Annotated in this window: 49 protein-coding genes and 1 tRNA gene (2 of these 50 only partly in view); 37 read left to right on the top strand and 13 right to left on the bottom strand. The window is 66.0% G+C overall.

Features of this window, described 5'->3' with window-relative positions; genetic code table 11:
* A protein-coding gene (locus LC092_RS13135) for an NAD(P)/FAD-dependent oxidoreductase (protein WP_224806998.1) crosses the window boundary here: on the top strand, positions 1-1,118 show its 3' portion. The gene continues 172 nt to the left of window position 1, outside the view; only the last 1,118 of its 1,290 coding nucleotides appear in the window; its start codon lies off the left edge, out of view; the stop codon is at positions 1,116-1,118.
* Positions 1,119-1,146: 28 nt separating this feature from the next.
* On the opposite strand, the gene LC092_RS13140 is transcribed toward LC092_RS13135, so the two are convergent.
* The 4 genes from LC092_RS13140 to LC092_RS13155 form a co-directional block, all read right to left on the bottom strand.
* Entirely contained in the window at positions 1,147-2,856 is a 1,710-nt protein-coding gene (locus LC092_RS13140; protein WP_224806999.1) for an ABC transporter permease, read from the bottom strand.
* 106 nt (positions 2,857-2,962) lie between these two features.
* On the bottom strand, positions 2,963-4,015 hold the full coding sequence (locus LC092_RS13145; RefSeq protein WP_412103580.1) for a Fe(3+) ABC transporter substrate-binding protein: 1,053 nt from the start codon (positions 4,013-4,015) through the stop codon (positions 2,963-2,965).
* 245 nt (positions 4,016-4,260) lie between these two features.
* Complete coding sequence (locus LC092_RS13150; RefSeq protein WP_224807000.1) at positions 4,261-5,223, bottom strand: threonine dehydratase; 963 nt, start codon at positions 5,221-5,223, stop codon at positions 4,261-4,263.
* 135 nt (positions 5,224-5,358) lie between these two features.
* Entirely contained in the window at positions 5,359-9,582 is a 4,224-nt protein-coding gene (locus LC092_RS13155) for a PAS domain-containing sensor histidine kinase (RefSeq protein ID WP_224807001.1), read from the bottom strand.
* 322 nt (positions 9,583-9,904) lie between these two features.
* Between LC092_RS13155 and LC092_RS13160 the strand changes: the two genes are divergently transcribed.
* From LC092_RS13160 to LC092_RS13170, 3 genes are all read left to right on the top strand, one after another.
* Positions 9,905-10,285, top strand: a complete 381-nt coding sequence (locus LC092_RS13160; RefSeq protein WP_224807002.1) for a phasin — start codon at positions 9,905-9,907, stop codon at positions 10,283-10,285.
* Between the two features lie 286 nt (positions 10,286-10,571).
* Entirely contained in the window at positions 10,572-11,087 is a 516-nt protein-coding gene (locus LC092_RS13165) for a phasin (RefSeq protein WP_224807003.1), read from the top strand.
* Positions 11,088-11,391: 304 nt separating this feature from the next.
* Positions 11,392-11,468, top strand: a tRNA-His gene (locus tag LC092_RS13170).
* 150 nt (positions 11,469-11,618) lie between these two features.
* Here the strand turns inward: LC092_RS13170 and LC092_RS13175 are convergent.
* Positions 11,619-11,969 carry a diacylglycerol kinase gene (locus LC092_RS13175; protein ID WP_224807004.1) on the bottom strand — a complete coding sequence of 117 codons (351 nt, stop codon included), beginning with the start codon at positions 11,967-11,969 and terminating at the stop codon, positions 11,619-11,621.
* A 303-nt stretch (positions 11,970-12,272) separates the two neighbouring features.
* On the opposite strand from LC092_RS13175, the gene LC092_RS13180 reads away from it, so the two are divergent.
* The 7 genes from LC092_RS13180 (at position 12,273) to LC092_RS13210 (ending at position 19,370) form a co-directional block, all read left to right on the top strand.
* Positions 12,273-14,102 carry a sulfatase-like hydrolase/transferase gene (locus LC092_RS13180; RefSeq protein ID WP_224807005.1) on the top strand — a complete coding sequence of 610 codons (1,830 nt, stop codon included), beginning with the start codon at positions 12,273-12,275 and terminating at the stop codon, positions 14,100-14,102.
* A complete protein-coding gene (locus LC092_RS13185; RefSeq protein WP_224807006.1) occupies positions 14,099-14,905 on the top strand; it encodes a glycerophosphodiester phosphodiesterase in 807 nt (268 codons plus the stop codon). The genes LC092_RS13180 and LC092_RS13185 overlap by 4 nt, the downstream gene beginning before the upstream one ends.
* Before the next feature lie 135 nt (positions 14,906-15,040).
* Positions 15,041-16,300, top strand: coding sequence for a hypothetical protein (locus LC092_RS13190; protein ID WP_224807007.1), 1,260 nt, complete (start codon positions 15,041-15,043; stop codon positions 16,298-16,300).
* Between the two features lie 169 nt (positions 16,301-16,469).
* Positions 16,470-17,372, top strand: coding sequence for a methyltransferase domain-containing protein (locus tag LC092_RS13195; protein WP_224807008.1), 903 nt, complete (start codon positions 16,470-16,472; stop codon positions 17,370-17,372).
* A 176-nt stretch (positions 17,373-17,548) separates the two neighbouring features.
* On the top strand, positions 17,549-17,971 hold the full coding sequence (locus LC092_RS13200; RefSeq protein WP_224807013.1) for a hypothetical protein: 423 nt from the start codon (positions 17,549-17,551) through the stop codon (positions 17,969-17,971).
* Positions 17,972-18,140: 169 nt separating this feature from the next.
* A complete protein-coding gene (locus LC092_RS13205) occupies positions 18,141-18,563 on the top strand; it encodes a hypothetical protein (RefSeq protein WP_224807014.1) in 423 nt (140 codons plus the stop codon).
* Between the two features lie 261 nt (positions 18,564-18,824).
* The gene (locus tag LC092_RS13210; RefSeq protein WP_224807015.1) at positions 18,825-19,370 is read left to right on the top strand and encodes a GcrA family cell cycle regulator; all 546 of its coding nucleotides are present in this window, start codon (positions 18,825-18,827) and stop codon (positions 19,368-19,370) included.
* Positions 19,371-19,829: 459 nt separating this feature from the next.
* Here LC092_RS13210 and LC092_RS13215 read toward each other — a convergent pair whose 3' ends face one another.
* The gene (locus LC092_RS13215) at positions 19,830-20,984 is read right to left on the bottom strand and encodes an acyl-CoA dehydrogenase family protein (protein WP_224807019.1); all 1,155 of its coding nucleotides are present in this window, start codon (positions 20,982-20,984) and stop codon (positions 19,830-19,832) included.
* Between the two features lie 54 nt (positions 20,985-21,038).
* Here LC092_RS13215 and LC092_RS13220 point away from each other — a divergent pair, with 54 nt between their 5' ends.
* The 5 genes from LC092_RS13220 (at position 21,039) to LC092_RS13240 (ending at position 27,805) form a co-directional block, all read left to right on the top strand.
* Positions 21,039-22,910 carry an ATP-binding protein gene (locus LC092_RS13220; protein ID WP_224807020.1) on the top strand — a complete coding sequence of 624 codons (1,872 nt, stop codon included), beginning with the start codon at positions 21,039-21,041 and terminating at the stop codon, positions 22,908-22,910.
* Positions 22,907-24,328: a sigma-54-dependent transcriptional regulator gene (locus LC092_RS13225; RefSeq protein WP_224807021.1), complete on the top strand. Its 1,422-nt coding sequence runs from the start codon at positions 22,907-22,909 to the stop codon at positions 24,326-24,328. Before LC092_RS13220 ends, LC092_RS13225 begins: the two co-directional genes overlap by 4 nt.
* Positions 24,329-24,580: 252 nt before the next feature.
* Positions 24,581-25,591: a C4-dicarboxylate TRAP transporter substrate-binding protein gene (locus LC092_RS13230; protein WP_224807022.1), complete on the top strand. Its 1,011-nt coding sequence runs from the start codon at positions 24,581-24,583 to the stop codon at positions 25,589-25,591.
* A gap of 172 nt (positions 25,592-25,763) precedes the next feature.
* Positions 25,764-26,441, top strand: coding sequence for a TRAP transporter small permease subunit (locus LC092_RS13235; protein ID WP_224807023.1), 678 nt, complete (start codon positions 25,764-25,766; stop codon positions 26,439-26,441).
* Positions 26,438-27,805, top strand: a complete 1,368-nt coding sequence (locus LC092_RS13240) for a TRAP transporter large permease (protein WP_224807024.1) — start codon at positions 26,438-26,440, stop codon at positions 27,803-27,805. The genes LC092_RS13235 and LC092_RS13240 overlap by 4 nt, the downstream gene beginning before the upstream one ends.
* Positions 27,806-28,642: 837 nt before the next feature.
* Here the strand turns inward: LC092_RS13240 and xseA are convergent.
* The gene (gene xseA, locus LC092_RS13245; RefSeq protein WP_224807033.1) at positions 28,643-30,076 is read right to left on the bottom strand and encodes an exodeoxyribonuclease VII large subunit; all 1,434 of its coding nucleotides are present in this window, start codon (positions 30,074-30,076) and stop codon (positions 28,643-28,645) included.
* A 136-nt stretch (positions 30,077-30,212) separates the two neighbouring features.
* Between xseA and LC092_RS13250 the strand changes: the two genes are divergently transcribed.
* From LC092_RS13250 to LC092_RS13260, 3 genes are all read left to right on the top strand, one after another.
* The gene (locus tag LC092_RS13250) at positions 30,213-30,962 is read left to right on the top strand and encodes a 16S rRNA (uracil(1498)-N(3))-methyltransferase (protein ID WP_224807035.1); all 750 of its coding nucleotides are present in this window, start codon (positions 30,213-30,215) and stop codon (positions 30,960-30,962) included.
* A 100-nt stretch (positions 30,963-31,062) separates the two neighbouring features.
* On the top strand, positions 31,063-32,436 hold the full coding sequence (locus tag LC092_RS13255) for a glutamate--cysteine ligase (protein ID WP_224807037.1): 1,374 nt from the start codon (positions 31,063-31,065) through the stop codon (positions 32,434-32,436).
* Positions 32,437-32,524: 88 nt separating this feature from the next.
* On the top strand, positions 32,525-33,277 hold the full coding sequence (locus LC092_RS13260) for a DUF937 domain-containing protein (RefSeq protein WP_224807039.1): 753 nt from the start codon (positions 32,525-32,527) through the stop codon (positions 33,275-33,277).
* Between the two features lie 147 nt (positions 33,278-33,424).
* On the opposite strand, the gene LC092_RS13265 is transcribed toward LC092_RS13260, so the two are convergent.
* A complete protein-coding gene (locus LC092_RS13265; protein WP_224807041.1) occupies positions 33,425-33,733 on the bottom strand; it encodes a DUF1127 domain-containing protein in 309 nt (102 codons plus the stop codon).
* A 205-nt stretch (positions 33,734-33,938) separates the two neighbouring features.
* On the opposite strand from LC092_RS13265, the gene LC092_RS13270 reads away from it, so the two are divergent.
* Positions 33,939-34,826, top strand: coding sequence for a LysR substrate-binding domain-containing protein (locus LC092_RS13270; RefSeq protein ID WP_224807043.1), 888 nt, complete (start codon positions 33,939-33,941; stop codon positions 34,824-34,826).
* Positions 34,827-34,850: 24 nt separating this feature from the next.
* Here the strand turns inward: LC092_RS13270 and LC092_RS13275 are convergent, their stop codons facing one another.
* The 4 genes from LC092_RS13275 to LC092_RS13290 form a co-directional block, all read right to left on the bottom strand.
* Positions 34,851-35,795: a DMT family transporter gene (locus LC092_RS13275; RefSeq protein WP_224807045.1), complete on the bottom strand. Its 945-nt coding sequence runs from the start codon at positions 35,793-35,795 to the stop codon at positions 34,851-34,853.
* A 157-nt stretch (positions 35,796-35,952) separates the two neighbouring features.
* Positions 35,953-36,597: a hypothetical protein gene (locus LC092_RS13280; RefSeq protein WP_224807211.1), complete on the bottom strand. Its 645-nt coding sequence runs from the start codon at positions 36,595-36,597 to the stop codon at positions 35,953-35,955.
* A gap of 39 nt (positions 36,598-36,636) precedes the next feature.
* A complete protein-coding gene (locus tag LC092_RS13285; RefSeq protein ID WP_224807047.1) occupies positions 36,637-37,263 on the bottom strand; it encodes a thioredoxin family protein in 627 nt (208 codons plus the stop codon).
* Between the two features lie 71 nt (positions 37,264-37,334).
* Positions 37,335-38,534 (bottom strand): tetratricopeptide repeat protein, encoded by a 1,200-nt coding sequence (locus LC092_RS13290; RefSeq protein ID WP_224807049.1) that lies wholly within the window; start codon positions 38,532-38,534, stop codon positions 37,335-37,337.
* Between the two features lie 276 nt (positions 38,535-38,810).
* Between LC092_RS13290 and guaA the strand changes: the two genes are divergently transcribed.
* The 12 genes from guaA (at position 38,811) to LC092_RS13350 (ending at position 51,939) form a co-directional block, all read left to right on the top strand.
* Complete coding sequence (guaA, locus tag LC092_RS13295; RefSeq protein ID WP_224807060.1) at positions 38,811-40,358, top strand: glutamine-hydrolyzing GMP synthase; 1,548 nt, start codon at positions 38,811-38,813, stop codon at positions 40,356-40,358.
* A gap of 76 nt (positions 40,359-40,434) precedes the next feature.
* Entirely contained in the window at positions 40,435-41,193 is a 759-nt protein-coding gene (locus LC092_RS13300) for a class I SAM-dependent methyltransferase (RefSeq protein ID WP_224807062.1), read from the top strand.
* 101 nt (positions 41,194-41,294) lie between these two features.
* Positions 41,295-42,044, top strand: a complete 750-nt coding sequence (locus LC092_RS13305; RefSeq protein ID WP_224807064.1) for a class I SAM-dependent methyltransferase — start codon at positions 41,295-41,297, stop codon at positions 42,042-42,044.
* Between the two features lie 391 nt (positions 42,045-42,435).
* Positions 42,436-43,974 (top strand): ABC transporter substrate-binding protein, encoded by a 1,539-nt coding sequence (locus LC092_RS13310; protein ID WP_224807066.1) that lies wholly within the window; start codon positions 42,436-42,438, stop codon positions 43,972-43,974.
* Positions 43,975-43,998: 24 nt separating this feature from the next.
* Positions 43,999-45,006 (top strand): ABC transporter permease, encoded by a 1,008-nt coding sequence (locus LC092_RS13315; protein ID WP_224807068.1) that lies wholly within the window; start codon positions 43,999-44,001, stop codon positions 45,004-45,006.
* Positions 45,003-45,914, top strand: coding sequence for an ABC transporter permease (locus LC092_RS13320; RefSeq protein ID WP_224807069.1), 912 nt, complete (start codon positions 45,003-45,005; stop codon positions 45,912-45,914). Before LC092_RS13315 ends, LC092_RS13320 begins: the two co-directional genes overlap by 4 nt.
* Before the next feature lie 2 nt (positions 45,915-45,916).
* Positions 45,917-46,921 carry an ABC transporter ATP-binding protein gene (locus LC092_RS13325; protein ID WP_224807071.1) on the top strand — a complete coding sequence of 335 codons (1,005 nt, stop codon included), beginning with the start codon at positions 45,917-45,919 and terminating at the stop codon, positions 46,919-46,921.
* Positions 46,918-47,955, top strand: coding sequence for an ABC transporter ATP-binding protein (locus LC092_RS13330; protein WP_224807075.1), 1,038 nt, complete (start codon positions 46,918-46,920; stop codon positions 47,953-47,955). Before LC092_RS13325 ends, LC092_RS13330 begins: the two co-directional genes overlap by 4 nt.
* A complete protein-coding gene (locus LC092_RS13335; RefSeq protein ID WP_224807076.1) occupies positions 47,952-49,055 on the top strand; it encodes a C45 family autoproteolytic acyltransferase/hydolase in 1,104 nt (367 codons plus the stop codon). The genes LC092_RS13330 and LC092_RS13335 overlap by 4 nt, the downstream gene beginning before the upstream one ends.
* The gene (locus tag LC092_RS13340) at positions 49,022-50,074 is read left to right on the top strand and encodes a sigma-54 interaction domain-containing protein (RefSeq protein WP_224807077.1); all 1,053 of its coding nucleotides are present in this window, start codon (positions 49,022-49,024) and stop codon (positions 50,072-50,074) included. Before LC092_RS13335 ends, LC092_RS13340 begins: the two co-directional genes overlap by 34 nt.
* 156 nt (positions 50,075-50,230) lie before the next feature.
* Entirely contained in the window at positions 50,231-51,613 is a 1,383-nt protein-coding gene (locus tag LC092_RS13345) for an acyclic terpene utilization AtuA family protein (protein ID WP_224807079.1), read from the top strand.
* Positions 51,610-51,939: a DUF4387 domain-containing protein gene (locus LC092_RS13350; RefSeq protein WP_224807081.1), complete on the top strand. Its 330-nt coding sequence runs from the start codon at positions 51,610-51,612 to the stop codon at positions 51,937-51,939. The genes LC092_RS13345 and LC092_RS13350 overlap by 4 nt, the downstream gene beginning before the upstream one ends.
* Before the next feature lie 51 nt (positions 51,940-51,990).
* Here the strand turns inward: LC092_RS13350 and LC092_RS13355 are convergent, their stop codons facing one another.
* Positions 51,991-52,908: a LysR substrate-binding domain-containing protein gene (locus LC092_RS13355; RefSeq protein ID WP_224807082.1), complete on the bottom strand. Its 918-nt coding sequence runs from the start codon at positions 52,906-52,908 to the stop codon at positions 51,991-51,993.
* Positions 52,909-53,044: 136 nt separating this feature from the next.
* Here LC092_RS13355 and gabT point away from each other — a divergent pair, with 136 nt between their 5' ends.
* The 5 genes from gabT to LC092_RS13380 all read left to right on the top strand — a co-directional run.
* Positions 53,045-54,322: a 4-aminobutyrate--2-oxoglutarate transaminase gene (gabT, locus tag LC092_RS13360; protein WP_224807084.1), complete on the top strand. Its 1,278-nt coding sequence runs from the start codon at positions 53,045-53,047 to the stop codon at positions 54,320-54,322.
* A 19-nt stretch (positions 54,323-54,341) separates the two neighbouring features.
* Entirely contained in the window at positions 54,342-55,793 is a 1,452-nt protein-coding gene (locus LC092_RS13365) for an NAD-dependent succinate-semialdehyde dehydrogenase (protein WP_224807086.1), read from the top strand.
* Positions 55,794-55,797: 4 nt separating this feature from the next.
* On the top strand, positions 55,798-56,544 hold the full coding sequence (locus tag LC092_RS13370; protein ID WP_224807087.1) for a gamma-glutamyl-gamma-aminobutyrate hydrolase family protein: 747 nt from the start codon (positions 55,798-55,800) through the stop codon (positions 56,542-56,544).
* A 110-nt stretch (positions 56,545-56,654) separates the two neighbouring features.
* The gene (locus LC092_RS13375) at positions 56,655-57,131 is read left to right on the top strand and encodes a DUF3830 family protein (RefSeq protein ID WP_224807088.1); all 477 of its coding nucleotides are present in this window, start codon (positions 56,655-56,657) and stop codon (positions 57,129-57,131) included.
* 77 nt (positions 57,132-57,208) lie between these two features.
* A protein-coding gene (locus tag LC092_RS13380) for an ABC transporter substrate-binding protein (protein WP_224807089.1) crosses the window boundary here: on the top strand, positions 57,209-57,671 show its 5' end (the start). It continues 572 nt past the right edge of the window; only the first 463 of its 1,035 coding nucleotides appear in the window; the start codon lies at positions 57,209-57,211; the stop codon falls past the right edge of the window.

Consider the following 57,671-nt stretch of genomic DNA (forward strand, 5'->3'; position numbering starts at 1 on the left):
TGGTTCTGGAGCAGAACCGGGTCGGCTGGGGCGCGAGCGGGCGCAACGGCGGCCAGTTGCACAGCGGCCAGAGGCGCGACCAGGAGCATCTGGAAAGCGCCTATGGCCTGCCGACCGCGCGCCGTCTCTGGGAGATGGCGGAGGAGGCCAAGGCGCTGCTGCACGATCGTGCCGAACGCTATGCCATCGATTGCGAGTGGATGCCGGGGCTGATCGAGGCGGCGCACAAGAAGGGCTTCGTCGACGACGAGCGCGCCTATGCCGAAAAGCTCGCGCGCGATTACGGCTACGACAAGCTGTCCCTCCTGTCGCGCGACGAACTGACGGCTGCGATCGGCACGCCGGCCTATTTCGGCGGGGTGCGGGACGCGGGTGCCGGACACCTGCACACGCTGAAACTGGCGCAGGGCCTCGCCGATGCGGTGGAGACCGCCGGCGGTGTGGTGCATGAGGCGACGACGGTTACCCGCGTCACCCCGCGCGGCGGGCGGGTGTTCGTGGAAACCACCCATGGTTCGGTCGATGCGGGCTCCGTGGTTCTCGCCGGCAATGGCTATGTGTCGGGGCTGGATCGCGACAGCGACGCCCGGATCATGCCGATCAACAACTACATCCTCACCACCGAGCCTCTGTCGCAGGCGCAGGCCGATGCGCTGATTCCGGGCCGCGAGGCCGTCTCCGACAGCCGCTTCGTCGTCTATTACTGGCGCCTGACCCAGGACCGGCGGCTGCTGTTCGGCGGCGGCGAGACCTACCGGCGCGGTTTTCCGCCCGACGTGCGGGCCTTCGTGCGCCATCACCTGAAGAACGTCTATCCGCAGCTTGCCGACGCGCCGGTGTCCCATGCCTGGGGCGGCACGCTGGGCGTCACCCAGACGCGCATGCCGTGTCTGCGGCGCACACAGCCCGGCGTCTATGTCGCGGCCGGCTTTTCCGGACATGGTGTCGCCATGGCGGGCTTTTGCGGTCATGTCACCGCCCAGGCGATGATCGGCGATGCTGAGCGCTTCGACGTGTTCTCCAGCCTTCCCACGCCGCGCTTTCCGGGCGGGCGCGCCTTCCGCTGGCCGATCCTCGTGCTGGCGATGAGCTGGTTCGCGCTGCGCGACCGGCTTTAGCGGCCGCGCGCCGGGTCCTGCCCGGTGGTCATGTGCGCGCGGTGTTGTGGTCGCGGAAGCTTTTCGCCGAGGTGCGGGCCAGCAGGATCGACGGCAGCAGGCCGACGAGCACGATGGCAAGGGCTGCCAGCGCGCCTTCGCCCACCGCCTCGCGCGAGGCGGCATTATAGACCGTCGTCGCCAGCGTTTCGAAGTTGAACGGCCTGAGCAGGATCGTCGCCGGAAGCTCCTTCATGCAGTCAACGAAGGCCAAGAGCAGCGCGGTCAGCAGCACCGGCCGGATCATCGGCAGATGCACCTCGAATAGGATGCGCCCCGAGCTGCGCCCGAGCGTGCGCGCGGCCATGTCGAGATGCGGCGTCACCTTGCCGAAGCCGCCTTCCACCTGCCCGTAGGCCACCGCCAGGAAGCGCACCATATAGGCGTAGACCAGTGCCGCGCCCGAGCCGACGAGCAGCAGCCCGGTGGAAAAGCCGAAGGTGGAGCGAGCGATGCCATCGACGAAATTGTCGAGGGTGGCGAGCGGGATCAGGATGCCAACGGCAAGCACCGTGCCCGGAATGGCATAGCCGATGGAGGCGACACGCCCGAAGAGCTGCGTCGCCGCATTCGGCCGCACCCGCTGCGAATAGGTCAGCACGACGCCCAGCACCACGGTGAGCAGCGCCGCGGCGACGGAGAGCGTCAGGCTGTTGACGACCGCCGAGATAAGGGCGGGGTCGGACAGTTCGTCGAGCCGGCGGCTGGCGTAGTCGACCAAGAGGCTTGCGGGAAAGACGAAGCCGAGGGCAACGGGCGTGGCGCAGGCGGCGATCGCAAGGCCGGCGCGCCAGCCGGTCAGCCGGTAGCTCGGCAGCGCCAGATAGCGCGAGGTGGTGATGTGGAAGCGCTGCTTGCGCCGGGCGTGGCGTTCCACCCACAAAAGCGCGAAGACGAGCGCCAGCATGGCAACGGCAAGCTGCGCCGCGCCGCCGAGGCTCGAGCGGTTGATCCACGTGTCGTAGATCGAGAAGGTCATCGTCTGCACGCCGAAGAAGGTGACGGCGCCGATGTCGTTCAGGCATTCCATCAGGGCGAGCGACAGGCCGACGACGATCGCCGGGCGCGCCAGCGGCAGCGCGACGCGGAAGAACAGGCGCAGCGGCCCCGCGCCAAGGGTGCGCGACACGTCGAGCGCGCAAGCCGATTGCAGCAGGAAGGACGCCCGCGTCGTCAGATAGACGTAAGGGTAGAGCACGAAGCTCATCACGAAGATCGCCCCGCCGAGTGAGCGGATTTCGGGAAACCAGTAGTCGCGCGAGGTCTGGAACCCGAAGATGGCCCTCAGCGCCGACTGGACGGGGCCGGTGTAGTCGAGGATTTCCACATAGGTGTAGGCGATGATGTAGGTCGGCACGGCCAGCGGCACCAGCAGCGCCCAGTCGAACAGCGCGCGGCCGGGAAAGCGGCACATGGTGACGAGCCAGGCGGTCCCGACGCCGATCACGAGCGTGATCGCGCCGACGCCGGCCATCAGCAGCACGGTGGTCCACAACGAGCGCGGCAGCACCGTTGCAAACAGGTGCCCCCAGATGTCGCCGGTCGCCTGGAAGGCCAGAACGATCAGCGCGATGACGGGCATCAGGGTCAGCGCGGCGGCGATGAAGCCGGTGCCGACCCAGATGCGGTCCGCGGCGGTTGCCGCCGATTTCGGCGGACGTGCCGCCGCGAGGGCGTCGGAATGGGTTGCGTCGGTCATGCCCGGCTGTCTTGAAGGCTCGGCGCGGCTGGCGGCAAGCGGAAACGGGAAACGGCGCCCGGGCGAAATCGCCGGGCGCCGTGTGTTGTGGACGAAGCTGTCTCGATCAGCTGGAGGGCCCGTCGTTGAAGCCGACCTTGTCGACCAGCTCGCTGGCCGTCTTGCGGTTTTCGGCGATCTCGGAAAGCGGCAGGCTGTCCGGGGTCAACTCGCCCCAGGAGGCGACGCGCTCGGAAACCGGAACGCCGGGCTTCACCGGATATTCGTAGTTGGAGTCCGCGTAGATGCGCTGGGCGTCCTCGGAGGTGAGGAACTCGATCAGCTTCTTCGCGGCATCCGGATGCGGTGCGTGCTTGGCCATCACCACGCCGGCGATGTTCACATGGGTGCCGCGGTCCTGCGAATTCGGGAACAGGATCTTGACCGAGTCGGCCCACTCCTTCTGCTCCGGCTCCTTCTCGTTGGTCTGCATCTTGCCCATGTAATAGGTGTTGCCCAGCGAGATGTCGCATTCACCGGCGTAGATCGACTTCACCTGCGCCCGGTCGTTGCCGGACGGCTTCGAGGCGAGGTTGTCGCGCACGCCGGCAAGCCATTCTTCCGTCTTTTCCGCGCCGTGGTGCGCGACCATCGAGGCGAAGAGACCGATGGAATAGACGTGCTGGCCGGAGCGGGTGCAGATACGTCCGCGCCACTTCTCGTCGGCCAGTTCCTCATAGGTGATCGTGTCCTGCTCGACCCGATCCTTCGAGGCGTAGATCACGCGCGCGCGGGTGGTCAGGCCGATCCAGTGACCTTCGGGGTCGCGGTACTCGGCGGGAATATTCGCCTCGATCGCATCGGAGGTCACCGGCTGGGTGATGCCCAGCTGCTTGGCGCCGTCGAGGCGGCCGATGTCGACGGTCAGCAGCACGTCGGCGGGCGAATTCGCGCCTTCCGCCTGGATGCGCTCGCCAAGTCCCTTGTCGGCGAAAATCACATTGGTCTTGATGCCGGTTTCCTTGGTGAAGGCGTCGAGCAGCGGCTCGATCAGAAACGGCTGGCGGTAGGAATAGATGTTCACTTCCCCGTCCGCGGCTGCCGGCATGGCGAAGCTGGCGGAGGTCAGGAAGAGAGCGGCAAGCGTGCAGGCACGCGCGGCCGTGGTCTTTTTGGTCATATCGAACTCCAGACGATCAGGGGGCAAGGCCCTGCCGAAGAGGCGGATGTCATCGCCGCGTCGCCCCGGTGCGGGTGCGTCGCGACTGGGGGCATCATAAAAACAGGAGTTTCTGTGTCAACAATAAAAGCGTGCAAAATCAATACCTTGGAATTATTCCAAAGTAACCTGAGTGGAGACGTCCGGTTTCGCCGGCTGGAGTCGTACCGAACCACCTGCAAGGCGTTCGCAAAAGCGAAGCCGGGTCAGGGAGTTGGCGTTCCGCCGGCGAGGACCTCGGCCATCCAGCGGGTGTCGATGTTCTGTCCGCACAGGATCACGCCGGGCGTTTCGCCGCGGTTCGTGTCGGCCATCAATGCGGCGAGCGGGGCCGCACCTGCGCCCTCTGCGACATTATGCGTCGTGCGATAGTAGAGGCGGATCGCCTCGGCCACCTGGTCGTCACTGACGCGCACGATGTCTTCCGCACCGGCGCGAATCATCGCCAGCGCCTGCTCGTCGGGGCAGCGCACCGCCATGCCGTCGGCGAAGGTGGCGGCGCTCGCCGTTTCCGTCAGGTGCCCGCTTTCCAGCGAGCGCGCATAGGCGTCCGCCTTGTCGGAGACGACGCCGACGATCTTCGTCTTCAGCCCGAGCGCGTCGCGGGCGGAAATCAGGGCGCAGATGCCCGATCCCAGCCCGATCGGCACATAGACCACGTCGAGCTCCGGCACCGCGCGGAAGAACTCCAGCCCGTAGGTGGCGACCCCGCGCACCAGATCGGCATGAAAGCTCGGGATCATCGTCAGGCCCTGTTCCTCGGCAAGGCGCATGGCCTCCGCCTTGGCCGCATCGAAATCGGTGCCATGTTCGATGAGATTGGCGCCAAACGCCCGCATCGCCGCGTTCTTTTCAGTCGAGTTGCCCTGCGGCACGACGATATGGCAGTCGAGGCCGAGCCGGCCGGCGGCAAAGGCCAGGCTCTGGCCGTGATTGCCCCGCGTGGCGGAAATGATGCCGGTGCCGCGCGGCATCTTCTCCGCAAGCCCCTGAAGCAGCACCAGCCCGCCGCGCACCTTGAAGGCGCCGGTCGGCGTGTGGTTCTCGTGCTTCACCCAGACCGTGCGGCCGACCGCCTCGCCGAGCAGCGGCCAGGCATATTGCGGCGTCGGGCGCATCGCGCGATAGACGATCTCGGCGGCGTCCTCGATGGCGGCGAGGGTGAGCATGGCAATCTCCGGAAGTGGCGCGGGCTGCGCGAAAGAGGCGGGCGTGCCGGGCCGGCCGGCCCGGTCGCAAAAGTTTCGCGCGTCTGCAAGGCCCCGGTCAATCCCGCAGGCGCTCCCCCTCGGACGGGACGTGCCCTATTCGGCGAGAACGCGTTGCGGCGGGAAGGTGATCTCGATCAAGGTGCCCTGATTGACCTCCGAATCGATGCGGAAGCTCGCCCGGTTGGCTTCCACCAGCGCCTTTGTAAGCGGCAGGCCGAGACCGGTGCCGCCGCCGTGGCGGGCGGTGTGCAGCTGGCGGAACGGCTCCATCGCCGCTTCCAGGTCCTTGTGGCTCATGCCGGTGCCTGTGTCGCGAACCCTCAGGATCACCTCGCCGCTGTCCTCCAGCGCCGAGGAAACGATCACCTGACCGCCGGGCTGGTTGAACTTGATGGCGTTCGACAGGAGGTTGAGGATCACCTGGCGCACCGAGCGCCCGTCGGCGACGATATTCGGCACCGAGCCCGGCAGGCTTGCGCGGATGATCACCCGCTCGCGGTTCGCCTGCGGCTGCATCAGCGCGACGCATTCGCGGATGATGTCATTGGCCGACACCGCCTCGAAGGTCAGTTCCAGCTTGCCCGCCTCGATCTTCGACAGGTCGAGCAGGTCGTTGATCAGGCTCATGATATGCGAGCCGGAATTGTGGATGTCGCGCAGATAGCCCTTGTAGCGGTCGTTGCCGACGGGGCCGAAGCGCTCTTCCATCATCACTTCCGAGAAACCGATGATCGCGTTGAGCGGCGTGCGGATCTCGTGGCTGATCTTGGCGAGGAAATCCGACTTCTGCGATGAGGCGTTTTCCGCCTGCCGCTTGGCGTCGGTCAGTTCCTCTTCCGCCGTCTTCCACTGGGTGATGTCGCGCAGCACGGTGCAGAAATGCGGGCCGCTGTCGCCCTGGCCGACGCGGCCGATGGTCATGAACAGCGGGATGAGCCCGCCCGAGCGGATCTGGCCGATCACTTCGCGCCCGTCGTTGAGCACGCTGGCGACGCCGTTGCGGGCGAGGCCGTCGAGATAGTCCATGGCGTCGCGGCGGCTTTCCGGCGCCAGATAGTCGACGAGCGCCACGCCCACCATCTCGTCGCGCGAGGCGTTGAACAGCGCCTCGGCCGAGCGATTGACCTTCACAATCAGCCCGTCCTCGTCGAGGATCAGCACGCCGTCGGTCGCCGTTTCCAGCACCGCGTCCATTTCCGACACCCGCGCCTCGGCGAGCGCCAGCGCGCTTTGCACCTCGTGCAGCCGGTCAAGTGCTGCCTCCTGTCCCGGATCATGCCGGTCGAGCAGCGACATCATCAGCGCGTTGCCGCCCTTCCAGGGCACCGTGTGCAGCCGTGCCTTGACCGGGCGCGCGCCGCCGTCGGCAAGCTGCAGGCGCATGGTGCGCTCCGACATCTTGCCGGGAACGGTGGCCGGCCAGTCCTCCGGTTCGGCGAAGAGCGCTTCCAGACCGCCGGCAGCGCTCAGCGCCTCGGTGTCCGGGTAGCCGAGCAGATTGAGCAGCGTCGCATTGGCGTATTCGACATCCGTGCCGTCGATGATCGCGACGCCGACCGGCAGCCGGTCGAGCAGACTGGTGCGCTGGGCGCGCGTCGGCGGCAAAGGCGGCGCATGCGACGTGGCGGCCTCGTCCGTCTCCGTGTCGGTGTCCTCGCCGTCGATCCGGTGATCGTCGCGCCGTGCAGGATCGTCCTTGTTGCTGGCAAGGGTCAGATAGGGGCGGGCCGGGACCGGCGCCACAGGGGCGGGTGCGGCCTCGCCGTCATCGGCAGCATTGTCGTCGTCAATGCCATCCGGCTCTCCATCCGTGTCGTCCAGCCGTACGTCTTCGGCTTCGCCGGCATCCGCGTCGGCGGCGATTTCCCCGTCCGGCGTCCCGTCCGCCGTCTCGTCCGGTGCCTCGAAAGGGGCCGTGTCGGCTTCGGCGTCATCGAGCGCGGCCAGCAGGTCGCTGGCGTCATGCTCGCCCGCGGGCAGAGCCTCGGCAACCGGCCGGGTGTCGCCGGTGTCGCTGCGCCCGCCGAGCGCCTCGGCGATCTTGCGGAAGGCCTCGCGCTCGGGCTTCGACAGGCGCGAGGCGGCAAGCGCCTCGTCGTCACGCGACGCGGCGCGCGTGCCGGATCCGGCCGCGGCCAGCGTTGCCGCTGCTGCAGCACCCGCCAGCGCGTCCACGCTCGGACCGTCGTCGGTCTTTGTGGCGTCGTCGTCGCCGTCAGGCGCAACCGCCCCGTCGTCGTCAGCAGCGGCGGCTTCATCGTCCGCATCACCGGTGTCGCCCGGCGCGAGTGCTGCGTGGTCCGCTTCGCCGTCCGCGCCGGCAATGTCAGCTTCGTCCCCGGCGTCGTCGGTCTCGCCGCCGGGAGGATCGACGGGAAATGCCGTCTCCGAAAGATCATCGTCCGGGGCATCCGTGTCCGGGGCATCCGCCTCGGTGCGGATTTCGTCAGCCCGGGCCGCGTCGATCGCGGTCTCTTCGATCTTCGCCGCACCGCTCTCCGGCAGGGCGTCGTCGGACAGGTCTGTCACCTGCGTGCCGATCTCTTCGCCGGGCGCCTCGTCGGCCGTGGTCAGCGCGTCGAGCGACGGGCGCAGGTGCAACTGCGTTCCGGTTGCCTCCGGATCGTCCTTGGCATCGCCCGTGCGGCAGACGCCGAACCCGCGAAATCCCTCGAAGATGCGGTTACGGTCGAAGGCGGGCAGGGCGGCCATGTCGACCGGCACGCGCAAGGCCGCACCGCTGACCGGCCAGTCGACCGTGCGCCCGCTCCAGGTGTCGCGGCGCTGCAGCGCCGCCGCCACCCGGCCGTCGCCGTCGATGCCGAAGCGTTCGCACACCTCGTCCCAGGTCAGTCCGACCACATCTGCCGCTTCCGGGCCGAGCGCTTCGCCGAATTCCGCCGACAGGAAGGTAAACCGGCGGTCGATGTCCATCTTCCAGGCAAAGCGCACCGGACGCTCGCGTGCCTCGAAGGCAAAACCGGCGGTCGCGTCCGCATCCGCATCCGCATGTGTATCGCCGTCCGCACCCGCGTCGTCATCAAGATCCAGATCCGCCGATGTCTCGCCGGCGGTCTCATGCAGATCCGGGTCCGCCGCATCAGCGGAAGCGTCGTCGGTCGCGTGTGTTTCCCCGGTGTCGTCAGACGCCTGGTCGGGGATCTCCCCGGCAGATTCGTCCGGAGCAAAACGGTCGAGCGACAGTCCCTCGTCCACTCCCTCGTCCACTGCGGACGCTTCCGGCTCATCCGCATCGGCGGCCGGCACGTCCAATTCTGCGTCCATTCGTTCGTCTGTCGGCGCGTCTGCGGCCTCGCCCGGCGCTGCGTCCGCAATTGCCTGCGCACGCTCGGCATCGATGCGGGCATCGGCATTGGCACGGTCCTGCGTGCCGGAGCCCGACAGGAAGCGTGTCGCGCTTGCAAATCCGAAGAGACCGCCGCCGGCGATCCCCCATTTGCGCCGCTGCGGTTGCGGCGCGGCGTCCGCATCGCTGGCGGTGTCGGCGATCTCCGCCGGCAATTCTTCCGCGCCATCCTCGACGGGACCTGCACCGTGAGCGGAGCCCTCTAGCGTGTCTTCGCCGGATGCATGGTCGGCCCGGGCGTCGGCAAGTGCGGTCTCGGCAGGAGCGGAGGGCGAGGGGTCGGGAGAGGGGGGAGCCTCCACGGCGGCCGTCACGGGCTCTGCCGCGATCACCGCCAGCGTGTGGCCGGTGTCCAGCATCAGCAGCATGGCGGCGTGGTCGCCGTCGTCAAATGTCAGTTGCGCGCGCACCGGCGCATGCTTTGCGCTGCGCAGGCGGGTGGAGACGGTATCGAAACCGGGGGCGTCCAGAGGCCCGGCCATGTCGACGATGGCGCCCTTGCCGTCATAGAGCACGGCGGTGCTGTCATCGGCATCGGCCACGAGCGCCACCAGGCCGGCCAGCGCGGTGTCCCGCACCGGGGGCGCGTCATTGGCGACGATCAGTGCGGCGCTGCTGCCGTCGGCAAGCTCCAACCGGCGGCAGGTGCATGTCAGCAGCATGACCCGCAGCCCGCGGTAGAACCGCAGGCGGTCGGTGGTGTCGCGGTCATCGGGACCCGAGGCGGCGATGCGCATGATGTGCGGCCGTGCCGGCGCGCGCGCCAGTCCGCTCAGGTCGGCAAGCTCGCTGAGGGAGCGCACGCCGAAAAAGGCCGCCCCGGCGGGGTTCGCCCACAGGATTGACTTTCCGTCCTCCGCCCAGATCCATGCCGGGCGCGGGTCGGTGAGATGAGAGTTGGCGGTCGCAAGACCGCTCAACGCCATGAAGGTGCTCAACTGGCTGTTCATGGGCACGCTTTCTCCGCCGTTGCAGCCCGTCTCAAGCCTGTCCGCCAAGGCCGGAAGACCTGACCGGTAGACGCGTTTGCGGTAAACAAAGTGTAAATATCGGTTTCGGATCCTTTCGTCCACGACGACAAGGCGATTCCGGGCCATTCTCTCCCATGCTGGTTAACGGCAAGATGTACTTCATCACGATTTTATCTAGGATTGCTAAGCCCTTCTTGCGATGTGGCGCGGGTGTGCGATCCTGACGGCGCCGCCGCGCCAGACGCAGCGGCAACGCCAGCCAAACCAGGCAGGGCGGAAACGCCAGGCAAAGGAGAACGATGTGACGAAAAGCGACAAGACCGGTTTCGAGATCCCCGATCAGATGCGCGAGATGGCAGACCAGAGCGTGGATCAGGCGCGCAAGGCGTTCGACGAATACATGAACGCGACGCGCAAGGCCGTCGGAAGCGTCGAGACGACCGCCAGCACCGTCAAGGCTGGGGCGGACGACCTCAGCCGCACCGCGCTCGAATATACCGAAGAGCATATCTCCGCCGCCTTCGATCTGGCGCAGAAGATGGTGCGGGCCTCCACGCCCCAGGAAATGGTGCAGCTGCAAAGCGACTATCTGCGCAAGCAGATGGAGGCGCTCGGCGAGCAGGTGCGCGATCTCGGCGACAAGGCGTCCAAGACGGCGAAGGACGTGTCCTCGCAGAAATAAAGAGACCTGCGGCCGCGCCCCTCATGGCAGCGGCCGGTCTTGCCGGCGGCGCGGGCGACACTGCGCCTGCGCCGCCCGCGCCCGACGATCCCGGCTGCCGGATATTGCCTTGCATCCGCTGCGTCATTTGTGCGTCGCAATATTTATGTTGCAATGCACAATAACCCGTCCTATATTGAGTTTCGTAATCGGCGAGCACTGGCCCCATTGGTCTGGTGGTCGCAAGGATCGCTACCGGGCGAAAGCGGGTTTTCCGCAAAAGCCGCCCGGCCAAAGGAGCATGAACATGACCGACACCAAGACCGCAGCAGCGGCCCCCAAGGCCGCCCGCGCGAAAACCGCCAAGTCCACCGATTCGACGGTGACCCCGTTCCCGAACTTTGAGGCTTTTTCCATGCCGCAGATCGAAATCCCGACCGCAACCCGCGAAATGGCCGAAAAGGGCATCGAGCAGGTCCGTGAATCCTACGCCAAGATGAAGAACGCCGCCGAAGAGGCGACCGATCTTCTGGAAGACGGCTTCGAGACGACCCGCCGCGGCGTTCTCGACTTCAACCACAAGGCCGTCGATGCGGCCAAGGCCAACACCGACGCAACCTTCCAGTTCGTGAAGGACCTGTTCGAGGTGAAGACGCTGGCCGAGATGATCGAGCTGCAGAGCTCCTTCGCCCGCAGCCAGTTCGAGGCCTTCACCGGCCAGGCCAAGGACATGCAGGACCTGTCGACCAAGCTCTCCGGCGAAATGACCGAAACGGTCAAGGGCGCCTACGAGAAGGCCAGCAAGGATTTCAAGGCAGCCTGATTGCCTTGATCCGGCCGGCTTCCGGTCAGGACTGACGGCCCCCTCGCGGGGGCCCGGAAACCCGGCGCCCTGGCGCCGGGTTTTTGCGTCCCGAGAAGGATTCCCGGCACGGGATCCCGCGGCCGGGCAGCGTGCCTGCCCCCGGCTCGAAGCCGGGCGTGCCGTCGGAACGCGCCGCGCGAGGGCTTTTCGCCGCGCCGTTTTCCGTCTGTCGGGCGAAGCTGTGGAAGAGCGCGTGAACTTGCGCAATCGGCCTCTTGCATTCGCGCCGGTTTCAAACTAGCTTCCGCCTCCGAATTGACGTGCAGACGTAGCTCAGTTGGTTAGAGCGTCGGATTGTGGCTCCGAAGGTCGTTGGTTCAACTCCAACCGTCTGTACCATTCCTCTCCCCTGCCTCCCGTATCGCACCGAATCGCGCAGGCGCCGCATGGCGCGGGCTGAGCTCCGTCGTGGCGACGGCGCGCCTCGCCGGGGCCTTCCGCCACCGGTGCCGCCTTGCGCCGCCGTCCGGCATGCCCGGCCCGGAAAACTTAGGCGAAGAGCCGTTCCCACAGCGCAACGCCCCAGACCATGGTCGCCAGCAGGATCGCCATCAGCACTGCGGCCGAACCGCAGTCCTTGGCGGTCTTGATCAGCGGGTCGGTCTCGCGCGTCACCCGGTCGGCCAGTTTTTCGATCGCGGTGTTGAGGAACTCGACGCCGAGCAGGAAGAGCAGCGACCCCCACAAGGCGACGAGCGTCCAGGGGTCGCGCGTCAGCATCGGCGCCACCGGCACAGAGAGAGCGAGGAGGATCAATTCCTCGCGCAGCGCGGCTTCCTTGAGAAGACCGAACCTCAATCCGGCGAGCGAATTTCGTAAGGCCAGGATCTGACGCAGCATGGCTCCTCCGGGTCGATGTCAGTAAGCTTCAGTCTTTCCTAAGGCCTGGGACCGCCCGCGTCGCCAATTAAATTTCAAATCCATGATTGAGCCAAGTCGCTGCGTTTGCGCGCTTTCTCCGGTTTGAGGAAAGGCGCCCACGTTCTGGCCGCGAAAGTTCTCAAACCGCTGCGTCATGTGCGGGAGGGGGTTGTTTCCGAAGCGCAGGCGCCACCGTTAATATTAACGAGCAAAAATAAGTTACTTTAGGTTGCATCCTTGCTATTGCGTTAAGCGCTCATTAAGCAATTCGAGGACATTGCCATGCGGAAATTGACAGACTGGCTTGCCTTCTTCCTGACCCGGATCCCTGTCGTCGCAGCCGTCTTGCTGGCCGGTCTCGCCGGAATTGCCGTCGCCGAGCGCTATGTAAACACCCTTCCGATGGCGCTCTCGATCGCGCTTGCCATCGGGTGCGTGATGGCACTGCTTTCCGGTCGCCTTGTGACGTCGATTTATGCCTCGGTCGGCTTGATTGCGATGATCGCCTTTATTTCCTATGCGAAAATGAAATGGATGTCGGTCGCACCGAATATTGTCGACCTCTACTACCTTGCGTTCAACTCCGGGACGCTTCAGTTCCTGTCCGGATCCTTTCTTCCATATCTGCTGGTTCTTGGCGGCCTCGCCTTGGGCACGCTGATCGCGGTTGTTGTCGTGCGTCGGCGGGAGCCCGGCTCCAGGCGCGTCCGGATGCGGGCGCTCGTTCTGCTGCCGCTGGCGGTCGCCCTGGCGGTCGTGGCGCAACCGCGCGACTTCAAGGGCGTGGAAGACCTGATGCGCTTTCGTTATGTGACGTCGTTCTTTTCCTCTCTCCGTCATCTGGCTCACCTTGGCGAAGAGATTCCGTTGCTTGCGCGTCTGGATGCGGAAAAGGCAAGGCCGGCCGTGTCTTCCGGGCCTTGCGAGACGACGGGAATGGCCCCGGATCTGGTGGTGGTCCAGTCAGAATCCATCGTCGTGCCGGCCCATATCCTCGGCCAGGACACGCCGCCCGAACTGACCCGGGGCTTTGGCGGAGCGGATGGTCGCACGCGCGCGCTCCGGGTTGAAACCTTTGCGGGAAACACCTGGGTGACGACGGCCGGTTTCAACACCAGCCTGCCAATCTCCGATCTCGGGTGGTTGAAGAACTATTCGAATTTCGTTCTTGAGGGGCGGGTGGAACACACACTTGCCCGGACCCTCAAGCGGTGCGGCTACCGGACGGTCTATCTCACGCCGCTGCCTTACTCCTTCGTGAACGAGGGGGATTTCGGCCGCTCGATCGGGTTCGACATGGTGATCGACCAGACGGCCCTTCAGGCGGCAAGCGCCCACCAGACCGACGATTTCTACTACGACAAGGTGCTTGAGACGGTCCGCCGCTTGCGTGCGGACGGCGACGGACCCCTCTTCGTTTTCGTTTTGACGATGTCGGCCCACTCACCCTGGGATTTCCGGTTGCACCCCGATGCGGCGTGGCCCGGCGAACCCTACGCCGGGGACGGCTCGCTTGCGGAGTATTTCCGGCGTGTGGCGAAGAGCCGGGAAGACCTGTCCGTTTTCTGGAGGCAGTTGAAGGGCCGGGCCTCTTCGCGTCCCGTCGCGCTTCTGGAATATGGCGACCATCAGCCGAACCTGCTTCGCACCCATTGGGAAGAGCGCTATGGGACCGGGGCGCTCGCGTCTCCCGCGTCTCCGGCCTATCTCACCTACTTCCAGGTTCTGACCGAGGGCGTGCCGGCGGCACCTGCGGTGCCGGCATTCGAGACCCTTGATATCCAGTATCTCGCCCCGACGCTTCTGGAGGCGGCCGGGCTGAGGCCGTCTCCCGTTTACGACTATCTTCTCGGGATGCGGGATGCCTGTGCCGGCCGGTTTGCCGATTGCACCTTTGCCGGAATGAAGAAAGGGTATTTTGCCTGTCGTCAAAACCCGGCCGCCTGCGCCACGACGCTGCAAACGGCGATGACGCGCTCCGGCGCTGCTGCCGGGGAGAAGCATGCCCTGCAGGCCCTTCAGACACGTGTCGTTGAAAACGTCCCGCCGCCCGGCCTGCGCGGGGGAGAAGGGCGCCTCGGGGCCGCGAGCGGCGCGCGGGGGCGGCCATGACCGGGACCGCACGCGATCGGCTCGCGCTAAGGCACCGACGCATGCGCAGGGTCCTGCGCGGCGGCCTTCTCGGGAGCGCGGCTGCTATCGGCCTCGCAGTCAGCCTTGCGCTTGTGCTTCACGCACCGATAACGCGGCTTCGTCTTCCGCTGGCCGACACGCTCGACGCGCCGCGTCCGGTGATATGGGGCCACAGGGCGAACGGAGGACGCGGGGCGCCGGAGAACAGCCCGGAGGCCGTGGACATCGCGGTCCGTGAAGAGTTCGACGGGATCGAACTCGATGTCTTCTATCTCCCCGACGGGGGCGGGCTGGTCGTTGCCCATGACGATCCGCGCGTGGACGGAGCGGCGCCGGGCATCCCCATTGAGCGCTTTCGCTTTCCGCGCGACATTCGGGTGTGGCTTGACGCCAAGAACCTCGGCGAGTTGACCGGAACCGAGCTCAACGCCTTTGCCCAGGTGTTGAAAGACCGGGGACTGTCCGGGCGCAGCTTCATCGAAAGCACGGATATGCGCGCCCTTCAGCGGCTGTCGGGGGAAGGACTGCGAACGGTCCACTGGCTGGTGGGGTGGTCACTCGAGCTTTTGCCTGTGCTCAAGTTCTACTATGCGATGTCCGGGGTCGAGGGCGTGAGTGTCGACTACCGCCTGGCGCACAAGGTGACACCGCATTTCGAGGGGCGCGGGGTCTTTACCTTCACGGTGAACGCCCCCGCCGATATTGCCCGCCTGTGTGCCTCCGACGCGATTGCGGTCATCCTGACGGACCTGCCGAACCAGCGCGCCGCCTGCTCCGACTAGAAAAGGCGCTTGCTGCACCGATCACGCCGCCGTCGTCTTTTGCAACCGGTGCCGCTGCGAGATCGCGCCGTGTTGACAGTCGCTGGAAGCCGGTTGCATTCTGCCGGCCTTGTCATTTTTCGGGGGAAGCAATGCATGTCGGCGATCGAGCATGAGAACGTTCACGGCACCGGTCGGATCCTCGACCGTTTCTTCACCGTCAACTGGGTGTTCAGCGCTCCCCGGGATCTTGTTTTCCTGATCGGGTCTGTGCTCGCCGGCTGGGCCGTCTTCGGCATCTATCTGCTGCTTGGCTGGAACATGATCCTGGTCTGGCTGATCTGGGTTATCGTTCTCGACACGCCTCATTTCTTCGCCACCTACAGCCGCACCTATCTCGACCGCCAGGCGCGGCAGGAAATGCGACCGCTCCTGATCGCCTCGCTCGGCGTCTTCCTCGTCGGTCCGCTGGCCCTGGTGCTGTCCTATGGCCTGCACGGTGTCGGCGCGAGCTTTTACATGATCCCCTGGTCGCTGTTTCTCATCGGGGTCAGCCTGTGGGCCTATTGGCACATCACCCGCCAGCACTATGGCATCCTGCGGCTTTATCACCGCAAGAATGGCGAATGGGGCACGCTCGATGCGCGCATCGATGCCTGGGTACTCTACGGCTGCCTGCTGATTCCCTTCCTGGCGCTGATCGCCCGCCATCCGAGCGCGCGCGGTCGCGTCGGCCTGCCGGAAGCCGTGCCGTGGCTGCCGGGCCTTGCCGAGGGGCAGTCGGTCGTGTCCTATCTCGTGGCCCTGCGCTGGGAGCATATGGTGGTGCTGGCGACGCTCGTGTGCGTCGCGGTTCTTCTGACCGTCTTCGTGGCGCGGCAGGTCTACCGGATTGCCAACGGCGAGCGGATCGCCCTTCCCAAGCTGTTGTTCCTGAGCGCGGTCCTGCCGCTGCATCTCTACATGTGCTACTCGGATCACATGCTGGCGACCGGCCTTTTGACCTTCACGGTCATCGTCACGATCTATCACGACATCCAGTATCTGGCGATCGTCTGGTTCTACAACCAGAACCGCTACGGCCAGGAAACGCCGGAGGCCTCGAAACGGACGTTCGGCTTTGCGGCGGTCCTGTCGCGCAACTTCCTCCTTTACCTCGGCTTCGCCATCGTCGCCGTGTCGCTGCCCGTCTGGGGGCTCGGCTGCCTCATCAACCGCATTCCCGTCTGCGCGTCGGGCCCGGTCTGGGGCACGGAGACCATTCTCGATACGACGACCTGGATCGCCTTCTACGTGATCTTCACCTCCGGCTTCCAGATGCACCACTATCTGCTCGACCAGTACATCTGGCGGCCGGGCAAGGACCGGCGCCTGCGCGAGGACCTGAAAATCGAGGAGACCGGCGCGCCGGCCTGATCTTTGGAGTGCATCGCGCGCCCACCCGCATGCTGCGTCGGTGGGCGCGCGACCTTGTCGATATAAATCTAGAATTGCAGAGGCGTTTAATTGCACCAAAAAGTTCTTACATGAAGCCGGTCAAACCGTGTCCGCCGGGCACGGGCAACAGGCCTCATGGAGACCGCCGATGCTTTCCAGACACTCAGACCAGATGCAGCGCGCCGCGCAGGCGTTCGACGATCTGCTTGTCGCCGCGATCTTTCGCAAATGGGCCGCGATCGCGGCGGATACCGTGCGTCCGGGCCGCGACGCGCGGCTGCTCGACATTGCCTGCGGCACGGGCGTCCTGACCCGCGAGCTGGCCGCGCGGACCGGCGATCCCGGTCGCGTGACCGGTATCGATTCCAATGCGGCCATGCTGGATGTGGCCCGCCAGCTTGCCCCGCGCATCGACTGGCAACTGGCCGACGCAACGGCGCTTCCCTTCAAGGCGGGCAGTTTCGATCATGTGTTCTGCCAGTTCGGGCTGATGCTGTTTGACGATCCGGAGGCCGCGCTCGGCGAGATGTGGCGCGTCCTGCGTCCGGGCGGCCAACTGACGGTGCTGGTGTTCGACGAGCTGGACCGCAATCCGATCTACGAGGCGATTGCCGGGGTCTACGAGGAGTGGATCGGGCCCGCGCTGTCGGACTCCCTGCGTGCCGCCTTCTCGCTCGGACGCCGGCAGGACCTGGCCTCCCTGTTCGACCGGTCCGCAACGGCGCCCGCCCGCATCGAGGGCCGTCATATCCTGGCCGAATTCGCTTCCGTCGAGGCATTGGTCAATTCCGACGTCAAGGGATGGTTTCCCTTCTCCGGCATCGTCCTCAAGCAGGAGGTGATCGACGCGATCACCGCTGACATGACACGGTGCCTTGCATCCCACGTTCAGGACGACGGGCGTGTGGTCTTCCGGATCGATGCCCATCTTGTGACCGTCGACCGGCCGGCGACGGCGGTCCGGAGCGGGCAGTCGATTGGCGAGGATGTCTCGCCGAGGTCCGTCTTTCCGGACACGGACACATCCGCGATCCGGCCCCTGTTGAACTGACGCGCTGCGGACAGTCGGGGCAGGTCGCACACACACGGCCGTGGCGCCAACCGGCGGCACGGCCGTTTTGCACGTGGATCCGGCGCCCCGGCGGTTGCGTCCCGGTCCTCCTCCGCGCCATGCTGGAAGCCGGCGCGTCGGACAGTGTGTCGGCGAAGCGGAAAGGCGGTGGCGGAATGAACGAAGCGTATGAAACCGGCGCTGCCCCGACCGACTACCGGCTGAGGCGTTTGCTGGAAGTCTATTATGATCTGACCCTGCAGATGCAGGACCGGCTCGGCGCGGGCGACGCGAACGATGTCCTGCTGCTCGTGCTCGTCGCCATCGGCGACTTGCGCGGGGCGCCGATGGATGCCGAACTGCTGGCCGAAAAGCTGGAAAGCTCGCGCTCGACCGTCGAGCGCCGCCTGAAACCCTATCTGGAGCACGGCACGGTGCGCAAAGGACGACGGGGAAAATCCGTCGTCTACCTGTTCGATACGAACGCAAGGCCCCGAAGCACGACCGGCGCGGGCGTGAACCCGAAAGCCGATGCCGACATGACGATCGGCATGGTACGGGCGCTGATGACCGCGGTTTTCGACATTGCAACGGACTGAGTGTTGCAAGCGTATTCAGCCGGAAACATGTGGAAAACCATATTTTCCCACTGTTTTATGGCCTGTAACCTAACGGCATCCGTGCGCCTGCGCGTTGCAAGAGGTTGAAACACACCGAAAACCACGCAACCTTCGTCATATTGACGAAGAAACGAGGGGGAGAGTTGGCGTGTCGACTCAGAACGACGGATTGCCGACTCAGGCGCATCGGATCCTGCGGCTCTACGAGATGTTCTTCAGCCTGATGTTCCGCTTCATGGAAGAGTATGAGGTGGATGACCTTGGGCAACTCATGATCCTGACAACAATAGCGATTGCGAATGCCAACAAGGTCGATCCGGATTTGGAAACAATTTCTGAAGAAACCAATATCCCTTACTCTACGGCGCGGCGGAAGATCGAAAGAATGTGTTCGGAAGGCGTTCTGGATGTGCGTAAGGAGAATCAAAAACTTCTCTTTTCTATTTCGAAATCAATGAACTTTGCACATCCGGATCAAATTGAAGAAAAAATTAATAAAAGATTTCAGAATGAAGTAATGGATATTGTTACGAAGTCGGTTTCTGCAATAATACTGGAAAGAAAAAAGTAAAATTCAAAATGAAAATGCATATTGATTGACCTATTAATGAATTGTTAACTATAACTTAGCCATAGTCGATGGCGAGTTCATCGAAGGTAGCGTAACGAAGCGGACGAGGTCCGCACATCGTCGATCACCGCGATCTCAATCGCGAAATGGGCACAACGAAACGTCGGTAACCGCCGATGCCGCCGCAAGGCGGCTTGGCGGAACGGGACCCGCTGTCTCTGCGCAACGGGATCTTTCGACCAAAAAGACCAGGGGCTTCACATGGCTTGGACGACCGAACGCGAAGATCTTTTGAGGAAACTTTGGCTTCAGGGCCTGAGCGCCAGCCAGATCGCATATGTCATGGCGGGTGTTACCCGCAATGCGGTGATCGGCAAGGCGCATCGCATGGGGCTTCCGAAACGGTCTCCGGCCACGAGCCATCGTCCAAAGCAGCGCGTTCAGCGTGGCAAGCCGTCGCTGGCTTGCGTCGGCGGCAAGCCGGCGGTGCGTGAAAGCCTTTCCGGTGCCCGGCCCCGCAGCCGCTACGATCTCGATCTCGAGGCCTCTGCCTTCGAGGCGGAACATTCCATCGTCTCGTCGGAGGACCGCGTCACGCTGATGACGCTGACCAGCAAGACCTGCAAGTGGCCGATTGGCGATCCGTCGGATGCGGATTTCCACTTCTGCAGCCGCGATGCCGACAATGGCCGCTCCTACTGCGAGTTCCACCATCGTCTCGCCTATCAGGGCATCCGCCGCCGGCGTAGCAGCGACGTGCAGCCGGAGATCAAGCGGATCGCGACGATGCGGGCCATCGCGGTCTGAGCGCAGTCACAACAAGTCGATCACAAAGCTACGGGTATTCGTCGTCTGGTTCTCCCTCCCAAGCAGCCGATGTTTGCCCCGGCGGGGCCGGTGTTCCGGCCCCGCCATTTTTATCTGCGCCCTGCCGGGCGCGGGGCCGGTGTTCCGGCCCCGCCATTTTTATCTGCGCCCTGCCGGGCGCGGGGCCGGTGTTCCGGCCCCGCCATTTTTATCTGCGCCCTGCTGGGCGCGGGGCCGGCGGTCCGGCCGTGGTTCAGGTTGCTGACAAAACGCGAGAGGCAGACTTGCGTCATCCCGGGCAAGGCGAAGCCGCGACCCGGGATCGGAGAGCCGAGAGACTGTGTTGCTCAAGCCCGAAAACCGCCGTCCGTGCCTCGCCGATTCCGGTTCGCCGCGTGAGCGGCGAACCGGAATGACGACACTGCGGAGCCTTGACGGCGCCCGCGGCGGGATCGGCGCTCAGACGGCCTTCATCGCCTCGCGTGCAATGATCAGCCGCTGGATTTCCGAGGTTCCCTCGTAGATCGTGGTGATCCTTGCGTCGCGGGCGAAGCGCTCCAACGGATAGTCCTGGATGTAGCCGGCGCCGCCGTGAAGCTGCAGCGCGCTGTAGGTGGCGCGCTGGGCCGCTTCGGAGGAGAAGAGCTTCGCCATCGAGGCCTCGCGGGCAAACGGCTTGCCGGCATCCTTGAGCGCCGCCGCCTGCAGGATCAGCAGGCGCGCGGCTTCCAGCTCGGTTTCCCGATCCGCGATCATCCATTGCACGCCCTGCATGTCGGCGATGGCGCGGCCGAACTGCCGGCGCTCCGCCACATAGGCCTTGGCCCGCTCCATCGCCGCGCGGGCGATGCCGAGCGCAAGCGCCGCGATGCCGATGCGTCCGCCGGCGAGCTCGCCGACGGCGATGCGAAAGCCGTCGTTCTCCTTGCCCATCACCGCGCTCGTCGGGACCCGGCAATCCTGGAACACCACCTCGTTGGTGGCAGATCCGGTTTGCCCCATCTTCTTTTCCGCCTTGCCGATGACCAGCCCCGGCGTGCCGGCTTCAACGAGAAAGCAGGTGATGCCCTTGCCCTTGGGCGCGTCCGGGTCGGTGACGGCCCAGACGACGAAGACGCCGGCATATTCGGCCGAGGTGATGTAGAGCTTGGTGCCGTTCAGCACATAGTGATTGCCGTCGAGGACGGCACGGGTCTTCATCGCAGACGGATCCGAGCCCGCGCCGGCTTCCGTCAGGCAGAAGGCGCCGGCGGAATAGGTGCCGTCGGTCAGCTTCGGCAGATAGGCTTCGCGCTGCTCGTTTGAGCCGACCGCCTGGATAACTTCCGCCACCATGTTGGAGACCGAGACGGTGACGCCGGTCGCGGCACAGGCACGCCCGATTTCCTCCACCGCCAGCGCGAAGGCCACGGTTCCGGCTTCCGTTCCGCCATGGTCCGCCGATACGTTGAGACCCATGTAGCCGTTTTCGGCGAGCATCTTCAGATTGGCCAGAAAGGCTTCGCGCCCGTCGCCCCGGTCGAGCGTTTCGGCCAGCGGCGCGATTTTGTCCTCTGCCAGTTTCCGCGCGGTGTCCTGGATGAGATACTCTTCTTCGCTCAATGAAAACTGCATCGGCGTCCTTTCCGGTCTTAAACGGCCCTGGGGCGCGGTGCCGCTGGAAGCACCATGACGAGAGCAAAGACATATGATCCCGCGCCGCGCAAGTCCACGCCGGACCGCGATGCGCCGCAGGGGTTTCTGCGGTTTGCCCTGTTGATTCTGCCAGTGGTGGGGGTGCTTGCGGCCGCCGTCTTCGCCGCCGACTGGGTCGAGCGTCAGTCCAAGACCAGCAGCGATGCGCGTGCCCGCGAGCGGCTGACGCTTTATCGCGAGACCCTGCTGCGCGAGCTGGAGAAGTTCCGCTATCTTCCCTACCTCGTGGCCCGCGATCCGCGCGCCACCGCCGTTCTCGACGATCCCGGCGAGGCGGATGCGGCCAATCTCTTCCTGAAGGAGCTTGCGGCTGCAACCGGTGCGGAAGCCCTTTTCGTCATGAACGCCAAAGGCCGCACGGTCGCTGCCAGCAACTTCGACACAGCAAGCTCCTTCATGGGGCGCAATTATGCCTTCCGTCCCTATTTCCAGACCGCGATTTCCGGGGGCGAGGGGCAATTCTTCGCCGTCGGCGCCACAACCGGCAAGCCCGGCTTCTTCTTTGCCCGCGCCACGCCGGAGGCCGCATCCGTCCGCGGTGTGGTCGTCGTCAAGGTGGACATGAACGGACTGGAACGCAGTTGGCGTGACGGCGGCGAGACGGTGATTGTCTCCGACGTCCACGGCGTTGTCTTCCTCGGCACGCAGGACGCCTGGCGTTACGCTTCCATCGCCCCGCTGACCGACATGGTCGTGGCCGCGATCCGCGAAGACCGGCAGTACGGCGGCGTTCGCCTGTCGAGCCTCCAGAGCGGCGATGCCGACGCGCAGGAGATCGAGATCGCCGGAACCCCCTATCGCCAGGCGCGGCTCAAGGTCGGCCTGCTGGACTGGACCATCCACTATTTCACGCCGCGCGCCGAGATCGAGGCGGTCCGGGGGATCGTCTGGGCCGGCGCCTTGACCCTCGTCCTCCTGTATGTCGTCGCCATGCTGGTGGTGCGCGGTCGCCGCCTCGGCCGGCTGACGGCCGGGTTGAAGCGCGATGCGGCGGGCCTGCGCGATCTCAACAGCCGGCTGGTCGAGGAGATCGACGAGCGCCGCCGGGTCGAAACGGAACTGCGCGAGGCGCAGGCAGGCCTTGCCCGGGCGAGCCGGCTGGCGGCGGTCGGCGAAATGTCGGCGGCGGTCGCCCACGAGCTCAACCAGCCGCTGGCAGCGCTTGGCATGTTCGTGTCCGGCGCAAGGCTCTATCAGGCGCGCGGGGAGGCGGCGGCGGTCTTGGAAAACCTCGACGAGATCGATGCGCTCCGGCTGCGCATGGCAAGCCTGACCCAGGAGCTCAAGCGTCTGGCCCGGCCCGGAGAATCGCGCATCGAGACGGTCGACATGCGCGAATGCCTCAAGACCAGCGCCAAGCTGGTGCGCCCGCGCATCGAGGAAACCGGGGTGGCGCTGCGTCTCCATCTGCCGGAGCAGGCGCTTCTCGCCTCCACCGCGCCGCTCCGGGTCGAGCAGGTGCTGGTCAACCTCCTGCGCAACGCAATCGACGCCTGTCATGCCACGCCCGACCCACGTGTCGAGGCGCGGGCCTGGGCGACGGACGGCACAGTCCGGATCGAGATCGCCGACAATGGCGCAGGTATTCCCGAAGACCTGCGCGAACGCATCTTCGAGCCGTTCTTTTCCACCAAGCCGGCGGCCAACGGGCTCGGGCTCGGGCTTGCGATTTCGGCGCGCATCGTCGATGACCTTGGCGGAACGCTGGCCATTCACGACAGCGACAGCGGCGGCGCGGCCTTCGTTTTGTCACTGCCGCAGGCGCGGCAGGCGGCAGGCCAGCCGAAGGACGGGAACCGCAAGACGGCGACCCTGCCTGCCGAACGAGAGATCGAGGCGACGTGAGCGAAACAGCAGAATATCCGGACGTGGAAGGGGCCGCCCGCCCGCCCGTGCTGATCGTCGATGACGATCCGGCGATGCGCGCCGGCCTCAGGCAATGGATGCGGCTTGCCGGCTTCGAGCCGGTCGAGGCGGTGGATGCGGAACAGGCGCTTGCGCTGTTGACCCCGGAGTTTCCCGGCTGCCTCGTCACCGATGTGCTGCTGCCGGGCGCGAGCGGCGTCGACCTGCTGCGCAAGGTCAAGGAGATCGACCCCGACTTGCCGGTGGTGCTTCTGACCGGACATGGCGACGTGTCGATGGCCGTCGAGGCGATGCATCACGGCGCCGCCGATTTCATCGAAAAGCCGTTCGATCCCGATGTGGTTGCCGCCGTCGTGCGCCGCTCCGTGGAGCATCGCCGCCTGGTTCTGGAAAACCGTGCGTTGACGCGCCGGCTCGACGACCTGCAGGGGCTGGAGGCGCGGCTGATCGGCGAATGCGCTGCCATGCGCCGGCTGCGCCAGCAGATCTCGCATTTCGCACGCACCGACGCCTCGGTGATGATCGTCGGCGAGACCGGCACCGGCAAGGAGGTGGTCGCCCGCGCGCTCTTCGATCTCTCCGCGCGCGCCAAGGGGCCCTTCGTCGCGGTGAATTGCGCGGCCTTGCCGGAGACGATGGTGGAGGCGGAGCTTTTCGGCCATGAGGCAGGCGCCTTCACCGGGGCCGACCGGCTGCGCGTCGGGCGGATGGAGCAGGCCGACGGCGGCGTGCTCTTTCTGGATGAAATCTCGGCCATGCCGCTGTCGCTGCAGCCGAAACTCCTGCGCGTCCTGCAGGAGCGCGAGGTCGACCGGCTGGGTGGCGCCCGCCCCGTTCCCATCGATGTGCGGGTGGTGAGCGCCGTCAACGTCGATCCGCAGGCAAGCGTCGCGGAGGGGCGTCTGCGTCAGGATCTGCTCTATCGGCTGAACGCGGTCGAGATCCGCATCCCGCCGCTTCGCGAGCGGGCCGGAGACGCGCGGCTGCTGTTCGACAGTTTCGCCAACCGCTTTGCCGCCGACTACGGCTGCGAACGCCCGCAACTATCGGCCGACGATGTCGCGTTCCTGACGACGCACGACTGGCGCGGCAACGTTCGCGAGTTGCGCAACGCGGCCGAGCGCTTCGTCTTGAACGCGGCGATGGGCGCGCCGTCGCTGCGCTCGCTGGTCAGCGGCGAGGCGGGCCGGGACGCCGCCCCGCGCGGCCGGCTCAAGGACATGATGGAGGCGCATGAGCGGCGGGTGATCGCCGATGCGCTCGCCCGTCATGGCGGCCGGATCGCGCCGGTGCTGGCCGAACTCGACCTGCCGCGCCGCACGCTCAACGAAAAGATGGCCCGCCTCGGCCTGACCCGAAGCGAGGCCGCCGATGACGACGGCTCTCGTGCAAAATAGGCAATATTTTGCCGATATTGATCGGGAGTTGGCGAAATATTGCCGAAGTTGATCCGGATTGCACCGCAGGGGGAGCCGTCCGTGCGGCCCCGCGCTCAAGCACAATCGCGGGGATAACCCCTGCCTGACGCCGTGTTCATGCGATTGCTTGCGTGCGCGGCGGGATTGCTGGCATGGTGCTTGCGTAAACAAGTCCGGATGCCGGCCTGGGAGGGTCGGTGCAAACCGAACGAACTTCTTGGGAGGACTGACATGACCGCAGGCCGCAAGCTGGCCGTGCTGGGCACGGCTGCCATTCTTGGCTTCACCTTCGCCAGCGAGACGATCGCGCTTGAGTGGAACGTCTCGCTCTGGGGCAAGCGCCGCGCCTTCACCGAACACGTCGAAAAGCTCGCCGAGCTTGTCAGCGAGAAGACCAACGGCGAATTCAAGCTGAACCTCGCCTATGGCGAATCCCTGTCGAAATCGCGCGAGAACCTCGACGGCATCTCCATCGGCGCCTTCGAGATGGCGCAGTTCTGCGCCTCCTACCATGCCGACAAGAACCCCACGCTGACCGTCCTGGAGCTGCCGTTCCTGGGCGTGCCGGACCTTGAGACCCAGGTCGAGCTGGACCGCACGCTCTATGCCCACCCGGCGGTGGAGAAGGATCTGGCGCGCTGGAACGCGAAGCTGATCATGTCCTCGCCGATGCCGCAGTATAATTTCGTCGGCAAGGGCGACGCCCCGACCAAGGTGTCGGACTTCGAGGGCATGCGGGTTCGCGCGCTCGGCGGCATCGGCAAGGCGATGGAGACCATCGGCGCGGTGCCCACCACCGTGACCGCCTCGGAGACCTTCCAGGCAATCGATTCCGGCACGGTGCGCGCCGCGTCCTTCGCGCCGCACGCCCATCTGTCGTTCAAGACGGTGGAGGCCGGCAACTGGTGGACCACCAACCTGAACCCGGGCACGGTCAACTGCCCGGTCGTGGTCAACATGGATGCCTATGCCGCACTCCCGGACAACTTCCGCGAGGCGCTGGACTCCTCCATCGAGGCATCGATCGACCATTATCTGGCGACCTACGCCAAGGTCTACGACAAGTGGTATCCGACCCTTGAGGAAATGAGCATCGAGCAGATTACCTTCCCGAAGGAGCAGCTCGACGCGTTCAAGGCGAAGGCCGGCCAGCCGTTGTGGGATGCCTGGGTCGCCGAAATGGATGCCAAGGGCATTCCCGGACAGGAACTGCTCGACCTGGTTCAGTCCAAGCTGAACTGATCGACGCGCTGTCGTCCAGCGCAAGGGCCGGCGCGTCACGCGCCGGCCCGTTTCGCCGCGCCTGAGGCGTGTGCCTGAGCGCTGGCGAGCGCGCACGACCCCTCGTACCAGCGTCTGGATCCTTCGTTTCCCCGACCCGGCTCCGCATCGAGCGGGCTGGCTGGAGTTCGCCATGACATCCTCCTCCGCCACGCGTGGACGGCCCGAGACCTACCTCCGCTTCGACGGATGGCTGGCCCGGCTCGAGAACGCGTTCAACATGATTGCCGCCGCCAGCATCCTCGTCCTGATGCTGCTCGCCGTGGTGCAGATCATTGGCCGCAACGGCTTCAACCTGCCGGTGCCCGGCTTCATCGACATCACAGAGCAGGCCATGGCGGTCTTCGCCTTCATGGGCGTGGCCTATTGCCAGCGGCTCGGCGGCCATATCCGCATGGAGCTCTTCCTCGGCAAATTGTCCGGGCGGCCGCTGTGGATCGCCGAATTCGTCGGCGTGGTGCTGATCTGGATCGTCGTCGCGGCCCTGATCTACGGCTCCTGGTTCCACTTCAACCGCTCCTGGACCATCGGCGACAGCTCCATCGACATCGGCCTGCCGACCTGGCCGTCGAAGCTGGTCATTCCGGTGGCGCTCTCGCTGCTGCTGTTGCGGCTGACGCTGCAGATCTACGGCTACTGGCGGCTGGTGCGCGATCCGCAGACGGAGCCGATCGCGGTGCCCGTGCTTGCCGACATCGAGACCCAGGCCCGTCACGAGATCGAGGAAACCTTCGACGGTGCCGTTGACGGCTCCGATGACATGAAGACCGACGGCTCCGATGCCGGCTCCACGAAAGGACCGCGCCGATGACCCCCTTCGATATCGGCCTGATCATGACCGGCATCCTGCTGGTGCTGGTCGTCTTCGGCATGCGCGTCGCCTTTGCCGCCGCCCTTGTCGGCATCGTCGGCCTGATCGCGATCTTCACCCAGAAGCTCGGCTTCGAACGCGGTGTCGTGGTGGCGCTGAAGATGGCGGGCACCATCCCGCACTCCAAGTCCGTCACCTATTCGCTGTCGGTGCTGCCGACCTTTATCCTGATCGGCTTTCTCGCCTTTTACGCGGGCTTTACCCGTCAGCTGTTCGAGGCGGCGAAACGCTGGCTCGGCTGGATGCCGGGCGGCATGGCGGTCGGCACGGTCTTCGCCACCGCGGGCTTTGCCGCCGTCTCCGGCGCCTCGGTCGCAACGGCTGCGGTCTTCGCCCGCGTCGCGATCCCCGAGATGCTGGCGGTCGGCTATTCCAAGCGCCTGTCCTCGGCGGTGGTCGCCGCCGGCGGCACGCTGGCCTCGCTGATCCCGCCCTCGGCGATCCTGGTGATCTACGCGATCCTGGTGGAACAGTCGGTGGCGAAGCTCTTGATCGCCGGCTTCCTGCCGGGCATGTTTTCCGCGCTCGTCTATGTCGCGATCATCGTCGGCATGGCGATGTGGAAGGGCGACGCCCCGCCCGTGCGCGGCTTCACTTGGGGACAGCGGTTTGCCTCCGTTCCCGGCACGCTGCCGATCATCGCGGTGGTGGTGATCATCTTCGGCTCGCTCTACTTCGGCTACGCAACGCCGACGGAAGCCGGGGCGCTCGGCGCCTTCGTCGTGCTCGTCTCCGCCTTCGTCAACGGCATGCGCGGCAAGCAGCTCTGGCAGGCCCTGCACGAGACCGCCAAGCTGACGGTGATGATCTTCACGCTGATCTGGGGCGTGCTGGTCTATGTCCGCTTCCTCGGCTTCGCCCAGCTTCCGGAGGCCTTCCGCGACTTCATCGTGTCGCTGGAGTTCTCGCCCTGGCTGGTGCTGATCCTGATCCTTTGCGCCTATGCGGTGCTCGGCATGTTCATGGACGCCATCGGCATGCTGATCCTGACCCTGCCGGTCGTCTATCCGGCAGTGATGGCGCTCAACGGAGGCGACACCGTCTCCGCCGCCGACAGCGCCTTCGGCATGTCGGGCGAGCTGTGTGCGATCTGGTTCGGCATTCTGGTGGTGAAAATGGCGGAGCTCTGTCTGATAACGCCACCGATCGGCCTGAACTGCTTCGTGGTCGCCGGTGTGCGCGACGATATTCCCGTCCAGGAAGTCTTCCGCGGCTGCACGCCGTTCTTCATCGCCGACATCCTGACCATCGGCGGGCTGGTCGCCTTCCCGGCAATCGTCACCTTCCTGCCGTCGATCATGTGAGGGATCACTAGAGCCTTAGCCGTTGTCTAGTAAGGGCGCATTGTGCGCCCTTACTTTCTTTAAGGTTTACACCTTTGTCGCAGGCGGAACTTCTCGAAAGCGTAGGCCGCGAACGATCTCAGAAACCCGACCTTGATTTAATCCGCCAAGTATAGCTGCAATCTGTGCTTGATTGAGTGTCGTCGAGTTCCATAGGAACTTAATTTTTGCGGCGACTTCTGCGGTAACGATCGGGGATTTGTTTCTGGAGTGTTGCATTGCAACTTCCTCGCTCATGACATTGATAATGCCCGAAAACGCCCGTATGGTAATTTTGCAAAAAGAGGTGGGCTGTTACGCCGTTTCGGTGCAGCGCAACTCAACTTCGGGGTGTCTGGACTATCCAGGCACCCCATAATTTTAAATTCAATCGCGGAGGACAGCAACTCGCCTCACGCCTTCGGCGTATCGGCGAGTCAAGGTTAGAGAGTCCGAAATATTTTCGATCATGTCAAGGAAATTCTTTTAAAGGTATGTTTTTATTATAGTAATCCGGAGGTTGGAGGTGCCCGTGTTCCACGGGTCCTGAAGGAATTCGGATTTTCTCCATTCTTACGCTGGGTAAAATTCTCGGTGATTCGATACCTAGTTGTGTGTTCTTGCATCGAGGCAATATGAGTTGAGAAACAGTTTAGCTCTCACACGCTGGAATGACGGCGATGGGGTTGCTGCTGACACCGTGCCTCCGCGCAGCGGCTGAGGGTGCCAATGGACCCCGGACCTGCGCTTGCGCTCCGTCCGGGGTGATGCGGTGTGTGGGGAGGGCGTGACGCCCGATAGCGCCGGCATTGCCGCTCGCTAGAATAACGACCCCTGATCCTTTGGCGCGGCCGGGGCTTTCGGCTTCGTCTTGCGCGGTTTCTTGACCGCCGGGGCGGCGGCGCTGTCGGACACGGCCATGGCGTCGAGCCGGGTGTCGTCGCCGAACTCGATGGACAGTCGAGCGCCTGGCTGGATCTGGCCGGCGGAGCGCACGGGCGCTCCCGCATCGTCGCGCACCAGCGCATAGCCGCGCGCCAGCACGTTGCGATAGGACAGGCTGTCGAGGAGTTTTGCCGACGCGGTAAGGCGTGCCCGCTCGGTGGCGAGACGTTGCCGGTGGGCGCGGGCCATGCGGCCCTGAAGCCCGTCAAGCCGCTCGCGGGCGAGCGAGACGGCGCGCGACAGCGTATGCGGCGACAGTCGTGCCGTTGCGGTCGTCAGTCGCGAGCGACGGTCGCGCAGGCTGGAATTCAGGGCCGGCGCAAGGCGCTCGCTGTAGGTGTCGAGGCGCTGGCGCGGCAGTGCCAGGAGATCGCGCGGCGAGGGCAGCGCCGCGGCCGCCGCGCGCAGCTCCGTGCGCCGGGCCGCAACCAGCCGCAACAGTCCGGAAATCTGCCGCCGCGCGAGATCGTCGAGCGTGGCGATCAGCTCGCCGCGCACCGGCACGGCGAATTCCGCGGCCCCCGTTGGGGTCGGTGCGCGCAGGTCGGCGGCATGGTCGATCAGCGTCCAGTCGGTCTCGTGGCCAACGGCGGAAATCAGCGGAATGTCGGAGGCAGCCGCCGCGCGCACCACGATCTCGTCGTTGAAGCCCCACAGGTCCTCCAGCGATCCGCCGCCGCGCGCGACGATGATCAGATCGGGCCTCGGGATCGCGCCGCCGCGCTGCAGGCTGTTGAAGCCGGCGATGCCGTTGGCGACCTCGCGGGCGCTGGTCTCGCCCTGAACCCGCACGGGCCAGACGAGGACAGTGAGCGGGAACCGGTCGGAAATCCGGTGCAGGATGTCGCGGATCACCGCGCCGCTCGGCGATGTGACGACGCCGATCACACGCGGCAGAAAGGGCAGGGCGCGCTTGCGCTCTGCGGCGAAAAGTCCTTCGGCGGCGAGCTTCTTGCGCCGCTCTTCCAAAAGCGCCATCAGCGCGCCGACGCCGGCGGGCTCCAGCGTGTCGATCACCATCTGGTATTTCGACTGGCCCGGGAAGGTGGTGAGCTTGCCGGTGGCGATCACCTCCAGCCCCTGTTCGGGCTGGATCTTCAGTCGGCTGGCCTGGCCGCGCCAGATCACGCCGGAGAGCACCGCGCGCTCGTCCTTCAGGTCGAGATAGAGATGGCCGGACCCCGGTCGCGAGACCCGCCCCAATTCGCCGCGCACGCGCACATGGCCGAAGGTGTCTTCCATCGTGCGCTTGATCACGCCGGAAATCTCTGACACCGAGTATTCGGCGATGTTGCTGCTGTCGGCCAAGACGGGTCCTGCGTGCGAATGCGAGACCGCGAGGGGAGCGCACCCGCCGCCCGTCGTCAAGGGGCGTAAGGGCGCTATCGACAGGCAATGGCTGCCGGGGCGGCGTGTCCGCCGTGAGGTCTTGTGAGGAGTTTCGATGCCGCGTTACGAGTTTCGCATGCAGCGCCTTCATGTCGACGGAGACCTGGGCGAGGGCCGGGTGATTGAGGCCGATCGGGCCCAGGCCAATTACCTCGTCAATGTGCTGCGGCTGAAGGACGGCGCCGAGGTGCTGCTGTTCAACGGGCGCGACGGCGAATGGCGCGCGCAAGTCGCGGTCACCGGGCGCAAGCAGGCCAGCTTGCACTGCGTGGCGCAGACGCGGCCGCAGGCGCCGGCGCCGGACCTGCATTATCTCTTCGCGCCGCTGAAACACGCGCGGCTCGACTACATGGTGCAAAAGGCGGTGGAGATGGGGGCGGGCGCGCTGCGCCCGGTGCTGACGCAGCACACGCAGGCAAATCGCGTCAATCTGGAGCGCATGCAGGCCAACGCCATCGAGGCCTGCGAGCAATGCGGCGTGCTCAGCGTCCCGGAGATTCGCGAGCCCGTTGCCCTGGAAGCGCTGGTGCGCGGTTTCGCCGAAAGCGATCCGGGACGGCGGATGATCTTTTGCGACGAGGGCGAGGCGACGCAGAACCCGCTTCCCGCGCTTGAAAAGCTTGAGCGTGGGCCGCTGGCGATCCTGATCGGCCCGGAAGGCGGGTTTTCCGAGGACGAACGTTCCCTGTTGCGGGCGCACGACTTTGTGACCGCGATCCCGCTCGGGCCGCGCGTGTTGCGCGCCGACACCGCAGCCGTTGCGGCAATGGCGGTTGTGCAGGCGGTTTGCGGCGATTGGCGATAGCGGGCGCGGACAGCTCCGATGCGGGGCGGCGAAAAACCCATTTGTTTTGACAGGGGCGGCTGAGTATGGTGCGCGCCGACCATTCGAAGGATTACCGTGCATGGCCCGCGACACCATCGATTCCACCCCGATCACGGGGGTGGCGGAACTCGCCGCGACCCTTGAGGCCGGATGCAAGCCGGCCGACGCGTTCCGCATCGGCACCGAACACGAGAAGTTCGGCTTCAATCTCGCCGATCTGTCGCCGATCCCCTACGAGGGACCGCGCGGCATCGAGGCCGTGCTCACCGGCATGGAGCGGCTGCTCGGCTGGGAGCGGATCGAGGACAACGGGCTGATCATCGGCCTGGCCGATCCTGTCGGCGGCGGTGCGATTTCCATCGAGCCGGGCGGGCAGTTCGAACTGTCCGGCGCGCCGCTGGAAAACCTGCATCAGACCTGCCGCGAGACCAATTGCCACCTGTCGCAGGTGCGCGAAGTGGCCGAGCCGCTCGGCATCGGCTTCCTCGGCCTTGGCATGACGCCGACATGGCGGCGGGAGGACATCCCCGTCATGCCCAAGTCGCGCTACCAGATCATGACGCGCTACATGCCCAAGGTCGGCACGCTCGGCCTCGACATGATGTATCGCACCTCGACGATCCAGGTGAATCTCGACTTTTCCAGCGAAGCCGACATGCGCAAGAAGATGCAGGTCGGTCTGGCGCTGCAGCCGGTGGCGACGGCGATCTTCGCCAATTCGCCGTTTACCGACGGCAAGCCGAACGGCTTCCGCTCCTACCGGGCGGAAATCTGGAAGGACACCGACAACGACCGCTCCGGCGGGTTGCCGATCGCCTTCGACGCCAGCTTCGGCTTCGAAACCTATGTCGAGTGGGCAATCGACGTGTCGATGTATTTCGTCAAGCGCGGCTCGACCTATCACGATGTCACCGGCACCACCTTCCGCGAGTTCATGAATGGCGCGCTAAAGGGGGTGATTCCCGACCCGACGCCGACCATCGGCGACTGGAACAATCATCTCTCGACGCTCTTCCCGGACGTGCGGCTGAAGAAATATCTCGAGATGCGCGGCGCCGACGGCGGCCCGTGGCGGCGGATCTGCGCGCTTCCCGCGCTCTGGGTCGGGCTGATGTATGACGACGGCGTGCTCGATCAGGCCCACGAGATGATCAGGGACTGGAGCGCAGAGGAGCGGGAAGCCCTGCGCAACGACGTGCCGGCCGGCGGGCTGGAAACCCGCTTCCGCAACGGCCGGGTGCTCGATCTCGCCAAGGAGATGCTGGCGCTGTCGCGCGAGGGGCTGAAACGCCGCGCGCGGGTCAATGACGGCGGCCAGGACGAGCGCGTCCATCTGGCGGCGGTGGAGGAGACGCTGGCGAGCGGTCTGTCGCCCGCCGATGTCATGCTGCGCCGCTATGCCGGCGAATGGGGCGGCGATCTTTCGCACGCCTTCAAGGATTACGCCTACTGAGGCACCTGTCTTGGCGGGGCGCCGGCAGGATTTGACCGGCGCTCCACGAGGCTTGATGATGGCGCGACCCGAACCGGAAGGCCGCGCCATGACAGACAGCTTCAATCCCTTCGCCGCCTTCGACCCCGCCGCGCTCTCCCGGGACATGCAAAGCCGTTTCGGCTGGGGCGATGCCGATACCCTGCGCGCCGCCGAGGCGCTGATGCCGGCAGCCCTTGCCGGCATGCGCCATTTCGGCTCCTCGCCCTCCGGTTTCGAGGCGCTGATGGCGCTGCTGCCCGGTCCTGGGCGGGCGAGCGGACTGCCGCGCCCCGACAGTCTGGTCGGCGAACCGCTGGCGCTTTTCTTCGGCCCGGCCGAGACCCAGGCGGCGCTTGCCGATTTCATCGCCGAACAGACCGGCCTCGACCGGCCCGGCGTGGAAACGCTGATGCCGGTGGTGGCGACGCTGGCGCTCGGCCAGGTGGCGCGGCGCTTCACCGCCGGCCCCGCACGCGATCTCCTCGATGCGTTTCTGGCAGGCTATGCCCGCGGGCGACCCAAGCCTGTGCCCAACCCGATGCGCGTCATGGAACCCTATGCGCAAGCCATGCGCTCCTTCTGGGACGGCTATATGGGCCTGTTCGACAGCGCCGCGCAGACACCGGAACCGGCCAAGGCACCGGAGCCTGAGCCGGACCCGGCCCCGGAACCGGAAACGGCCGGAAGCGACGCGCCGGCGGGCGACGGCTCCGCGCTGATAGACAACTGGATGGCGCTCGGCCGCGATCTTCAGGACAGCCAGATCCGCAGCTTCGAAAGCTTCTTCGAGCGCCGTCCGGGGCGTGGCGCCGGCGGCTGACGGGTCGCCTTCTATCAAAAAAAAGCCCGCCTCGAAGGAGGCGGGCAGGTGTGTCGGCGAGGGGCCGACAGGGCCTCGGGCAAGACAACGGGAAGGGTCGGGCCGTTGTCTTGCGGTGAGGGGAACAGGTGCGCTTGCGCGCCGGTCCTAGCGGCGGCGCATGCGCGGGCGAGGCATGCGGGCCTCGCTGCGCAAGAGTGCGAGCTGCACGCTCGGATCGCGGAAGTCGCGGCGCGACAAGGCGGTCTCGACATCGCTGCGCGTGACGCCGATATCCGCCAGGATGTGATCGTCCATCTCCAGCAGACCGGCGACGGTGCGGCGGTTTTTCCGCCGCCGCCAGGCGGTCTGAAGCAGCGTCCCCAATGCGGAGGAGAGCGCCGTCAGAAACGAACGCGCGACGAGGGCGGAGGACCGTGCGGGCGGGGAGCTGCAGGGGTCGATGGCATGTGACACGACGTCTCTCCTTTCCGGCACCCGGGTTCGGATGCCTGGGGTCTGGTTGCGGCGCTGAGGGAGGAAGACAAGGGGCCGCGTTCCCTTTGGTATGACAAAACCTATGCGTGCCAAATGCATTTCTCAAACGAATGTTTTGAATGGATAACGATCTCAATTTGTGATGTATTGAAAATCAACGCATCTGCCGCAACGGAAATTCGCCATGCCTCATGCACTCGACATCGACCAGCTGCGCACCTTTCTCGCCATTGCCGAGCTTGGCAGTTTCACCAAGGCCGCCGAGGCGGTGAACAAGACGCAGTCGGCCGTTTCCATGCAGATGAAACGGCTTGAGGACCGGCTCGAGCGGGCGATTTTCGTCAAGGACGGGCGCCAGTCGCGGCTCAGCGAGGACGGCCACCGTCTGGTTGAATACGCCCAGCGGATGATCCGGCTGAACGACGAGACGATGGCCTCCTTCACGGCCTCGACCACCGTCGGCCGGGTGCGGCTCGGGTTGCCGGACGACTATGCCGACCGGTTGCTGCCGCAGGTGCTGGCCGCCTTTGCCCGGCTCAATCCGGCGATCGAGATCGTGGTGCAATGCCAGGCATCGTCGCAGACCGGCGAGATGATCGAGCGCGGCGAACTGGACATCGCCATCGTCACCTCCGGCGATTGCGTGCGCATGCCGGGCGAGGTGATCCGCCGCGAGCCGCTGCATTGGGTCGCGCCGGCGCATCATTGCCTGCATTGCGAGGACGTCGTGCGTCTCGCGCTCGGCCCGACCTCCTGCTCCTGGCGGACGCAGGCGATCTCGCTGCTCGACCGCATCAACCGGCGCTATTGCATCGCCTACAGTTCCTCAAGTGCCGCCGCGCTCAGCGGCGCGGTTCAGGCGGGGCTCGCAATCGCCGTCCTGCCGGAAAGTGCCGTGCGCTCCGGGATGCGGATCCTCGGCGAAAGCGACGGATTTCCGACGCTGCCGCCCTGCGACATCACGCTGATCCGCGCGGCCGCCGCCATCGATCCCGTGCATGACGCGCTCTGCGCGCATATCCAGGCGGCCATCGGCAATGTGTCGATGCAAATGGCGGCCGCAGCCGAATAGGCAGCCGGCGGGTCGCCCGCCGTCTCAGGCGCGGGCGCGCCCGCTTCTGAGCACCAGGATGTTGCCGGCGAGCACGAAGCCGAGGCCAAGCAGGGCGGCCGTTCCCCAGACGAAGCCTTCGAGCACCGTGGACACCATCAGCGCGACGACGGGAAAGAGCACGGTGGCATAGCCGGCGCGTGCCGATCCGATACGTCCGATCAGCGTGAGATAGCAGGCGAAAGCGACGACCGAGGCGAAGATCGCGAGATAGACCAGGCTGCCGAGATAGGCGACGGTCATCGGCACTGCGAAGGACACGCCGCGAACGGCTGCGAACAGTCCCAGGAACAGCGCGCCATAGGCCATGCCCCAGGCGCTGGCGGAAACGACGGAAATGCCGGCCTTCTGGTTGGAGGCCGACACCATGCTGCCGAAGCAGAACGACAGCGTTCCGGCAAGGCAGAGCCCGAGGCCGGCAACGGCGCCCGCGTCGATCCCGGCCTGACCCGCCCCGCCGGCGATCTGCGGCCAGAACAAAAGCGCGACGCCGGTGACGCCTAAAAGCCCGCCGAGAAGCACGCGCCGGCTGATGCGCTGGCCGAAAATCAGGAAGCCGAGCAGAAGATTGAGCACCGAGGTCAGCGAGAACACCACCGCGAGCAGACCCGAGGGGACATGCTGTCCGCCGTAGTAGAACAGCGTGAAATTGGTGGAGAAGATGAAGAGGCCGAGCCCGGCGAAACGCGGGTGCTGGCGCCAGGAAAAGCGCAGCGGCGCACCGCGCATGACCGCCCAGCCCATCATGATCGCCGCCGCCAGCACGAAGCGCCAGAACACGGAGACCTCCGGCGCGGCGGTGCCGAGCTGGAGTTTCAGCGCATACCAGGACAGGCCCCAGACCAGCACGGTGGTGGCGTAGAGGGCTGTGTCCGCCGGCGAAAGCGATGGGTCGCCGCCAAGCGGCGCGGCGGGGGCAAGGTCGGTCATGCAAGGGGCCTGTCGAAGGAACGGCGGGAGAACTTTGTGAAGAGGTCTATGATGCCCGATCCGCGTTCTGTCCACCAATCAGGATATGTGGCGCGATTGATGAGCGGTGTTGATGCTTGTGCGGCGAGCCGCCCGCTGCCGAACGGCGAGAGAGAGCTTAATCGGCACTCTCGTGCCAGCCGAGCGGATAGCCGGCCGAAAGGACCGCGATAACGGTCGCGGGCGTCAGCACCTCGACCGGCATCGCCGCGTCAAGGTCGGGCGCCGGGCGATAGCCGTCGAACCCCCATGACACGAGCCCGCCGATCCGCTTGGCGAAAAAGCCGCCGTTCGCGCGGAAAAACGTGCCGTCCGGGTAGCTTTCGGGAATCTTGCCGAGCGCGGTGACGGGCAGGGAGACCTTTGCGGAGGCGGCGCGTTCGGCATGAAGTGCACGGTCCATCACGTCGGCGCCCGGTGGCCTGTCGAGACCGCCGGCCTTCTGCCAGGCGGCCTGAAACGCCCGCGCATCCGCGCGCCGGCACTCGAAGCAGGGCCGGTGGCCGGCCGTGAGCGCGGTCGCCTCGTCGAGAAAGAACAGTTCCGTATAGCCACTGCCCATCACGCTGCGCTGCCGGTCGTTGAAACACAGCAGGCAGGCGATCCAGCGTCGCGACGTCCAGCGGGCGCGGCCAAGGCGACCGCTCGCACGATCGTGCAGCCGCCCGCCGCGATTGCCCATCAGCGTGCCGCGGGCAGCAATGGCATGCAGCGTTCCGTCTGGCGCGACGCGGTTTTGCAGGGGCGAGGGGCGGACGTGCATTGCGCTCAAGGAAAGCGCCGATCCGACCGGCAGCCGGGCCTATCCAAGACGCCAGTCCTCGACGCTCTCGCCTTTCGCGCGCATCCCGTCGAGCCGGGCGTTGGCGTAGCGCTGGAAGCCTTCCTGCTTGTAGGTGCCGCTGCGCACCCATTCGAAGAAATGATAGAAGTAGAAAGGCGAGAGATAGCCCTGGATCCGGGTGGCTTCCGCCGCACGGCCGGATTTTCCGGCAACCGCCGCCGGGTCGTTGGGAAAGAACACCAGCGTCGGCGTGAAATTCACCAGCCACTTGCGCCCGAGCGCGCGTTCCTCCATCGCCTCGCCGTCGAAATCGGTGACCTCGCGCGAGCCGAACAGGTCGAGCTGGATGATGGCGAAGTTCTCCTTCAGATACGGGAGATAGTCCTGCCGCTCCAGGTTCACCTCATGCGTCTTGCGGCAGTAGGGACAGCCGGCCTGCTCGAACATCACCACCAGATGCTTGCCGGCCGCATGGGCCTCCGCCAGATCGTCGCTGAGCTCCAGAAAGCTCTCGACGAACCAGTCCTGATTGTAGAGACCGTCGTCGCCAAGCGTTGCAGCCCCGGCGGGACGCGGCCCGCCGCCCAGTGCCAGCGCCGCGCCGGTGGTCAGCGCACCCATCCCGAATTGCCTGCGTGTGATCATCGTGTCCTCCCAGACGCATTCCATGACGTGAATATATCAGCTTGTTCGCGCCTTGGCATCCATCGCAAGGATCACCGCTCCTCGGGAAACAGCGGCAGGGTTTCCGGCTCGTGGGGCGCGGCGGTTCCGTCGTCTTGCGTCGGCGCGTCGGCGGCGGGCTGCGCGGGGCTTTCGGCGGCCTCGTCCTGCTGCGCGGTTCGCGCGGCGGCCTGACGGGCGGCCTCTGCCTCCGCCTCCGCCTGCGCCCGTGCCGCGACCTCTTCCAGATGGCGTTCCAGCGCGTCGAGATCCTGCCAGACCTTGAAAGCAAGCTGGTCGCGCTCGCCCTGCGCCATCAGGACCGCACGCGCCTGCTTGCCGGCGCCGCAGGCGGCAAGCGCCGTGCCGAGCGCATTGGCGGCGGCCTTGCTGGAGGGCGCAAGATCCCAGGCGGCGCGCGCGTGATGCAGCGCGGCTGCGAGATTGCCGGAGCGGCGGTGCGCATTGGACAGGTTGATGGAGGAGGTCGCGTCGGCCGGGTCGCGCGTCTGGGCCGCGGTGAAGGCCTCGATGGCGCCCGGCCAGTCCTCGCGCGCCAGCAGGATGGTGCCGAGCAGCGACTGCGGCGCGGGGTCCTTCGAATTCACCCGCGCGGCCTGGCGGGCATAGTCCTCCGCCTCGTCGAAGCGGCTTTGCCGGAACAGGATCGTGGCAAGGCCGGAGAGCGCCGGCACATAGCCCGGGTCGATCCGCAACGCCTGCCGGTATTGCGCGATCGCGGCGGCAACCTGGCCGATCGGGCCCTGGGCATCGGCGTCCAGCGTCAGCGCGGCGGCGGAATTGGGCAGCGCCTGCAACAGCCGCCGCGTCAGCGGCGCCGCCTCGCGCGGCTGGTCGAGACGCAGCAGGATCGTCGCCAGGCCATAGAGCGCGTTGCGGTTGTCCGGCTCCGCCTTGAGCACGGCGACGAAGGCGTCGCGCGCCGGCTCCAGGCGATCGAGCAGCAGCAGGGCATTGCCGAGATTCGCGCGTGCGGCCAGATGGTCGGGGCAGGTGAACACGACCTGGCGCAGCAGCGTGACGGCCTCGTCCAGATCGCCGCGCCTGAGCAGCGCGGTGCCGGCGCGGTAGCGCGCCTCATGCGCCTGCGGCTCCCGGTTGACGATGTCGAGATAGATCCGCAGCGCCCCGTCGAGATCTCCGGCGCTTTCGCGCGCCATCGCATCGTTGAGGGCGCGGGCAAGGCCGGCTGTGACGGGATCGTCGGAAGACGGCGGTAGGGAAGACGACATGGCCGACGGGGCTCCTTGGCTGCGCGGTGAGACGCAGGGGCTGCGCGGTGAAACGCAGGTTGCGCCTATGAAAACGCGGCGCGGGCAGGCGCCGCCGCGCATGGGCAAAGCGTAGGACGAAGGGTAGGGGTGTGCGCCGCCCCGGTCAAAGGACAAGGCGAAAACGACACGCCCGCGCCGGGGTTATCCGCAGCCTTCGGGCGACAATGCGGCACTATGAGGGTCCGGACGCAGATTTCGGTTCAAAACCGCGAAGTCTTTGGGTAGAAGCGGCGCATGACCGACCAAGTGCTTATCATCGACTTCGGCTCCCAGGTGACCCAGCTGATCGCGCGCCGCGTGCGCGAGGCCGGCGTCTACTCGGAAATCGTCCCCTTCCAGTCCGCGGAGGCCGCCTTTCGCGAGATGCGCCCGAGCGCCGTGATCCTGTCCGGCGGCCCCGCGAGCGTCACCGACGCCACGACGCCGCGCGCGCCGCAGGCGGTGTTCGATGCCGGCATCCCCGTGCTCGGCATCTGCTACGGCGAACAGACGATGGTTGCCCAGCTCGGCGGCGGTGTCGAGGGATCTGACCACCGCGAGTTCGGGCGGGCCTATGTCGATGTGGTCGACGACTGCGCGCTGTTCGACGGCGTCTGGGCCAAGGGCACGCGCCATCAGGTGTGGATGAGCCACGGCGACCGCGTGACGGCCCTGCCCGACGGCTTCCGGGTCGTGGCGGTCTCCGACGGTGCCCCCTTCGCGGCGGTGGCCGACGAGGCGCGCCAGTTCTACGCGGTGCAGTTCCACCCCGAGGTCGTGCACACGCCCGATGGCGCGAAGCTGCTCTCCAATTTCGTGCACAAGATCGCAGGTCTTGCCGGCGACTGGACCATGGCCGCCTTCCGCGAGGATGCCAAGGCGCGAATCCGCGACCAGGTTGGCGACGGCCGTGTGATCTGCGGCCTGTCCGGCGGCGTCGACAGCGCTGTGGCCGCCGTCCTCATCCACGAGGCCATCGGCGACCAGCTCACCTGCATCTTCGTCGATCACGGCTTGATGCGGATGAACGAGGCCGAGCAGGTGGTGACGCTGTTCCGCGAGCACTACAATATTCCGCTGGTCCACGTGGATGCGGCCGACACCTTCCTCGACGCGCTCGAGGGCGAAACCGACCCGGAGAAGAAGCGCAAGACCATCGGTCGGCTCTTCATCGAGGTGTTCGAGGCCGAAGCCAAGAAGATCGGCGGCGCCGATTTCCTCGCCCAGGGCACGCTCTATCCGGACGTGATCGAGAGCGTCTCCTTTACCGGCGGCCCCTCGGTGACCATCAAGTCGCACCACAATGTCGGCGGCCTGCCCGAGCGCATGAACATGCAGCTCGTCGAACCGCTGCGCGAGCTGTTCAAGGACGAGGTGCGCGTGCTCGGCCGGGAACTCGGGCTGCCCGATGTCTTCGTCGGCCGTCATCCCTTCCCCGGTCCGGGGCTCGCGATCCGCTGCCCCGGCGGCGTGACCCGCGAGAAGATGGACATCCTGCGCCAGGCGGATGCGATCTATCTCGACGAGATCGCCAAGGCCGGGCTCTATGACGCGATCTGGCAGGCCTTCGCCGTGCTGCTGCCGGTGCAGACCGTCGGCGTGATGGGCGACGGGCGCACCTACGAGTTCGTCTGCGCGCTGCGCGCCGTGACCTCGGTCGACGGCATGACCGCGGATTTCTACCATTTCGACATGGAGTTCCTCGGCCGCGCGGCAACGCGCATCATCAACGAGGTGCGCGGCATCAACCGGGTGGTCTACGACGTCACCTCCAAGCCGCCGGGCACCATCGAGTGGGAGTGACCCTCGCCCCGCGTTGATTTCGGCGCGCGGCCTTTCAACACCCGCGCTTGCCGGAAATCGTCCGGGGAATCTCGACGTGAACAACCAATACGGAAACCTCGCCTCCCAGGTCTACAATCTGGACAAGCACATCGGCCGGTCCTTCGGCGATGTGGAATACTACCGTGAGCGTCTTCGCGGCAGCACGGGGCCGATCCTCGAGCCGGCGGTTGGAAACGGCCGCGTCCTGATCCCCTTGCTCGAAGCCGGGTTGCAGGTCGTCGGCTTCGATGCCTCCGAGGAGATGCTGGAGCATTGCCGGCGCGAATGCGCGGCCCGCTCTCTCCCGGCGCATGTGACGCGCCAGACCTTCGAGGAGTTCGCCTACGGCGAGCGCTTCGAGGCCGTCATCATCCCCGCCGGCTCGTTCCAGCTGATCACCGACCACGGCGCGGCGATGGCCACGCTGCAGCGCGTCTTCGATCATCTGCTGCCCGACGGACGCCTGATCGTGGATGTCGATCCGGTCGGCAGTGTCATGAGCGGTTCGACCGGCATCCGCCGGTGGTCGACGCAGGACGGCGATGTGCTGACCCTGACCGCGCAGCTGGTCGAGACCGATTTCGTCGCCCAGACCTCCGTGTCGCAGCTGCGCTACGATTGCTGGCGCGCCGGGCAACTGGCGGCGAGCGAACTGGAGTTCTTCAGCCTGCGCTGGTGGGGCGTCGAGGAGCTTGCGCTGGCGTTGCGGGCAACCGGGTTCGCCGATGTCACGGTCTGTGGCACTTACGAGCATGGCAGAGCGCCGCGGACGGACGACCGATCGATCACCTTCGAGGCCCGTCGTCCCGAATAGGCATCGTGGGCCCGTGTCGCCAGCGCGCGACGGGCCGAAGCTGGAAGACCGACATGATCTCTCGGGCCGCGGTGAGACACGCTTTCTGGAAGCTGGGCTTCATGCTTCGCACCGGTGCCCCGGCGTGGAGCCTGTGCGCGTATCTTCGCTGCAACGCTCTTCGCCGGTTGTCCGGCCGCTCGTCGCCGGACGGGACGAACTACGAAGAGGCGCGGGACGATTTCAGGCGCTACCTCAAGCATCTGACGATTGCGTCCGACTGGTTCACCGACGGCATTCCCGCCATCCTGAGGGCGGTCGACATCGCCGGCCTGAAAGAGCGTGATGCGCTGAATTGTCTGGAGATCGGTAGCTGGCAGGGCGTTTCGGCGTGCTTCTTCCTGCGCAGTCTGGGACAGGCCCGTCTGACCTGTGTCGATACCTGGGAAGGTTCCGACGAACACAGGAACGGCGACGCCGCCACGCCTCAGGTGCTGGAGACGGTGGAAGCGGCTTTCGACACGAACACGTCCGCGTTTTCCGGCAGGGTCACAAAATACAAGGGCACGTCCCTGTCTTTCTACCAGGCATCTGATGGGCGGGAGCGCTACGACCTGATCTATGTCGACGGGTCCCATCGCAGCGACGATGTGATCGTTGATGCCGTCAATTGCTTCAAGATGCTGGCGGATGGCGGGGTCCTCATTTTCGACGACTATTTCTGGACCTACTACGAGGCCGAACTGGAAAATCCCGCCAGCGCCATAAATGCCTTCCTGCGCATGAAGCGCCACCGGCTGGAGATCCTGAGCTTCGATTATCAGCTGATCGTGAGAAAGCGGCCAGGCGGGGCGCGGCGGGAACAAGCCTGACCGGTTCCCCGTCCACGCGCATTTGTCCCCTGTCGGGTCAGCTTGACGCCCGACACAGGGCGCGCCTGCGCGGCGCCGCTGCCGTCCCCGCGCCTCCCGGATCTTCGGATCTTGCAGGCGCTTCCCCTGGTCGCGCTTTCGCCCTGCAACGCCGGCTGCGGCGGACTTCCGGCGGCGCGTGAAAATTTATCGCATGCGTGAGAATCCCGCATTACTTTCGGCTTGTCGGGTTCTTTCGGAGCGCCTCATCTCTAAACATATGATATAAAAGGTAAAAAACTTCCCGTCTTGAATGGTGGTATCTGGCATGACGCTTGCTAACCCGAATGAGCCGGCATAGTGAGGCCTGCCGAGGCAGGGCCGGATACGACAGAAACGGGAGGACGTTTGGATGGTTAGACTAGGACGAGTTCTGTTTGCGACGGCGGCGGCTTTGGGCGTCTCGCTTTCGGCCGTGCAGGCTTCGGAGCTTCGGGTTGGCTTTACGCTCGATGCCATGACGCTGGATCCGGCCAATCACCGCAACCGCGAAACCGAGACCATCATCCGCAACATGTACGACGGTCTCGTCACCCGCGACGGCGACATGAAGGTGGTGCCGGAGATCGCCGAATCCTACGAGTTGGTGTCGCCGACGGTCTACGACTTCCGCATCCGCGACGGCATCACCTTCCACGACGGCTCGCCGCTGACGGCGGAGGACGTGCGTTTCACGCTGGAGCGGCTGACGGCCGAAGGCGCGATGGGCGACGGCCAGACCAGCCCGCGCAAGAGCCTGCTCGGACCGGTCGAATCCATCGAGGTGCGCGATGGCAACACCGTGCGCATCACCCTGTCCGAACCCTGGCCGATCCTTCCGGCGATGCTGCCGTTCCAGGAGATCGTCTCCAAGGCCTTCGTCGAGAAGGTCGGAACCGAAGGTCTCGCGACCCAGGTGAACGGCGCCGGCCCCTTCAAGCTGGTCGACTGGCGCAAGGGCGACGCCATCATCATGGAGCGGTTCGAGGGCTATTACGGCGGCGCGCCCTCCATCGAGCCGGTCGGCAAGGCCTGCGTCGAACGGGCGATCTTCAAGATCATTCCCGAATCGGCATCGCGCGTGGCCGCGCTTCTGTCCGGCGACGTCGACATTATCAACGAGCTGCCGCCCTTTTCAGTCGAGCAGGTGAAGAACAATCCCGGCACCGACGTGATGACCGTCAACGGCACCCGCAGCTTCTTCGTCGCGATGAACATGGAAGGCGAGCTGTTCAGCAATCCCAAGGTGCGTCAGGCCGCGGCCCACGCGATCGACAAGGATCTGATCATCGACCGCATTCTCGGCGGCAACGCCGCGCGGATCGAGGGCATTCTGTCTCCGGACGCCTTCGCGGCGAGCACCGACCTGCCGGTCTACGAATACGACCCGGAAAAGGCGCGCGCCCTGCTTGCCGAGGCCGGGTACCCGGACGGCGTCGAGGTGACCATGGACACGGTCGGCGCCTACAAGGACATTGCCGAGGCGGTCGCCTCGCTGCTCACAAAGGGTGGGTTCAACACCCGTGTCGCGGTGGGCGAGGGCGCGCAGATGACGCAGAAGTGGCGCACCAAGGGCGGGCCGAAGTCCGGTGACATGTATTTCACCTCCTGGGGCAACGGGTCGCTCGATCCCTTCGACATCTTCACCCCGACGCACCGCACCAACGACCGCGGCAACTCCGCCGGCTATTCCAATCCGGAGGTCGACCGCCTGCTCGACGAGGCGGCGGTTGAACTCGACACGGAAAAGCGCGCCGCGCTCTACCGCAAGGCCGAGCAGATCGTCAACGCGGAGCTGCCGTATCTCTACCTGTGGGTTCCGCAGGACATCTACGGCGTGTCCAAGCGGCTGAAGGGATGGCGTCCGAGCGCGGACAGCCGCATCAACCTGCACGACGCTTGCGTCGATTGACCCCAGAACGGACGGGACAAGCATATGTCGTTGGGCAAGCTCGCCGAAAGGCTGCTCCATCTCGTCCCCGTTTTGCTCGGTGTGAGCGTGATCGTCTTCCTGATGATGGCGCTGACCCCGGGCGATCCGGTGGACATCATGATCGGAGATCAGAACGTCACGCCGGAGCAGGAACAGGCGATGCGCGAGGACCTCGGCCTGGACCTTCCGGTCCATCGCCAGTTCTTCGTGTTCCTTGGAAACGCGGTGCAGGGGGATTTCGGCACCAGCTTCTATCACCGCCGGCCCGTGCTCGACGTGATCGTCGAGCGTCTGCCCGCGACCATCGAGCTTAGTCTCGTCGCCCTGATCATCGCGCTGGTGACGGCGATCCCCCTCGGCGTCCTGGCCGCGATCCGGCGCAACTCCATCCTCGACAAGATGGCAACCGTCGGATCGCTGCTCGGCGTCTCGCTGCCGGGCTTCTGGTTCGGCATCCTGCTGTTGATGCTGTTTGCGGTGCACCTGCAACTGCTGCCGGTGTCGGGTCGGATCGGGTTCGACAGCGAGATCGAGCCGATCACCCATTTCCTTTTGATCGACACCTTGCTGCGCGGACGCCCGGATGCCTTCTGGGACGCGTTCAAACACATCCTGCTGCCAGCGATCACCCTGGGTCTGCCGATGACCGCGATCCTGATGCGCGTCACCCGCACCTCGATGCTTGAGGTGATGCGGCAGGACTATATCGTCTTCGCCGAGGCCAAGGGGCTGAAGCGCGGGCGGATCCTGTTTCGCCACGCGCTGAAGAACGCGCTGATCCCGACCGTTTCGGTCGCCGCCATCGAGACCGGATCGCTGCTTGGCGGCAACATGATCGTCGAGACGGTGTTCGGCTGGCCCGGTCTCGGGCGGCTGGTGGTCGAAAGCGTCTTTTTGCGCAACTACCCGCTCGTCCAGGCGGCGGTGCTGTTCTACGCGGTCACCTATGTGCTGCTGAACTTCATCGCCGACATTCTCTACACGACGCTCAATCCGAGGGTGAAGCTGTGACGAGTGCTGCCCTGAATTCCGCACCGGTCGCCGCCGCCTCCGGTGCCGGCCAGACGATCTTTCGCCGCAACCTGCGCCAGTTCGCCTCCAATCGCCTGGCGATGGCAAGCGTCGGCATCGTTGTCCTCTTCGTGCTCCTGGCGATCTTCGCGCCCTTCATCGCGCCGCATGATCCCAACGAGACGGACCTCTTCCGCCGCCTGCAGCCGCCGGCCTGGCAGACGGGCGGCGAATGGGCTTATCTGCTCGGCTGCGATGCGCTGGGGCGCGATATCCTGTCGCGCATCATCTACGGCTCGCGGATTTCCATCTTCATCGGTGCGGCCGTGATCTTCGTCGCGACCACCGTCGGCATCGCCGCCGGTCTCGCCGCCGGTTATTTCCGCGGCTGGGTCGACGTGGCAATCTCGCGTCTCGTCGATATTTTGCTGAGCTTTCCCTACCTGATCTTCGCCATCGGCCTGATGGCGATGATGGGGCCGGGGCTGGTCAACATCATCCTGGCGCTCGCCTACAAGGAATGGGTGATCCCCTGCCGGGTGGTGCGCGGCGAGACGCTGGCGACGCGCGAGCTGGAATATGTCGAGGCCGCGCGGGCGCTGGGCGCCTCTTCCGGGCACATCATGGTCAAGGAGATCCTGCCCAACATCCTGTCGCCGGTGATCGTCGTGTCGACCATCCGCATTGCCCATGTGATCATCCTCGAGGCCAGCCTCAGCTTCCTCGGTCTCGGGGTTCAGCCGCCGACGGCCTCCTGGGGCTCGATGGTCGCCGACGGGCGGGCCCATATCCTCGGTGCCTGGTGGGTCAGCACCTTCCCCGGTCTCGCGATCCTTGTGCTCGTGCTTGCCATCAATGTGGCGAGCCAGGGCCTGCGCGACGCCTTCGATCCGCGGTTTCAGGAGTGACCATGTCTCGCAACGAAAATCTGCTTGAGGTCGACGGCCTGCGCACGGTCTTCGACACGAGCGAGGGGGTGGTGCGCGCGGTCGACGGTGTCGACGTCACGGTCCGGCGCGGCGAGTGCCTCGGCGTCGTCGGCGAATCGGGCTCCGGCAAGAGCGTCACCTTTTCCTCGGTGATGGGGCTGGTGCGTTCGCCGGGGCGCATCGAAAGCGGCGCCATCCGCTTCGAGGGTCAGGATCTGACCCGCCTGTCCACCCGCGAGATGCGCGCCATTCGCGGCCGCGACATCTCGATGACCATGCAGGACGCGCTGACGGCGCTCAATCCGGCGCTGACCGTGGGCGAGCAGCTCTCCGAGATGCTGGATGCCCACGACGACGACCTGCCGGCGCGCGGCGCTGCCCGGCGGCGCGCGATCCGCGACAAGTCGGTGGAGATGCTCCGGCTCGTCGGCATTCCCTCGCCCGACAGCCGTCTCGGCCAGTATCCGCACGAGTTCTCCGGCGGCATGCGCCAGCGCATCATGATCGCCATTGCGCTTGCCCCCGGCCCCAAGCTCCTGATCGCCGACGAGCCGACCACGGCGCTCGACGTGACCATTCAGGCGCAGGTGCTGGAGCTGATTTCCGACATCCGCGCAAGGCTCGGCATGAGCGTGGTGCTGATCACCCATGATCTGGGCGTGGTCGCCGAACATTGCGACCGCGTGATGGTGATGTATGCCGGACAGGTCGTCGAGGAAGGGTCGACGGTGGATGTGATTTCCAATCCGCAGCATCCCTACACGCGCGGGCTTCTCGGCTCCATTCCGCGCCTGTCGCTGCGGGGCAAGCCGATCCGGCCGATCCAGGGGCAGGTGCCCAATCTGGTCGGGCTGCCGCCGCAGTGCCGGTTCTATTCGCGCTGTCCCGAACGCACGGATGCCTGCCTGCAGTCCGTCGAGATGCGCAGCGTCGGTCCCGACCGTCGCGCGCGCTGCATTGCCCTCACGCAGGAGGAGGTCGCATGACATCGCCGGCCAAACCGCTTCTGAGCGTCGAAAATCTGTCCAAGGTCTATCAGGGGCGGCAAACGCTCGCCAATCGGCTCGCCGGCGTGCGGCCCTTCTCGGTCAAGGCCGTCAACGACGTCTCCTTCGAGGTCCGACGCGGCGAGGTGCTCGGCCTGATCGGCGAGAGCGGATGCGGCAAGTCCACGCTCGGGCGCGCGGTTCTGCGTCTGCACGAGCCGACGGCGGGCCGTGTCGAATTCGATGGCGAGGACGTCACCGCGCTCTCCGCCGGGGCGCTGAAGGACATGCGCCGGCGCATGCAGATCGTGTTTCAGGATCCTTACGCCTCGCTCAATCCGCGCTCTACGGTCGCCGATATCGTCGGCCTGCCGCTCAGGCTCCACGGGTTGGCGAAGACCACCCAGGAAGTGCGCGAGACGGTGGCGCGCATTCTGGAGCGGGTGGGGCTGAACGCGGCGCATCTCGACCGCTATCCGCACCAGTTTTCCGGCGGCCAGCGCCAGCGCATCGGCATCGCGCGGGCGCTGATCAGCCATCCGGAGTTCATCGTCTGCGACGAGCCGGTCTCCGCGCTCGATGTCTCGATCCAGGCGCAGATCATCCAGTTGCTCTTGGAGCTGAAGGACGAGATGGGGCTGACCTATCTCTTCATCTCTCACGATATTTCCGTGATCGGCTATCTCAGCGACCGGGTGGCGGTGATGTATCTGGGCGAGATCGTCGAGATGGGGCCGACGGACGATGTCCTCGCCCGGCCGCGCCATCCCTACACCCAGAGCCTGATGTCGGCCGTGCCCGACGTCGATGCGCCGGGCAAGCACCAGCGGGTGCGGCTCGCAGGCGAGCTTCCCTCGCCGCTCGACCCGCCGACGGGCTGCAAGTTCCACACGCGCTGCCCCCTGGCGATCGACGTTTGCCGGCGCGAGGCACCGATCTCCGAGCAGGTTGCGCCCGGTCATCAGGCAGCCTGTCACCGGCTGTCTGAAGACCTCTCCGTCCGGGAAACCGTAGCGGGAGTGCAGGCGCGATGATGGAGCACATCGAGGAGCTTCAGCCGCTGGAGCTGCGCGGCGACGCCTTTCAGCGCGGTCTGGCTCAGGCCTCGGCATCGGGCAGCGATGCCGCGCGGGTCGCCGCCGCGACGGTGGCACGCGTGCAGGAGGCCCGCCGGGCCGGTGTCTTCGACGACAGGGCGCTCGCCTATCTGGCGGCGCAGCGGCGCTTCGCTGAGCAACACGACCCCGGCTCTCTCGCCGAAGTCTGCGGTATCGCCGAGGGCTTCGCTCTGGAGGTCGACGACCTCTTCGCCCATTTGCACATGCGTATCATCGGCGATCTCGGAGAGGGCGCGACGCTTGATGGCGCCCCGCTCGACGGCGACGGCTGCAGCGCCTTTGCGCTTGCCGCCGGTCGCGACGGGCCGCTCGTTGCCAAGAACCGGGATTTTTCCGGCACGCATCTGGGGATCCAGACCGTGGCCCGCCACAGCGGGCCGGACATTGCCACCGGATCGATGCTCTGCGTCGGCAGCCTCGGCAGCCCCGGCGCCTATTCCAGCGGCATGAACGCGCGCGGGCTGATGCTGGCCGATACCCAGATCGGCGCGCGCACCCATCGGGTCGGCTGGCTGCGCTATTTCCTGATGACGCGGGTGCTCGCGCGCTGCGCCGATGTGGCCGAGGCGCTGGCCTTCATCCGCTCCGTCCCGCATGCCGGAGGCGGCACGCTGATCCTCGCCGATGAGGCGGGGGCGGCAGCCGCCGTGGAACTGGGCGCCGACGCGGTCGCGGTGGAGGAGGGCGAGCGGGTCCTGCGCACGAATCACTTCCTGTCCGCGGAGCTTCGCGACGACACGCTGCCGCCCGACGACGACCGTATTGCCGCGAATTCCGAGCAGCGGCGCGCCTTCCTGTCGCAGCATTTGCCCGAGCTGACCGGCGAGGTCGCCGAGGTGATGGCGCTGATGGCCCGGCACACGGACGACGCGGGCGCGCCTGCGCCCGTTTGCCAGCATGCCGAGGGCACGGAGGCGCAGACGCTGTCGTCGGTGGTTTATTCCGCCCACGATCCTTGTCTATATTTCCACGAGGGAACCCCATGTCTTGGGACGTGGAAGCGGTTCGCCCTGTGAGCGTCGCCGGCGCTCCCAAGGGGGCGCAAGGGGCGGGCATGACGGGTTACCAGAACGACCTGATCGGCGATCATCCGAGCATTCTGGCGTTGCGGACCCTGATCGAGCGGGTGGCCCGCTCGCCGGCGCAGAATGTGCTGATCTACGGGCCGACCGGCACCGGCAAGGGCATGGTCGCGCGCATGCTGCACCGCCTGTCCGCCCGCGCCTCGAAGCAGTTCGTCGACATCAACTGCGCGGCGATCCCCTCAAGCCTGCTGGAATCGGAACTCTTCGGCCACGAGAAGGGCGCCTTCACCGGCGCGGTGGACCGCAAGGTCGGGCTGGTCGAGGCGGCGAACCACGGCACGATCTTCCTCGACGAGATCCGCGAGATGGAGCCGATGCTCCAGACCAAGCTGCTCAGCCTGCTCGACACCCACGAGTTTCGCCGGGTCGGCGCGGTCAAGACCACCTCCGTCGACGTCCGCTTCATTGCAGCGACCAACAAGGTGCTGCTGTCGGAGGTGGTGGCCGGCAATTTCCGCGAGGATCTCTATTTCCGCCTGCAGGTGGTGGCGATCAATATTCCCGCGCTCGCCGAGCGCGGCGACGATGTCCTGAAGCTGTCCGACTATTTCATCTCCCGCTTCAACGCGCGCTACAAGCGCGCGATCAAGGGGCTGTCGCCGGAGACCGCCGAGATTTTCCTGCAGTACCAGTGGCCGGGCAATGTGCGGGAACTGGAAAACCTGATCGAGCGCATCTTCATCCTGGAAGACGACGACATTGTCGAGCCGCATCACCTGCCGGACCGGATCCTGCGCACGGTGCGCGGCGGAAGCGGCGCGGGGCCGGCCTCGGCGCGCGCCGATCTCTCCATGGGGTTTCGCGCGGCGACCGAAGCCTATCAGCGCAAGCTGATCGAACAGGCGCTCGGCACCTCGAAGAACAATCTCAAGGACGCGGCGGCCCTTCTCAAGATCAGCCGGCACGCGCTGCGCCACCAGATGCTCAAGCTCGGGATGATCGATGCGTGAGAACCGCGCATGGCTGCGTGCGAACGGCGCGCGCATCGCAGCGGATGACGGGTTTTTTCAATAAGATATTGCGAATAATGAACTTTTTTCGCGATTTGTGATTGGCATGCTCCCTGCATAGGGGCGGTCGGGATATTCAGACCGGAGAATTCAGACATGACGAAATCGCTCAAGGTCATTTGCCCGAACGGGCATCTGGGCTTCGCGCCGCTCAAGACGGAGAGCTTTCGCATCGCCGTCGAGGCCGGCACCGATTATATCGCCGCCGATTCCGGCAGCGACGACATCGGTCCGGTTCCGCTTGGCAGCGACACATGCGCCAGCCCCCGGGCCTGGCAGGAGCACGACCTGGAGGTCATGCTGCTGGCGGCCCGCAAGACCGGAAAGCCGATGATCATCGGCTCTGCCGGCGACACGGGCACCAACAGCCGGGTCGACATGTATGTCGAGATCATCCGCGATCTCGCCCGCAAGCATGACCTCGCGCCCTTCCGCCTCGGCTGGTTCTACTCCGAGGTCGACAAGGAGACGGTTCGCGCCAGCATTCGCGGCGGATCGCCGGTCCGGGGCCTGGACGGCCGGCCGGACCTCGACGAGGCCGAGCTGGACGCGACCGACCGGATCGTCGCCATGGCGGGCGTGCATCCGTTCCGGGCCCTGCTGGAAGAAGGCTGCGACGTGATCATCGGCGGACGCTCGTCCGACAGCGCGATCTTCGCCGCCGCCGCCCTGCACGAGGGCTTTCCCGACGCCCAGGCCTACTACCTCGGCAAGGTGCTGGAATGCGCCTCTTTCTGCGCCGAACCCTATGGCGCGAAGGAGACCGTGATGGGCGAGATCACGCCGGAGTTTGTGGAGGTGACCGCGATGCATCCCGGGCAGCGCTGCACGGTCGCCTCGGTCGCCGGTCACGCCATGTACGAGCGCTCCAACCCGTTCCACGAGTATGTCGCCGGCGGCCTGCTCGACATGACCGACTGCCACTATGAGCAGGTCAGCGAGAAGACCACCCGCGTGACCGGCATGAAGTTCGTCCCGGCGGAGGAGTTCCGCGTCAAGCTGGAAGGCTCGGGCCGCCTCGGCGCGCGCTTCGTCGGCATGGCCGGCATTCGCGACCCCTATACGATCGCCAATGTCGACGCGGTGATCGAATGGGCGCGGACCCAGGTGCGCGAGCGCTTCGGCGACGATGGCTGGGAGCTGCACTACAACGTCTTCGGCCGCAACGGCATCATGGGCGAAATGGAACCCTTGAAGGACAAGCCCGCCCATGAGCTCCTGATCGTTGTGCAGGGCGTGGCGCCGACCCGCGAGATGGCCGAGGAACTGACGATCACCGGCACGCGGCAGCTGTTCTACGCCCGCCTGCCCGAGGTGAAGGGCACCGCCGGCGGCGTTTCCTTCGTGTTCGACGAGGTGATGGAGGCAAGCCCCGGCTGCCGCTGGACCCTCAACCACACCATGGCGGTCAATGACCCGCTCGCCCTCTTCCCCACCCACAGCGAGATCGTCGGGTCCGACGTTCTGGAGACTGCATGATGACGACGAAGAAGCTCTCGGAACTGGCCAAGACCATCCGGTCGAAGAATGCGGGCACGGACAAGATCACCTTCGACGTGATCTTCCGCGAGCGCGATGTCTACGAGATGGTCAAGCGCTCCGGCGCGCTGACGCGGGCGAGCGTCTCGGCGCTGTTCAACATCGGCGACAACCGCATCACCGATTTCGTCGAATACGATCCGGCCTATGCGATCAAGTTCACGATCCTGCGTCCGCGCCCGAGCGGAAGCCCGGGCGATCCGGACATCTTCGGCGCGCAGCAATATGCGCCGCTGCTCGATGTGGATGTGACCGTCGACGCCTGAGCGGGCGTTCGAAAACAATGAATGGCGGCGCGGCGACGGTTCGCGCCGCCGTCAGGCCGCACCTGCGGCCGGGAGGCCAGCTTCATCGCAGGCGAGCTGGTTGCGAAGCCAGGCGCTGAAGGCCAGAACCGGCGACTTGTTCTTCCGCTCCGGGCCGGTAAGCAGATAGTAGCTGCCGATCGAAATCTCGGTGTCGAAAAGCTCCACCAGTTGTCCTTCCCCGATCTCCCGCGCCACCGAAAGCTGGGTCGCCAGTGCGATGCCCTGATGGGCGGCCGCCGCGTCCAGTCCGAGGCTGGCTGTCCAGAGCTTTGGGCCGGAGAGCGGTGCCGTCGGCTCGATGCCGGCAACCTTCAGCCAGCGTCGCCACTGGGTGTGGTCGCGTTCGTGGATCAGCGATTGCCGGGCAAGCGCCTGCAGGCTTGCCGGACGGCCGTTGCGCGCCAGCCACAGTGGGCTTGCGACCGGAAACATCCGCGGCGTGACCAGAAGTTCCGCCTCCGCCGGCAGTTCGTCGTCGGGGCCGTAGCCGATGAAGAGATCCGCCTCATGGGCGGCGAAATCGGGTGCCGTCTCGGTCGCGCGGATCGAGACGTCGAGGCCGGGCAAGAGCCGTTCGATCTCCGCCAGCCGGGGGCCGAGCCAGCGCCCGGCAAGCCCCGGCATCGCCCAGACCCTGAGGCTTGTCGGCGCCCCGCGCGGGGCAACGGTCTCGAAGGCGGTCGCAAGGGCGGCAAAGGCCGTCTCGCTCGCCGCGAACACCTGTTGTCCCTCCACCGTCAGCCGCGCGCCGCGCGGACCGCGCTCCAGCAGTTTCGCGCCCGCCCAGGCCTCCAGCGCCCGCAGGTGCCGGCTCACCACCGTATGCGATACTCCGAGTTCGGCCGCGCCCTTGCGGATGCTGCCGGTGTGGCCGACGGCGTGAAGCGCGCGCACGAGATGGAGCGGGGGCAGGGCGGGAAGCGGCATGACGGTTGGTCCGGAAAAGCGGTGAGTGGAAACTCTAGTGCACCAGGGTGGCTGGCGCAATCGCGGCTCCGCCGATGCGCGCGCGCTGCTATGGCGGAGGGAGAGACCGTGTTCCCGCACCATCGATGGAGCCACCATGACCGCCAAGACCAATGCCGCTCTCGCCGCCCGCCGCGCCGCCGCCATTCCGCGCGGCATCGCCAATGCGACCGCGATCTACGCCGAACGGGCGCTGAACAGCGAGGTCTGGGACGTGGAAGGCCGGCGTTACATCGATTTCGCCGGCGGCATCGCCGTCCTGAACACCGGTCACCTGCATCCGCGCGTGATCGCGGCGGCCCGCGCGCAGATGGATGCCTATACGCACACCGCCTTCCAGATCATGCCCTATGAGCCCTATGTGCAGCTTGCCGAGAAGCTGAACGCGATTGCACCGATTGAGGGCCCGCTGCGCAGTGCGTTCTTCTCCACCGGCGCGGAGGCGGTCGAGAATGCGATCAAGATCGCGCGCGCGGCCACCGGACGTCCCGGCGCGATTGCCTTCACCGGCGGCTTTCACGGCCGCACCCATTTGACGATGGGCCTGACCGGCAAGGTCGCGCCCTATCGCGAGGGACTGGGCATCGGCCCCGCCGGCATTCATCATCTGCCGTTTCCCTGCGCCGCCGAAGGTGTCAGCGTCGCCGACACGCTGGCGGCCCTTGACCGGCTGTTTCGCGCCGACATCGCGCCGAAGGACGTGGCCGCAATCATCATCGAGCCGGTTCAGGGCGAGGGCGGTTTTCATGAAGCGCCGAAGGAACTGCTCACGGCCCTGCGCGAGATCGCGACCCGCCACGGCATCGTGCTGATCGCCGACGAGATCCAGTCCGGCATCGCGCGCACGGGCAAGTGGTTCGCCATCGAGCATTCCGGCGTCGCGCCGGACCTGATCACGGTGGCCAAGTCGCTGGCCGGCGGCTTCCCGCTGTCGGGCGTGGTCGGACGCGCGGAGATCATGGACAAGGCCGCTCCGGGAAGCCTCGGCGGCACCTATGCCGGCAATCCGGTCGCCTGCGCGGCAGCACTCGCCGTGCTGGAGGTGATCGAGGAGGAAAAGCTTCTCGCCCGCGCCGACGTCATGGGCGCGCGCATCCGCGAGCGGCTCGAGGCTTTCGCGAAAACGCCCGCCGGATCCCGGATCGACGCGCTGCGCGGCCCGGGCGCGATGATCGCCTTCGACCTGGTGGACGCGGATGGAAAACCGGATGCGGCGGCGGCCAAGGCCGTTGCGACCCGCGCGCTGGAGGCCGGCCTGCTGCTTCTGACCTGCGGCATCCATGGCAACACGGTGCGCATTCTCGTGCCGCTGACGGTGTCCGACGCGGTGCTCGACGAAGGCCTCGGCCTGCTCGAGCACGCCCTTGAATCCTGAATAAAACGGAGCTGACGCAATGGCTGACACATCCTATGCAAGCGTTCTGGAAACCCGTTGCCTGATCGATGGCGCCTGGCTCGGAGAGGGCGAGACCCCGGTCACAGACCCTTCGCGCGGCGAGGTGATCGCAAAGGTGCCGCATCTCGGATCTGAGGCGGCAACACAGGCGGTGGACGCGGCCTCCGCAGCCCTTGCCGCCTGGGGTGCGGCGCCGGTGAAGGCGCGCGCCCGCATTCTCCGGGCCTGGCACGATCTGGTGATGGAAAACCGCGAGGCGCTGGCCGCCCTGCTGACGGCGGAGCAGGGCAAGCCGCTCGCCGAGGCGCTGGGCGAGATCGACTATGCCGCCTCCTACATCGAGTATTACGCGGAAGAGGCAAAGCGCATCCTCGGTGAGGTGATTCCGGCGGCAGCCGGAAATGCGCGCGCCATGGTGCTGCGCCAGCCGATCGGCGTGGTCGCGGTGATCACGCCCTGGAACTTCCCGGCTGCGATGATCACCCGCAAGGTCGCCCCGGCGCTTGCCTGCGGCTGCACCATCGTGCTGAAGCCGGCGCCCGAGACGCCGCTGACCGCGCTTGCGCTCGCCCGGCTTGCCGAGCGCGCCGGGGTGCCGGCCGGCGTGCTGAATGTCATCACCGGCGATGCACCTGCCATCGGCGATGTGTTCCTGTCGCATCCGGATGTCCGTCTGGTGGGCTTCACCGGGTCGACGGCGGTCGGCAAGCACCTGATGCGCGGTGCCGCCGACGGCATGAAGCGGGTGGCGCTGGAGCTTGGCGGCAATGCGCCCTTCATCGTCTTCGACGACGCCGATCTCGATGCGGCGGTCGCCGGCGTGATCGCCTCCAAGTTCCGCAACATGGGCCAGACCTGCGTCTGCGCCAACCGGATCTACGTGCAAAAGGGCGTCCACGACGCCTTTGTCGAGCGGCTCGCCGCCGCCGTGCGTGCGCTCAAGGTCGGCGACGGCCGCGAGCCGGGCGTGCAGCAGGGCCCGCTGATCAATATGGCCGCGGTCAAAAAGGTGGAGGCCCATGTCGAGGATGCGCTTGCCAAGGGCGGCACGCTGGTCACCGGCGGCAAGCGGCACGGGCTCGGCGGCACCTTTTTTGAGCCGACGGTCGTGACCGGCATGCGTGCCGACATGCTCGCGGCCTGTTCGGAGACCTTCGGTCCGCTGGCGCCGGTTTTCGCCTTCGAGACGGAGGCCGAGGTGCTGGCGGCGGCCAACAACAGCGACGCGGGCCTTGCCGCCTATTTCTTCACCCGCGACATGTCGCGGAGCTACCGGATGCTGGAGCGGCTGCAATTCGGCATGGTCGGATGCAACACCGGCGTGTTGTCGTCGGAACTTGCACCCTTCGGCGGCGTCAAGCAGAGCGGAAACGCGAGGGAAGGGTCGCATCACGGCATTGCGGAGTTCACCGAGCTGAAATATGCGGTAATCGGTGGCCTGGAGCTTTGAACCCATGATGCAGTCGAAACCCGTGATCGCCGTCATCGCCTGCGTCCGTGAGGTCGAGGGCGAGGCGGCAAGCATCGTCAAGCGGCGCTATCTCGATGCTGTCGCGCGTTTTTGCGACGCCGTACCGGTGATCGCCCCGGCGATGGGCTGCGCGGCCGACGCGGCGGCCTTGGTGGCGCGCGTCGATGCCGTGCTGCTCACCGGCTCGAATTCCAACATCGAGCCGTCGCGCTACGCGCCGGAGATGGCCGGATCGCCGCCCTACGACCCTGAGCGCGACGAGACCTCGGCCGGGCTGATCGCCGCCACGATGGCGGCGGGAAAGCCGCTTTTCGGCGTCTGCCGGGGCTTGCAGGAGATTAATGTCGCGCTCGGCGGGACGTTGGTCGACGAGCGTGCGGCCGGTCTCGACGGTCCCTCGCATCATGCGCCCGAAGGGGTCGACCTCGCGGAGATGTTTGCCTACGGGCACGACGCGGTCGCCGAGCCGGGCGGGGTGATGGAGACCATCGCGGGAACCGGGCCGGTGAGGATCAACAGCGTGCATTTTCAGCGCGTCGACCGTCTCGCGCCCGGATTGCGCGTCGAGGCCCGTTCGCCCGACGGCGTTGTCGAGGCGGTGTCCTCCGCGCCGGGCCGGCCACCCGTTCTGGCGGTACAGTGGCACCCGGAATGGCAGCCCGAGGGACGCGCCCACGACATGGCCTTCTGGCGTCATGTCGGCAAGGCGGCGCGCGCGGCAATGCGCTGATCAATCCGCCATCTCGATAAAAAAAATCTATCTCTCGAATTCTGCATTCGAATTGGACACATCACCGCGGATGCCCTGAAATACTGGTATCTGACAACGGTGAAAGTGCTATGACAGACAAGAAGCTTTATCTGAAATTCCTCGAGTCTGGCGTGCAGGGGATCATTTCCCTTTATTGGGAAAACGCCCCGGAGACCTGCAAGGCAATCTGGGGGGCGCTTGAAACCCCGATCCAGGTTCCCGCCAGCCACGCGATTTTCTCGGGTCCGGAAATCATGATGGGTCTGCCCGAAAGCGCCCGCACGTTCGACCCGACGACCCTTCCGCCGGAAAACCAGACCGTCTACCCCGAGCCCGGCGACATGCTGTGGTTCTACCAGCCGAAGAACTTCTTCAAGATCGATCCCGACGAGTTCTGGGAAATCGGCATGTTCTACGGCGTTGGCGGTCGCACGTTCGGCCCCACCGGCTGGATCCCTTGCACGTATTTTGCCCGGATGACCGAAGGCCTCGACGCCATCGCCGAGCAGTGCAAACTGATCCGCAAGGAAGGCATGAAGACGATCGAACTCGGTCGCCTCGTGTAATACCCGACGGATGCGGCCCGACTGTGCCGGGCCGCATCCGTCCCGACTGCAAGAAAAACCCAGAGAGGACCTCTGCCATGAAGGTGATTACGACATTTGCCGCCTCCGGCATCGCGGCGCTGATGGCGACCAGCGCGCTCGCCGCCGGCGAGACCATCACAATCAATTCCTTCGGCGGCGCCTACGAAAAAGCGCACCGTCAGTGCATTATCGATCCGTTCGAGAAGGAAACCGGCGCGACCGTCCAGATCGTGACCGCCTATTCCGCGGATGCCTTCGCCCAGCTCCGCGCCCAGAAGGACGCGCCGCAGTTCGACGTCATCCACTTCTCCGGCGGCCAGGAGATCGTCGGCGCCAAGGAAGGCCTGCTGTCGCCGATCGATCCGGCCAGCCTGTCGAACGCGGAAAATCTCTACGACATCGCCAAGACGAATCTTGCCGCAGGCGAGGGCCCGGCCTATTCGATCGCCGCCATCGGCCTCGTCTACAATTCCGAGACCGCGCCGAAGAAGCCGGCCAAATGGGCCGATCTCTTCGACA

The sequence above is a fragment of the Stappia stellulata genome (assembly GCF_020176715.1).
Classification (GTDB): Bacteria; Pseudomonadota; Alphaproteobacteria; order Rhizobiales; family Stappiaceae; genus Stappia.

What these genes read in the sequence shown, in the direction of transcription:
- LC092_RS13140 (WP_224806999.1), bottom strand. Translation starts at nt 2,856, where the DNA reads ATGACCGACGCAACCCATTCCGACGCCCTCGCGGCGGCACGTCCGCCG.
- LC092_RS13145 (WP_412103580.1), bottom strand. Translation starts at nt 4,015, where the DNA reads ATGACCAAAAAGACCACGGCCGCGCGTGCCTGCACGCTTGCCGCTCTC.
- LC092_RS13150 (WP_224807000.1), bottom strand. Translation starts at nt 5,223, where the DNA reads ATGCTCACCCTCGCCGCCATCGAGGACGCCGCCGAGATCGTCTATCGC.
- LC092_RS13155 (WP_224807001.1), bottom strand. Translation starts at nt 9,582, where the DNA reads ATGAACAGCCAGTTGAGCACCTTCATGGCGTTGAGCGGTCTTGCGACC.
- LC092_RS13165 (WP_224807003.1), top strand. Translation starts at nt 10,572, where the DNA reads ATGACCGACACCAAGACCGCAGCAGCGGCCCCCAAGGCCGCCCGCGCG.
- LC092_RS13175 (WP_224807004.1), bottom strand. Translation starts at nt 11,969, where the DNA reads ATGCTGCGTCAGATCCTGGCCTTACGAAATTCGCTCGCCGGATTGAGG.
- LC092_RS13180 (WP_224807005.1), top strand. Translation starts at nt 12,273, where the DNA reads ATGCGGAAATTGACAGACTGGCTTGCCTTCTTCCTGACCCGGATCCCT.
- LC092_RS13185 (WP_224807006.1), top strand. Translation starts at nt 14,099, where the DNA reads ATGACCGGGACCGCACGCGATCGGCTCGCGCTAAGGCACCGACGCATG.
- LC092_RS13190 (WP_224807007.1), top strand. Translation starts at nt 15,041, where the DNA reads ATGTCGGCGATCGAGCATGAGAACGTTCACGGCACCGGTCGGATCCTC.
- LC092_RS13195 (WP_224807008.1), top strand. Translation starts at nt 16,470, where the DNA reads ATGCTTTCCAGACACTCAGACCAGATGCAGCGCGCCGCGCAGGCGTTC.
- LC092_RS13200 (WP_224807013.1), top strand. Translation starts at nt 17,549, where the DNA reads ATGAACGAAGCGTATGAAACCGGCGCTGCCCCGACCGACTACCGGCTG.
- LC092_RS13210 (WP_224807015.1), top strand. Translation starts at nt 18,825, where the DNA reads ATGGCTTGGACGACCGAACGCGAAGATCTTTTGAGGAAACTTTGGCTT.
- LC092_RS13215 (WP_224807019.1), bottom strand. Translation starts at nt 20,984, where the DNA reads ATGCAGTTTTCATTGAGCGAAGAAGAGTATCTCATCCAGGACACCGCG.
- LC092_RS13220 (WP_224807020.1), top strand. Translation starts at nt 21,039, where the DNA reads ATGACGAGAGCAAAGACATATGATCCCGCGCCGCGCAAGTCCACGCCG.
- LC092_RS13230 (WP_224807022.1), top strand. Translation starts at nt 24,581, where the DNA reads ATGACCGCAGGCCGCAAGCTGGCCGTGCTGGGCACGGCTGCCATTCTT.
- LC092_RS13235 (WP_224807023.1), top strand. Translation starts at nt 25,764, where the DNA reads ATGACATCCTCCTCCGCCACGCGTGGACGGCCCGAGACCTACCTCCGC.
- LC092_RS13240 (WP_224807024.1), top strand. Translation starts at nt 26,438, where the DNA reads ATGACCCCCTTCGATATCGGCCTGATCATGACCGGCATCCTGCTGGTG.
- LC092_RS13250 (WP_224807035.1), top strand. Translation starts at nt 30,213, where the DNA reads ATGCCGCGTTACGAGTTTCGCATGCAGCGCCTTCATGTCGACGGAGAC.
- LC092_RS13255 (WP_224807037.1), top strand. Translation starts at nt 31,063, where the DNA reads ATGGCCCGCGACACCATCGATTCCACCCCGATCACGGGGGTGGCGGAA.
- LC092_RS13260 (WP_224807039.1), top strand. Translation starts at nt 32,525, where the DNA reads ATGACAGACAGCTTCAATCCCTTCGCCGCCTTCGACCCCGCCGCGCTC.
- LC092_RS13270 (WP_224807043.1), top strand. Translation starts at nt 33,939, where the DNA reads ATGCCTCATGCACTCGACATCGACCAGCTGCGCACCTTTCTCGCCATT.
- LC092_RS13275 (WP_224807045.1), bottom strand. Translation starts at nt 35,795, where the DNA reads ATGACCGACCTTGCCCCCGCCGCGCCGCTTGGCGGCGACCCATCGCTT.
- LC092_RS13280 (WP_224807211.1), bottom strand. Translation starts at nt 36,597, where the DNA reads ATGCACGTCCGCCCCTCGCCCCTGCAAAACCGCGTCGCGCCAGACGGA.
- LC092_RS13285 (WP_224807047.1), bottom strand. Translation starts at nt 37,263, where the DNA reads ATGATCACACGCAGGCAATTCGGGATGGGTGCGCTGACCACCGGCGCG.
- LC092_RS13290 (WP_224807049.1), bottom strand. Translation starts at nt 38,534, where the DNA reads ATGTCGTCTTCCCTACCGCCGTCTTCCGACGATCCCGTCACAGCCGGC.
- guaA (WP_224807060.1), top strand. Translation starts at nt 38,811, where the DNA reads ATGACCGACCAAGTGCTTATCATCGACTTCGGCTCCCAGGTGACCCAG.
- LC092_RS13305 (WP_224807064.1), top strand. Translation starts at nt 41,295, where the DNA reads ATGCTTCGCACCGGTGCCCCGGCGTGGAGCCTGTGCGCGTATCTTCGC.
- LC092_RS13310 (WP_224807066.1), top strand. Translation starts at nt 42,436, where the DNA reads ATGGTTAGACTAGGACGAGTTCTGTTTGCGACGGCGGCGGCTTTGGGC.
- LC092_RS13315 (WP_224807068.1), top strand. Translation starts at nt 43,999, where the DNA reads ATGTCGTTGGGCAAGCTCGCCGAAAGGCTGCTCCATCTCGTCCCCGTT.
- LC092_RS13325 (WP_224807071.1), top strand. Translation starts at nt 45,917, where the DNA reads ATGTCTCGCAACGAAAATCTGCTTGAGGTCGACGGCCTGCGCACGGTC.
- LC092_RS13330 (WP_224807075.1), top strand. Translation starts at nt 46,918, where the DNA reads ATGACATCGCCGGCCAAACCGCTTCTGAGCGTCGAAAATCTGTCCAAG.
- LC092_RS13335 (WP_224807076.1), top strand. Translation starts at nt 47,952, where the DNA reads ATGATGGAGCACATCGAGGAGCTTCAGCCGCTGGAGCTGCGCGGCGAC.
- LC092_RS13340 (WP_224807077.1), top strand. Translation starts at nt 49,022, where the DNA reads ATGTCTTGGGACGTGGAAGCGGTTCGCCCTGTGAGCGTCGCCGGCGCT.
- LC092_RS13345 (WP_224807079.1), top strand. Translation starts at nt 50,231, where the DNA reads ATGACGAAATCGCTCAAGGTCATTTGCCCGAACGGGCATCTGGGCTTC.
- LC092_RS13350 (WP_224807081.1), top strand. Translation starts at nt 51,610, where the DNA reads ATGATGACGACGAAGAAGCTCTCGGAACTGGCCAAGACCATCCGGTCG.
- LC092_RS13355 (WP_224807082.1), bottom strand. Translation starts at nt 52,908, where the DNA reads ATGCCGCTTCCCGCCCTGCCCCCGCTCCATCTCGTGCGCGCGCTTCAC.
- gabT (WP_224807084.1), top strand. Translation starts at nt 53,045, where the DNA reads ATGACCGCCAAGACCAATGCCGCTCTCGCCGCCCGCCGCGCCGCCGCC.
- LC092_RS13365 (WP_224807086.1), top strand. Translation starts at nt 54,342, where the DNA reads ATGGCTGACACATCCTATGCAAGCGTTCTGGAAACCCGTTGCCTGATC.
- LC092_RS13370 (WP_224807087.1), top strand. Translation starts at nt 55,798, where the DNA reads ATGATGCAGTCGAAACCCGTGATCGCCGTCATCGCCTGCGTCCGTGAG.
- LC092_RS13375 (WP_224807088.1), top strand. Translation starts at nt 56,655, where the DNA reads ATGACAGACAAGAAGCTTTATCTGAAATTCCTCGAGTCTGGCGTGCAG.